At 68.0% G+C, this 56,468-nt stretch carries 50 protein-coding genes (1 of these 50 running past the window's edge); 30 read left to right on the forward strand and 20 right to left on the reverse strand.

The annotated features are described in order from the left end of the window. Window positions 1-129: 129 nt before the first annotated feature. From OEJ37_RS24820 to OEJ37_RS24830, 3 genes are all read right to left on the reverse strand, one after another. Window positions 130-1,389 (reverse strand): ABC transporter substrate-binding protein, encoded by a 1,260-nt coding sequence (locus tag OEJ37_RS24820; protein WP_263346492.1) that lies wholly within the window; start codon window positions 1,387-1,389, stop codon window positions 130-132. A 64-nt stretch (window positions 1,390-1,453) separates the two neighbouring features. Beyond that, window positions 1,454-3,439: a beta-galactosidase gene (locus OEJ37_RS24825; RefSeq protein ID WP_263346495.1), complete on the reverse strand. Its 1,986-nt coding sequence runs from the start codon at window positions 3,437-3,439 to the stop codon at window positions 1,454-1,456. A 9-nt stretch (window positions 3,440-3,448) separates the two neighbouring features. Further along, complete coding sequence (locus OEJ37_RS24830) at window positions 3,449-4,597, reverse strand: ABC transporter ATP-binding protein (protein WP_263346498.1); 1,149 nt, start codon at window positions 4,595-4,597, stop codon at window positions 3,449-3,451. Window positions 4,598-4,786: 189 nt separating this feature from the next. Here OEJ37_RS24830 and OEJ37_RS24835 point away from each other — a divergent pair, with 189 nt between their 5' ends. Beyond that, window positions 4,787-5,821, forward strand: a complete 1,035-nt coding sequence (locus OEJ37_RS24835) for a LacI family DNA-binding transcriptional regulator (RefSeq protein WP_263346499.1) — start codon at window positions 4,787-4,789, stop codon at window positions 5,819-5,821. A 96-nt stretch (window positions 5,822-5,917) separates the two neighbouring features. Here the strand turns inward: OEJ37_RS24835 and OEJ37_RS24840 are convergent, their stop codons facing one another. Continuing rightward, window positions 5,918-6,559, reverse strand: coding sequence for a GntR family transcriptional regulator (locus tag OEJ37_RS24840; protein WP_175749652.1), 642 nt, complete (start codon window positions 6,557-6,559; stop codon window positions 5,918-5,920). A gap of 141 nt (window positions 6,560-6,700) precedes the next feature. Between OEJ37_RS24840 and OEJ37_RS24845 the strand changes: the two genes are divergently transcribed. Further along, the gene (locus OEJ37_RS24845; RefSeq protein WP_175942903.1) at window positions 6,701-7,177 is read left to right on the forward strand and encodes an OsmC family protein; all 477 of its coding nucleotides are present in this window, start codon (window positions 6,701-6,703) and stop codon (window positions 7,175-7,177) included. Between the two features lie 117 nt (window positions 7,178-7,294). On the opposite strand, the gene OEJ37_RS24850 is transcribed toward OEJ37_RS24845, so the two are convergent. Further along, entirely contained in the window at window positions 7,295-8,245 is a 951-nt protein-coding gene (locus OEJ37_RS24850; RefSeq protein WP_175942905.1) for a LysR family transcriptional regulator, read from the reverse strand. A 114-nt stretch (window positions 8,246-8,359) separates the two neighbouring features. Between OEJ37_RS24850 and OEJ37_RS24855 the strand changes: the two genes are divergently transcribed. From OEJ37_RS24855 to OEJ37_RS24890, 8 genes are all read left to right on the forward strand, one after another. Beyond that, a complete protein-coding gene (locus OEJ37_RS24855) occupies window positions 8,360-10,111 on the forward strand; it encodes an IlvD/Edd family dehydratase (RefSeq protein ID WP_034181546.1) in 1,752 nt (583 codons plus the stop codon). A 79-nt stretch (window positions 10,112-10,190) separates the two neighbouring features. Beyond that, on the forward strand, window positions 10,191-11,552 hold the full coding sequence (locus OEJ37_RS24860; RefSeq protein WP_105390619.1) for an MFS transporter: 1,362 nt from the start codon (window positions 10,191-10,193) through the stop codon (window positions 11,550-11,552). Between the two features lie 50 nt (window positions 11,553-11,602). Beyond that, window positions 11,603-12,532: a dihydrodipicolinate synthase family protein gene (locus OEJ37_RS24865; RefSeq protein ID WP_174419580.1), complete on the forward strand. Its 930-nt coding sequence runs from the start codon at window positions 11,603-11,605 to the stop codon at window positions 12,530-12,532. A gap of 25 nt (window positions 12,533-12,557) precedes the next feature. Next, complete coding sequence (locus tag OEJ37_RS24870; RefSeq protein ID WP_174419579.1) at window positions 12,558-13,487, forward strand: Gfo/Idh/MocA family protein; 930 nt, start codon at window positions 12,558-12,560, stop codon at window positions 13,485-13,487. Window positions 13,488-13,560: 73 nt separating this feature from the next. Next, window positions 13,561-14,574, forward strand: coding sequence for an arabinose ABC transporter substrate-binding protein (locus tag OEJ37_RS24875; protein ID WP_174419578.1), 1,014 nt, complete (start codon window positions 13,561-13,563; stop codon window positions 14,572-14,574). Window positions 14,575-14,594: 20 nt separating this feature from the next. Then, a complete protein-coding gene (gene araG, locus OEJ37_RS24880) occupies window positions 14,595-16,142 on the forward strand; it encodes an L-arabinose ABC transporter ATP-binding protein AraG (protein ID WP_263346513.1) in 1,548 nt (515 codons plus the stop codon). 31 nt (window positions 16,143-16,173) lie between these two features. Next, a complete protein-coding gene (gene araH / locus OEJ37_RS24885) occupies window positions 16,174-17,193 on the forward strand; it encodes an L-arabinose ABC transporter permease AraH (protein ID WP_263346516.1) in 1,020 nt (339 codons plus the stop codon). Window positions 17,194-17,251: 58 nt separating this feature from the next. Beyond that, window positions 17,252-18,154, forward strand: coding sequence for an SMP-30/gluconolactonase/LRE family protein (locus tag OEJ37_RS24890; protein ID WP_263346519.1), 903 nt, complete (start codon window positions 17,252-17,254; stop codon window positions 18,152-18,154). Between the two features lie 88 nt (window positions 18,155-18,242). Here the strand turns inward: OEJ37_RS24890 and OEJ37_RS24895 are convergent, their stop codons facing one another. Then, the gene (locus tag OEJ37_RS24895; RefSeq protein ID WP_263346523.1) at window positions 18,243-19,136 is read right to left on the reverse strand and encodes an amidohydrolase family protein; all 894 of its coding nucleotides are present in this window, start codon (window positions 19,134-19,136) and stop codon (window positions 18,243-18,245) included. Between the two features lie 170 nt (window positions 19,137-19,306). Here OEJ37_RS24895 and OEJ37_RS24900 point away from each other — a divergent pair, with 170 nt between their 5' ends. From OEJ37_RS24900 to OEJ37_RS24915, 4 genes are all read left to right on the forward strand, one after another. Continuing rightward, window positions 19,307-20,134 carry a p-hydroxycinnamoyl CoA hydratase/lyase gene (locus OEJ37_RS24900; protein ID WP_174419573.1) on the forward strand — a complete coding sequence of 276 codons (828 nt, stop codon included), beginning with the start codon at window positions 19,307-19,309 and terminating at the stop codon, window positions 20,132-20,134. A gap of 42 nt (window positions 20,135-20,176) precedes the next feature. Then, window positions 20,177-21,628, forward strand: a complete 1,452-nt coding sequence (locus tag OEJ37_RS24905; protein WP_263346526.1) for an aldehyde dehydrogenase — start codon at window positions 20,177-20,179, stop codon at window positions 21,626-21,628. Between the two features lie 91 nt (window positions 21,629-21,719). Next, window positions 21,720-23,624, forward strand: coding sequence for a feruloyl-CoA synthase (locus OEJ37_RS24910; protein ID WP_263346528.1), 1,905 nt, complete (start codon window positions 21,720-21,722; stop codon window positions 23,622-23,624). A gap of 50 nt (window positions 23,625-23,674) precedes the next feature. Continuing rightward, window positions 23,675-23,827 carry a hypothetical protein gene (locus tag OEJ37_RS24915; protein WP_175917187.1) on the forward strand — a complete coding sequence of 51 codons (153 nt, stop codon included), beginning with the start codon at window positions 23,675-23,677 and terminating at the stop codon, window positions 23,825-23,827. A 40-nt stretch (window positions 23,828-23,867) separates the two neighbouring features. Here OEJ37_RS24915 and OEJ37_RS24920 read toward each other — a convergent pair whose 3' ends face one another. From OEJ37_RS24920 to OEJ37_RS24930, 3 genes are all read right to left on the reverse strand, one after another. After that, window positions 23,868-24,848 (reverse strand): PDR/VanB family oxidoreductase, encoded by a 981-nt coding sequence (locus tag OEJ37_RS24920; protein ID WP_263346532.1) that lies wholly within the window; start codon window positions 24,846-24,848, stop codon window positions 23,868-23,870. Window positions 24,849-24,904: 56 nt separating this feature from the next. Then, window positions 24,905-25,948: an aromatic ring-hydroxylating oxygenase subunit alpha gene (locus OEJ37_RS24925; RefSeq protein WP_263346533.1), complete on the reverse strand. Its 1,044-nt coding sequence runs from the start codon at window positions 25,946-25,948 to the stop codon at window positions 24,905-24,907. A gap of 86 nt (window positions 25,949-26,034) precedes the next feature. After that, a complete protein-coding gene (locus tag OEJ37_RS24930) occupies window positions 26,035-26,802 on the reverse strand; it encodes a GntR family transcriptional regulator (RefSeq protein ID WP_174419568.1) in 768 nt (255 codons plus the stop codon). Window positions 26,803-27,058: 256 nt separating this feature from the next. On the opposite strand from OEJ37_RS24930, the gene OEJ37_RS24935 reads away from it, so the two are divergent. From OEJ37_RS24935 to OEJ37_RS24950, 4 genes are all read left to right on the forward strand, one after another. Then, a complete protein-coding gene (locus OEJ37_RS24935) occupies window positions 27,059-27,553 on the forward strand; it encodes a MarR family winged helix-turn-helix transcriptional regulator (RefSeq protein ID WP_174419567.1) in 495 nt (164 codons plus the stop codon). A gap of 286 nt (window positions 27,554-27,839) precedes the next feature. Then, on the forward strand, window positions 27,840-29,045 hold the full coding sequence (gene mhpT / locus OEJ37_RS24940; RefSeq protein WP_174419566.1) for a 3-(3-hydroxy-phenyl)propionate transporter MhpT: 1,206 nt from the start codon (window positions 27,840-27,842) through the stop codon (window positions 29,043-29,045). 67 nt (window positions 29,046-29,112) lie between these two features. Beyond that, a complete protein-coding gene (locus OEJ37_RS24945) occupies window positions 29,113-30,252 on the forward strand; it encodes a porin (protein ID WP_263346536.1) in 1,140 nt (379 codons plus the stop codon). A 28-nt stretch (window positions 30,253-30,280) separates the two neighbouring features. Further along, complete coding sequence (locus tag OEJ37_RS24950; RefSeq protein ID WP_263346538.1) at window positions 30,281-32,002, forward strand: tannase/feruloyl esterase family alpha/beta hydrolase; 1,722 nt, start codon at window positions 30,281-30,283, stop codon at window positions 32,000-32,002. Between the two features lie 76 nt (window positions 32,003-32,078). On the opposite strand, the gene OEJ37_RS24955 is transcribed toward OEJ37_RS24950, so the two are convergent. Further along, complete coding sequence (locus OEJ37_RS24955) at window positions 32,079-32,555, reverse strand: Lrp/AsnC family transcriptional regulator (protein WP_263346540.1); 477 nt, start codon at window positions 32,553-32,555, stop codon at window positions 32,079-32,081. Between the two features lie 180 nt (window positions 32,556-32,735). On the opposite strand from OEJ37_RS24955, the gene OEJ37_RS24960 reads away from it, so the two are divergent. Next, window positions 32,736-33,968 (forward strand): diaminopropionate ammonia-lyase, encoded by a 1,233-nt coding sequence (locus OEJ37_RS24960; RefSeq protein WP_263346542.1) that lies wholly within the window; start codon window positions 32,736-32,738, stop codon window positions 33,966-33,968. Between the two features lie 29 nt (window positions 33,969-33,997). Next, window positions 33,998-35,179, forward strand: coding sequence for a M20 aminoacylase family protein (locus OEJ37_RS24965; protein ID WP_263346545.1), 1,182 nt, complete (start codon window positions 33,998-34,000; stop codon window positions 35,177-35,179). Between the two features lie 20 nt (window positions 35,180-35,199). On the opposite strand, the gene OEJ37_RS24970 is transcribed toward OEJ37_RS24965, so the two are convergent. The 3 genes from OEJ37_RS24970 to OEJ37_RS24980 form a co-directional block, all read right to left on the reverse strand. Continuing rightward, window positions 35,200-36,606, reverse strand: coding sequence for an amino acid permease (locus OEJ37_RS24970; protein ID WP_263346547.1), 1,407 nt, complete (start codon window positions 36,604-36,606; stop codon window positions 35,200-35,202). Between the two features lie 609 nt (window positions 36,607-37,215). After that, window positions 37,216-38,574, reverse strand: a complete 1,359-nt coding sequence (locus OEJ37_RS24975; RefSeq protein ID WP_174419559.1) for an aspartate aminotransferase family protein — start codon at window positions 38,572-38,574, stop codon at window positions 37,216-37,218. A gap of 69 nt (window positions 38,575-38,643) precedes the next feature. Further along, window positions 38,644-38,790 carry a hypothetical protein gene (locus tag OEJ37_RS24980; RefSeq protein ID WP_174419558.1) on the reverse strand — a complete coding sequence of 49 codons (147 nt, stop codon included), beginning with the start codon at window positions 38,788-38,790 and terminating at the stop codon, window positions 38,644-38,646. Between the two features lie 292 nt (window positions 38,791-39,082). Here OEJ37_RS24980 and OEJ37_RS24985 point away from each other — a divergent pair, with 292 nt between their 5' ends. Together OEJ37_RS24985 and OEJ37_RS24990 are read left to right on the forward strand one after the other, a co-directional pair. Then, window positions 39,083-39,661, forward strand: a complete 579-nt coding sequence (locus OEJ37_RS24985) for a CS1 type fimbrial major subunit (RefSeq protein ID WP_263346550.1) — start codon at window positions 39,083-39,085, stop codon at window positions 39,659-39,661. A 262-nt stretch (window positions 39,662-39,923) separates the two neighbouring features. After that, the gene (locus OEJ37_RS24990; protein ID WP_263346552.1) at window positions 39,924-41,924 is read left to right on the forward strand and encodes a glycoside hydrolase family 28 protein; all 2,001 of its coding nucleotides are present in this window, start codon (window positions 39,924-39,926) and stop codon (window positions 41,922-41,924) included. Window positions 41,925-42,002: 78 nt separating this feature from the next. Here OEJ37_RS24990 and OEJ37_RS24995 read toward each other — a convergent pair whose 3' ends face one another. Together OEJ37_RS24995 and OEJ37_RS25000 are read right to left on the reverse strand one after the other, a co-directional pair. Continuing rightward, window positions 42,003-42,512, reverse strand: coding sequence for a GNAT family N-acetyltransferase (locus OEJ37_RS24995; RefSeq protein WP_263346555.1), 510 nt, complete (start codon window positions 42,510-42,512; stop codon window positions 42,003-42,005). Window positions 42,513-42,936: 424 nt separating this feature from the next. Continuing rightward, complete coding sequence (locus OEJ37_RS25000; protein ID WP_174419554.1) at window positions 42,937-43,566, reverse strand: glycine zipper 2TM domain-containing protein; 630 nt, start codon at window positions 43,564-43,566, stop codon at window positions 42,937-42,939. Between the two features lie 541 nt (window positions 43,567-44,107). On the opposite strand from OEJ37_RS25000, the gene OEJ37_RS25005 reads away from it, so the two are divergent. From OEJ37_RS25005 to OEJ37_RS25015, 3 genes are all read left to right on the forward strand, one after another. Then, window positions 44,108-45,307 carry an amidohydrolase family protein gene (locus OEJ37_RS25005; RefSeq protein ID WP_174419553.1) on the forward strand — a complete coding sequence of 400 codons (1,200 nt, stop codon included), beginning with the start codon at window positions 44,108-44,110 and terminating at the stop codon, window positions 45,305-45,307. A gap of 79 nt (window positions 45,308-45,386) precedes the next feature. Then, window positions 45,387-46,571 (forward strand): amidohydrolase family protein, encoded by a 1,185-nt coding sequence (locus OEJ37_RS25010; RefSeq protein WP_263346714.1) that lies wholly within the window; start codon window positions 45,387-45,389, stop codon window positions 46,569-46,571. Window positions 46,572-46,627: 56 nt separating this feature from the next. Continuing rightward, window positions 46,628-47,101, forward strand: a complete 474-nt coding sequence (locus OEJ37_RS25015; RefSeq protein WP_175942958.1) for a nuclear transport factor 2 family protein — start codon at window positions 46,628-46,630, stop codon at window positions 47,099-47,101. A 55-nt stretch (window positions 47,102-47,156) separates the two neighbouring features. Here OEJ37_RS25015 and OEJ37_RS25020 read toward each other — a convergent pair whose 3' ends face one another. After that, complete coding sequence (locus tag OEJ37_RS25020; RefSeq protein ID WP_175917171.1) at window positions 47,157-48,017, reverse strand: LysR family transcriptional regulator; 861 nt, start codon at window positions 48,015-48,017, stop codon at window positions 47,157-47,159. A 613-nt stretch (window positions 48,018-48,630) separates the two neighbouring features. Here OEJ37_RS25020 and OEJ37_RS25025 point away from each other — a divergent pair. Together OEJ37_RS25025 and OEJ37_RS25030 are read left to right on the forward strand one after the other, a co-directional pair. After that, the gene (locus tag OEJ37_RS25025; RefSeq protein WP_174422365.1) at window positions 48,631-49,431 is read left to right on the forward strand and encodes an ABC transporter substrate-binding protein; all 801 of its coding nucleotides are present in this window, start codon (window positions 48,631-48,633) and stop codon (window positions 49,429-49,431) included. Window positions 49,432-49,462: 31 nt separating this feature from the next. Beyond that, entirely contained in the window at window positions 49,463-50,311 is an 849-nt protein-coding gene (locus OEJ37_RS25030; protein WP_263346562.1) for a phytanoyl-CoA dioxygenase family protein, read from the forward strand. A gap of 84 nt (window positions 50,312-50,395) precedes the next feature. On the opposite strand, the gene hutC is transcribed toward OEJ37_RS25030, so the two are convergent. Both hutC and OEJ37_RS25040 read right to left on the reverse strand, forming a co-directional pair. Next, window positions 50,396-51,133: a histidine utilization repressor gene (gene hutC, locus OEJ37_RS25035; RefSeq protein ID WP_263346565.1), complete on the reverse strand. Its 738-nt coding sequence runs from the start codon at window positions 51,131-51,133 to the stop codon at window positions 50,396-50,398. 224 nt (window positions 51,134-51,357) lie between these two features. Continuing rightward, complete coding sequence (locus tag OEJ37_RS25040) at window positions 51,358-52,113, reverse strand: SDR family oxidoreductase (protein ID WP_263346567.1); 756 nt, start codon at window positions 52,111-52,113, stop codon at window positions 51,358-51,360. A 430-nt stretch (window positions 52,114-52,543) separates the two neighbouring features. Between OEJ37_RS25040 and OEJ37_RS25045 the strand changes: the two genes are divergently transcribed. Further along, complete coding sequence (locus tag OEJ37_RS25045; RefSeq protein WP_174421914.1) at window positions 52,544-53,251, forward strand: YceH family protein; 708 nt, start codon at window positions 52,544-52,546, stop codon at window positions 53,249-53,251. Window positions 53,252-53,328: 77 nt separating this feature from the next. On the opposite strand, the gene OEJ37_RS25050 is transcribed toward OEJ37_RS25045, so the two are convergent. Beyond that, window positions 53,329-53,751: a hypothetical protein gene (locus OEJ37_RS25050; protein ID WP_174421913.1), complete on the reverse strand. Its 423-nt coding sequence runs from the start codon at window positions 53,749-53,751 to the stop codon at window positions 53,329-53,331. A gap of 28 nt (window positions 53,752-53,779) precedes the next feature. Next, window positions 53,780-54,334 (reverse strand): hypothetical protein, encoded by a 555-nt coding sequence (locus tag OEJ37_RS25055; protein WP_263346716.1) that lies wholly within the window; start codon window positions 54,332-54,334, stop codon window positions 53,780-53,782. A 404-nt stretch (window positions 54,335-54,738) separates the two neighbouring features. On the opposite strand from OEJ37_RS25055, the gene OEJ37_RS25060 reads away from it, so the two are divergent. Both OEJ37_RS25060 and OEJ37_RS25065 read left to right on the forward strand, forming a co-directional pair. After that, complete coding sequence (locus tag OEJ37_RS25060) at window positions 54,739-56,055, forward strand: lipase family protein (RefSeq protein WP_263346572.1); 1,317 nt, start codon at window positions 54,739-54,741, stop codon at window positions 56,053-56,055. A gap of 191 nt (window positions 56,056-56,246) precedes the next feature. Continuing rightward, window positions 56,247-56,468 carry the 5' end (the start) of a 3-deoxy-7-phosphoheptulonate synthase gene (locus tag OEJ37_RS25065; RefSeq protein WP_244130604.1) on the forward strand. Its footprint extends 909 nt past the window's final position, so the window shows 222 of its 1,131 coding nt (coding positions 1-222); its start codon is at window positions 56,247-56,249; the stop codon falls past the right edge of the window.

Here is a 56,468-nt window from a genome sequence, read left to right on the forward strand (position 1 = left end):
CAGCGCGGCGGCGGATGCTCCGCGCGGCGGCGGCGCGGCGCCGGCGGGCGGGGTGGACGTGATCGGACTGGACACGGCAAGCCTCCTGTACTGACGCGGCGGCACAGGGCCGCCGGCTGGGTCACGCGGTCACTTCTTGTAGATCCGCTTGCGGGTCTGTTCGAGCTGCGCGAGCACCGTATCGAGCTGCGCGGGATCGGCCAGGAACTGCTGCATGCCCTTCATCCCTTCGTCGGCCATTTCCTTCGTCATGTCGCGGTCGTAGAACTGCGCGACGCCGCCCTTCGTGTCGGCAAGAATCCGGAAACCGATGCGCGAGATCGGATCGGCCGGCTCGGGCGACTTGCTGTTGGCGGACAGCGAGCCGAGGCCCTCCGCGAGCTTCGCGCCCATCTCGGGTGTTTCGACGAAGGCGAGGAACGTGTGCGCGTCCGCCTTGTTCTTCGCCTTCGTCGGGATGTGCAGCGATTCGACCGGGCCGTCCTCGGCGGTCGGCACCTTCGGGTCGATGATCGGGAAGCGGTAGTAGCCCATTTCCTGTTTCACGTTCGGCGGGAAGCCCGCCGCGATGAAGGTGCCCATCAGCATCATCGCGGCCTTGCCCTGGAACAGGAACGGCTGCGCGCCGTCGAGATCGTAGGACAGCGCGTTGTCGATGAAGTAGCCGGCATCGATCAGCGATTTCCACGTCGTGTAGACCTTCTTCACGCGCGGGTCGGTGTACGGCACGTCGCCGGCCATCAGCTGCTGGTGGAACGCGTTGCCGTTCAGGCGCAGGTCGAGATAGTCGAACCAGCCGGCGAGCGTCCACGCGTCGCGGCCGCCGAGCGCGACCGGCGTGATGCCGGCCGCCTTCAGCTTCTTGCACGCATCGAGAAACTGGTCCCACGTCTTCGGCTCGTCGGCGATGCCGACCTTGCGGAACAGGTCCTTGCGATAGAACAGCCCCCACGAGTAATAGACGGTCGGCGCCGCGTACTGCTTGCCGTTATACGACGATGCGTCGCGCGTCGACGCATACATCGCGCCCCAGCCATTCTTCGTCCAGTCGCCGCTCAGGTCCTCGAACAGCCCGCGCTTCGCGTAGTACGCCATCCTCTCGCCCGCGTGCCAGTTCACGACGTCGGGCGCGACGGTCGTGAGCCACGCGGGGAGCTGCACCTTGTACGCTTCCTCGTCGACGAAGGTCGCCTTCACGTCGATGTCGGGATGCGCCTTGTGGAACGCGTCGAGCGTCGCTTGCCAGACCGCGCGCTGGCTGGCGCCCTTGAACGCGATGTTGATCGTCAGCGTGCCGGCGCTCGCCGGCGCGGCGGCGCCGAACGAAGCGAACGCGATGGCGGCAGCAGCGGCGAGCCGGGCGGCGACGCGAAGGGGGCGATGTGTCATGGTTGTCTCCATTCCTGTGTGTCGTTGTGCGTGACCGGTGCGTCGTGGCGCCGGTGGCGGGGTGCTACGAACGGTTTCGATACACGGCGACGCCTTGCGGCTCGACCTGTGCGGCGCCGAGCACGAACGCGGACGGCGGCACCGCGTCGATCGTGTGCGGCGTGTCGCCATAGTTGAATACGTAGGTCAGTCCGCCGCGCCGGCTGACGCGCACGCCGTCGCCGAGCGGCGTCGGCGCGAGGCCCGCTTCGGCCGCGACATCGGCGAACAGTTGCGCGGTGGTCGCGTCGTCGAACAGCGCGGCCCAGTAGTGCAGCGCGCCATGCGACACGCAGGCCGGATGACCGTCGGCGAAGCGCGCACGCACGACGCTGCGCGTGTCGTCGTGCAGCTCGACGAAGTCGCGCCAGTGGCGCGCATCGCCCGCGAGCGGCGAGCCGTCGCGCAGCGTGCCGTCGATCCGTTCGGTCACGTTCGGCCGCATCGATTCGACGCGCCACACGCGGATCGGCAGGATCGACGCGAGCGGGCCGGGTGGCAGCGCCGGCGGAATCTGCAGATCGACGGTCTTCGAGCCGGTGCGCGGCCCGAACACGGCATGCGCGCCCGATGCGGCGAGCCGTGCCGCGAAATCGTCCGGCACGATCGGCAGCGGCGGCACGACTACGAGCCGATAGCCGTCGAGCGGCGCATGCGCGGAGACCACGTCGACGTCGAAGCCGAGCGAGCGCAGCGCCGAGTAGTACTCGAACGCGAAACGCGGGTAGTGGAAATCGGCGCCCTGCGGCTGCACTTCGAACAGCCACTTCGCCTCGTAGTCGTAGATCAGCGCGACGGAGGCGCGCACCGGATTGTCCGCATCCGCGACGGCGTCGTGCACGGCCGCGATCTCGCGCGCGACGCGTTGCGCCTCGCGGCCGCCTTCGTCGAGCTGGTCGTCCGGCGTGTGCAGGCCCGCATGCATCTGCTCCTGCGCGAACGGCGCCTGCCGCCAGCGGAAGTACGACACGCAGCCGGCGCCGTGCGCGAACGCTTCCCAGCTCCAGAGACGCACCATGCCCGGCAGCGGCGCGGGGTTCCAATGCGCCCAGTTCACGGGCCCCGGCTGCTGCTCCATCACCCAGAACGGCAGCTTCGACATGCCGCGATACACGTCGTGATTGAACGACGCGAAATCGGGGTGGCCGGTGCGCAGCCAGCGCGCCTTCACGTCGGGCGAGAACCATTGCTCCTCGAGCGCGCCGAGCGGATAGCTGTCCCACGTCGCGACGTCGAGGTCGCGCGCCACTTCGTAGTGATCGAACTCGGTGAACAGCTGCATGAAGTTGTGCGCGACCGGCCGGCCCGGCGAATGCGCGCGGATCACGTCGACCTGCATCCGGTGATAGCGCGCGACCTCGTCCGACGCGAAGCGCCGGTAGTCGAGCCGATGCGACGGATGGGCCTCGGTCACGGTGCCGACGGGCGCGTCGACTTCGTCGAAGTGGCGATACTCCATGCTCCAGAACACGGTGCCCCACGCGCGGTTCAGCGTGTCGATCGTGCCGTAGCGTGCCTTCAGCCATTCGCGAAAGCGCACGAGCGCGGCCGGCGAGTAGCTGACGACCGTCTGGTGGCAACCCAGCTCGTTGTCGGTTTGCCAGTAGCGCACGGCCGGATGGCGGCCGTAGCGTTCGGCGACCGCGGTGCAGATCCGGCGCGACGCTTCGAGATAGGTCGGCGACGAGAAGTCGTAGTGGCGGCGCGAACCGAACGCGCGCGGCCGGCCGTCCGCGCCGATCGCGAGGATGTCGGGATGGCGGTCGACCAGCCATTTCGGCGGCGTCGCGGTCGGCGTGCACATCACGATCTCGAGGCCGGCCGCGCCGAGCACGTCGACCGCGCGGTCGAGCCAGCCCCAGTCGTATTCGCCCGGCGACGGCTCGATGCGGCTCCATGCGAATTCGGCGATCCGCACCTGCTCGATGCCGAGCGCCTTCATCCGGCGGGCGTCGTTCGCCCACATCGATTCCGGCCAGTGTTCCGGGTAATAGCAGACTCCGAGGCGCATACGCGATCCTTAAGCGTAGTGATGGACGTGGAGGTCGGCGCACGCGGGCACCGCGCGGCCGTCTTCGGTGAAGAGATGGCAGGCCGCGGACGGCGCATGCACGTGCACGCGTTCGCCGCTGCGCACCTGCGCGTCGCCGGGCAATTTCGCGATCAGCGGCGCGCCGCCGGGCTGGTCGAGGTGCACGTAGGTCTGTTCGCCCAGGCGTTCGACGAGCGCGACGTCGCGCACGAGCGTCGTCGCGTCGTGCGCGGCGCCGAGCGTCAGGTGCTCGGGGCGAATGCCGAGCGTCACGGTTGCGCCGGCGTGGAGCGCGGAGCCGTCGCGCGGCAGCGTGAAGGTTTCGCCGGAAGGCGCGACGGTGACGGTCGTGCGGCGGGCATCGGATGCGGTGACGATGGCCGGCAGGAAGTTCATGCGCGGCGAGCCGATGAAGCCGGCGACGAAGCGGCTGGCCGGATGGTGATAGAGGTCGAGCGGTGCGCCGACCTGCGCGATGCTGCCGTGCTGCGCGGTATCCGCGCCGGCGTGCAGCAGCACGATCCTGTCGGCGAGCGTCATCGCTTCGGTCTGGTCGTGCGTCACGTAGACGACGCTCGCGCGTTCGAACTGCCGGTGCAGCCGCGCGATTTCGATGCGGGTCTGGCCGCGCAGCGCCGCGTCGAGATTCGACAGCGGTTCGTCGAACAGGAACACGCCGGGCTCGCGCACGATCGCGCGGCCGATCGCGACGCGCTGCCGCTGGCCGCCCGACAGCGCCTTCGGCTTGCGCTCGAGCAGCGTGTCGAGCTGCAGGATGCGCGCGGCATCGCGCACCTTCCGGTCGATCTCGGCTTTCGGCACGCGCGCGAGTTTCAGCCCGAACGCCATGTTCTCGTAGACCGTCATGTGCGGAAACAGCGCGTAGCTCTGGAACACCATCGCGACGCCGCGCTCGGCGGCCGGCACGTCGTCGACGCGGCGGCCGTCGATCGACAGTTCTCCCGCGCTCAGGTCCTCGAGCCCGGCAATCATCCGCAGCAGCGTCGACTTGCCGCATCCGGACGGCCCGAGGAACACGCAGAATTCGTGCGCGCCGATCTCCAGATCGACGTCGCGAATGACCGGCGCGTGATCGCCATAGGCTTTCTGCACGCGTCGCATCGAGATGCTCGCCATTGTCTCCGCTCCATGCTTTAATGCGCAGTCATGCTTGCTTAAGCGCTTAATCATCGCGATCAAAAAAAGAGGCGATGCGATCGCGGCCGAGTCGCACCCGATGGTCGGGCGGCAAGGTGTGCGGCGATAGTGCGCCGCTTCGGTGAGCGAGGCAAATACTGGATCGACGTCTCATATAGTGAGCAAACGATGGCGACACTGGATGAAGTTGCGCGCCGCGCCGGCGTGACGGCCGCGACGGTATCGAACGTGCTGCGAGACCGCGGCCGGGTGGGCGAGGCCACGCGCGCGCGGGTGCTGGAAGCCGTGCGGGCGCTCGGGTATCGGCCGCATCTCGCCGCGCGGGCGCTGGCGGAAGGGCGCGCACCGACGGTCGCGCTGATGGTATCGAGCATCGCGAACCCGTTTTATCCGGAGTTCGCGCTGGCGGTCGAGCGCGCGGTGCGCCGCAACGGGCAGTTCCTGATCGTCTGCAATACGAATGAAGATCCGTTGCAGGGGCGCGCGTACCTCGACCAGATCGCCGGCACGATCTCCGAAGGCATTCTCGTGACCAACGCGAACCTGCACCTGCCGGATCTGCTCGACGTGGCGAGGCGCGGCGTGCCGGTCGTGCTGTGCCTGTGGGAGCGGCCCGACGCGCCGCCCGACGGATTGCCGTGCGTGGCCATCGATTTCCGCGAGGCGGGGCGGATCGCGACGCGGCATCTGCTCGAACTCGGGCACGAGCGCATCGGCGTGATCGTCGGCGGGGCGGCGAGCGGCGTGCAGGCGGCGCGCTACGACGGTTTCGTCGACGTGATGCGCGAAGCGGGGCTCGACGCGTCGATCATCGCGGCCGAGCACGATTCGATCGAAGGCGGCGTGCGCGCGGCGGGCCGGCTGCTCGACGCTCACCCGCGGCTGACCGCGCTGGTCGCCACCAACGACCTGCCGGCGATCGGCGCAATGCATGCGGCGGCCGATCGCGGCAGGCGCGTACCCGACGACCTGTCGATCGTCGGCATTACCGACATCCATCTGGCAAGCGACACGCGGCCCACGCTGACGACCGTCGCGATCCCGACCGCCGAGGCTGCCGGCCTCGCGGTCGAATTGCTCAACGCGCTGCGCGAGGCGGGCGGCCGCAGCGACGATGCGTCGCGCGTGCGGACCGCGTCGCTGCCGCGGCTGGTGGTGCGCGGTACGACAGGCCGAGTTCCGCGTGGGAGTGCGACGCGGTAAATATCGCGCGTGGTTGCACCGAGTTTGCCGCCGCAATCGGCGCGGCCCGGCGCGGAGCCGCGTGCGGTGTGAAAAACGGCAAACGCAGCGCCGGCCTCAACCGCCTTCGACGAGCCGCATCACGATGCTTCTGGCCGATTCGAGATGCGCGACCGTCATCGAACGGGCGGCGCGTGCGTTGCGCTCGCGGCACGCCTGCAGGATCTCCTCGTGCTCGACCTGGAACGACGGCGTATCCGCGAGCAGCGTGGCCTGCAGGCGCTCGTAGCGTTCGACCTGGCTGCGCAGTTCGCCGATCGTCTTCAACTGCCGCGCGTTGCCGCAGCACGAATACAGCAGCGCGTGGAATTCGCGGTTCAGTTCTCCCTGCCGGCGCGGCACGGCCGCGTCGCCGAGCAGGCGATGGACGAGTTCGGCGCGCGCGAGCGTCTCGTCGTCGAGCCGCTTCACGCTTCGGTAGATCGCATCGCCTTCGAGCAGCGCGCGCAGATCGTAGATTTCCTGCACGTCCGACGCGCTCAGCATGCGCACGACGGCGCCGCGATTCCTGAAGATGTCCAGCAATCCTTCGCGTTCCAGACGCTGGATGGCCTCGCGCATCGGAATCCGGCTGATGCCGAAGCGGTCGGCCAGGTCGCGCTCGACGAGCCGCTCGCCGGCTTCCAGCTCGCCGTTGACGATCATGTCCCGCAGCGACGCGGCCACCGCGTCCGCCGTGGAGTCGAGTTTGGCTTCCATGCCTGCGTGTTCCTCACTTCATTTTGGAATAATGGTATACCAAACGGAAATCCAGTGCCACAATGGCGAGCACTGGCGGGCTCCGTAAAATGAAATCCGGCCCCGTCGAGGCAACCGATATCAATGGAAATGGAGAGCGAGATGGCATCTGGCGAACACAAATATCGCGTCGCAGTGCAGTGGACGGGCAACCGCGGCACCGGCACGTCGGGGTATCGCGAGTACGGCCGCGATCATGTGATCCGCGCCGGTTCGAAGCCGGACATTCCCGGTTCGTCGGATGCGGCCTTCCGTGGCGACGCGTCGCGCTGGAACCCGGAAGACCTGCTGCTGGCGTCGGCATCGGCGTGCCACAAGCTCTGGTATCTGCATCTGTGCGCCGAGGCCGGTATCCGCGTGCTCGCGTATATCGACAACGCGGAAGGGACGATGATCGACAACCCCGAGCCCGGACGCTTCACCGAAATCGTGCTGCGTCCGCACGTGACTATCCAGGCCGGCGACGATCGCGAGCGGGCCGAACGTCTGCATCACGATGCGCACGCGAAGTGCTATGTCGCGAATTCGGTCAACTTCCCGATCCGCTGTGAACCGGTGATCGAGTTCGCAGCCGCGTGACGCGTCGGCAAGGGAAAGGGCGATGAAGCTCGTCTGCTACCCAGGCAATGCAAGCATGGCGCCACGCTTCGTGCACGAAGAAACCGACGCGAGCGGGCAGCACCCCCCGCCGCCGCATCACAGCGCGACGCCGTAAACCTCGCCCGCAGCCGCCCGGATCGCATCGGCCATCACCGTGACGGCCGGCGAATGCAGCCGGTCGGTGCGCGTGATGATCCCGAAATCGTCCATCCGGCAATCCATCTCCAGCGGCAGCACCGTGACGATCCCGTGTCGCGCGTAATAGCGCGCGACGTCCTCGGCCAGCACCGCGATCATGTCGCTCCGTTCGAGCAGCTGCGTGATGAACAGCAGCGCGGACGTCTCGACGAGGTTCGCCGGCGGTGCGAGGCTCGCACGCTGGAACACGAGCTCGAAGCGATGGCGCAGCACGCTGCCGGCCGGCGGCACGACCCACGCGGCGCGCTGCACGTCGGCGAGCGACAGCGGCGCCTGCGCGAGCAGCGGATGGTCGGGCCGCACGACCGCGGCCACCGTTTCGCCCGTCAGCGGCTCGTAGCGCAGGCGCAGCTTGTCGTGTTCGGCGGAGAGCCGGCCGAGCACGATGTCGATCTTGTCCTGCGCGAGATGTTCGAGCAGCACGTTGCTGGTATCGATCTCGACCGATACGTGCAGGCCCGCATGCGTGCCCTTCACGGCCGCGACGGCCGGCGGCACGAGCCGCAGGCCGGGCGACGTGATCGCGCCCACCGCCACATGCCCCAGATGGCCAGCCTTCAGCGCGGCCAGTTCCTCGCGCGCCTGGTCGAGGCTGCCGAGCGCCGCGCGCGCGTGGCGGATCAGCGCGTCGCCGTACAGCGTCGGCCGCATCCCGCGCGGCAGGCGCTCGAACAGCACCGCGCCGATCGATTCCTCGAGTTCGCGCAGCAGCTTCGACGCGGCCGGCTGCGTCATGTTCAGCGCGGCCGCCGCGCGATGAATGCTGCCTTCGTCGGCAAGCGCGACGACCAGCAGGAGCTGGCGGGTCTTCAGGCGGCTGCGGTTGCCCCACGGGCTGGCGTCAGTCATCGTACGGGTTTATATCGATATCGGAATCGATATCGTAATCGCTCAAAACGTCATTAGCGAGTTATCAAAATTCTGCCTAGACTGCGCCGGTATCCCGTCACCACAGGACTGACGATGTCGGCAACAAAACCCAGGCTGCGCTCCACCCAATGGTTCGGCACGAACGACAAGAACGGCTTCATGTACCGAAGCTGGATGAAGAACCAGGGCATCCCCGATCACGAGTTCGACGGCCGGCCGGTCATCGGCATCTGCAACACGTGGTCCGAACTGACGCCGTGCAACGCGCACTTCCGCAAGCTCGCCGAGCACGTGAAGCGCGGGATCTCCGAGGCGGGCGGTTTCCCGGTCGAGTTCCCGGTGTTCTCGAACGGCGAATCGAACCTGCGGCCGTCGGCGATGCTCACGCGCAACCTCGCGTCGATGGACGTCGAGGAAGCGATTCGCGGCAACCCGATCGACGCGGTCGTGCTGCTCGCCGGCTGCGACAAGACGACGCCCGCGCTGCTGATGGGCGCGGCGAGCTGTGACGTGCCGGCGATCGTCGTGTCGGGCGGGCCGATGCTGAACGGCAAGCTCGAAGGCAAGAACATCGGTTCGGGCACGGCCGTATGGCAGCTGCACGAGGCGCTGAAGGCCGGCGAGATCGACCTGCATCATTTCCTGTCGGCCGAAGCCGGCATGTCGCGCTCGGCCGGCACCTGCAACACGATGGGCACCGCGTCGACGATGGCGTGCATGGCCGAGGCGCTCGGCGTCACGCTGCCGCACAACGCGGCGATTCCGGCCGTCGATTCGCGCCGCTACGTGCTCGCGCACATGTCGGGCATCCGCATCGTCGAGATGGCGCTCGAAGGGCTCGTGCTGTCGAAGGTGCTGACGCGCGCCGCGTTCGAGAACGCGATTCGCGCGAACGCGGCGATCGGCGGCTCGACCAATGCGGTGATTCACCTGAAGGCGATTGCCGGCCGCATCGGCGTGCCGCTCGAACTCGAGGACTGGATGCGCATCGGCCGCGACACGCCGACGATCGTCGACCTGATGCCGTCGGGCCGTTTCCTGATGGAGGAGTTCTATTACGCGGGCGGGCTGCCGGCCGTGCTGCGCCGGCTCGGCGAAGGCGGGCTGCTGCCGAACCCGGACGCATTGACGGTCAACGGCAAGTCGCTGTGGGACAACGTGCGCGAAGCGCCGAACTACGACGACGAGGTGATCCGCCCGCTCGACCGGCCGCTGATCGCGGACGGCAGCATCCGCATCCTGCGCGGCAATCTCGCGCCGCGCGGCGCGGTGCTGAAGCCGTCGGCGGCGAGCCCCGAGCTGCTCAAGCATCGCGGCCGTGCGGTCGTGTTCGAGAACCTCGAACACTACAAGGCCACGATCAACGACGAAGCGCTCGACGTCGACGCGAGCTCCGTGCTCGTGCTGAAGAACTGCGGGCCGCGCGGTTATCCGGGGATGGCCGAGGTCGGCAACATGGGGCTGCCGCCGAAGCTGCTGCGCCAGGGCGTGAAGGACATGGTGCGGATTTCCGACGCGCGGATGAGCGGCACCGCGTACGGCACGGTCGTGCTGCACGTCGCGCCGGAGGCCGCCGCCGGCGGGCCGCTCGCGGCGGTGCGCAACGGCGACTGGATCGAGCTCGACTGCGAGGCCGGCACGCTGCATCTCGACATCACGGATGACGAACTGCAGCGCCGCCTGTCGGACGTCGATCCGACCGCGGCGCCGGGCGTGGCCGGCCAGCTCGGCAAGGGCGGCTACGCGCGGCTGTACATCGATCACGTGCTGCAGGCCGACGAGGGGTGCGACCTCGACTTCCTGGTCGGCACGCGCGGCGCGGACGTGCCGAGCCACTCGCATTGAGCGGCATGCGCGAAACGCGGTACAGGTGAAGCAGGACAGACCGGCGACGACGCCGGCGCAGCCCACCCATGGAGACACGATGACGACGACGCAGCACCCGTCCGCGACACCGGCCGCGGCTCAATCCGGCCCGTCGGCTGCCGTTGACGAACGGCAGTTGATGCGCACGCTGACGCGCAGGCTGGTGCCGTTTCTCGCATTGATCTACGTGGTGGCCTATGTCGACCGCACGGTCGTCGGCTTCGCGAAGCTGCACATGAACGCGGCCGTCGGCCTGAGCGACGCGGCGTACGGGCTCGGTGCGGGCCTGTTCTTCATCGGCTATTTCCTGTGCGAGGTGCCGAGCAATCTCGCGCTCGGCCGCTTCGGCGCGCGCGTGTGGTTCGCGCGCATTCTCGCGACGTGGGGCGTGATCACGATGGCGATGGCGCTCGTGCAGGGGCCGGCCAGCTTCTATGCGTTGCGCTTCCTGCTCGGCGCGGCCGAAGCCGGCCTGTATCCGGGCATCCTGTATTTCCTCACGCAGTGGTTTCCGATGCGCGGCCGCGCACGCGTGATCGGGCTGCTCGTGCTCGCGCAGCCGATCGCCGGCATCGTGACGGGGCCGCTCGCGGGTTGGCTGCTGTCGACGCACGGGCTGTTCGGGTTGTCGAACTGGCAGACGCTGTTCGTCGTCAGCGGCCTGCCGGCCGTGCTGCTCGTGTGGCCGACGCTGCGGCTGCTGCCCGAATCGCCGGACCGTGCGCGCTGGTTGAACGATGACGAGCGGCGCTGGATCGCGCGCCAGCTCGCCGCCGATCGCGACACGTACCGCCCCGACGCACACCGCAATCCGCTCGCCACGCTGGCCGACCGGCGCGTGCTGCTGCTCGCGGCGCTGTTCCTGCCGTTCCCGCTGTGCATCTACGGGCTGTCGCTGTGGCTGCCGACGATCATTCACGCGTTCGGCGCGGGCGACGCGGCCACCGGCCTGCTGTCCGCCGTGCCGTACCTGTTCGCGGTGGTCGGGCTGCTGGTCGTGCCGCGTCATTCGGATCGCACGCGTGAACGCTACTGGCACATCGTCGTCGTGTCGGCCGCCGCGGCGCTGACGATGGCAGCGAGCGCATGGGTGCGGCAGCCTGCACTGCAATTCCTGTTCATCTGCCTCACGGCTTTCTCGCTTTACTCGATCCAGGCCGTCGTATGGGCGCTGCCCGGCGAGTTCCTGACCGGGACGAGCGCGGCGGTCGGCATCGCCGCGATCAATTCGCTCGCGAATCTCGGCGGTTATGTCGGGCCGTACGGCATCGGCCTGATCAAGCAGGCGACCGGCAGCCTCGCGGCCGGCCTGTATTTCCTCGCGGCGACGCTGCTGTTCGCGGTGCTGATCACGTTCGTGGTCCGCGCGACGCTGCGCGCGCCGCAGCCGGCCGCGGGCGCGCTCGCCCGCGAATCCTGAACGCATTGTTTTCCGGCTGAACGCCGCTTCGACCGACGCAGGACCGAACCATGACATCGAGCAGCACGCCGCGCTATCGCGGCATCTTCCCCGTCGTCCCGACGACGTTTTCCGACACCGGCGAGCTCGACCTCGCGAGCCAGAAGCGCGCGGTCGATTTCATGATCGACGCGGGCTCGGACGGGCTGTGCATCCTCGCGAACTTCTCCGAGCAGTTCGCGATCACCGACGACGAGCGCGACGTGCTCACGCGCACGATCCTCGAACACGTCGCGGGCCGCGTGGCGGTGATCGTCACGACGTCGCACTACAGCACGCAGGTGTGCGCGGCGCGCAGCCTGCGCGCGCAGCAGCTCGGCGCGGCGATGGTGATGGCGATGCCGCCGTATCACGGCGCGACGTTCCGCGTGCCCGAAGCGCAGATCTTCGATTTCTATGCGCGCGTGTCCGACGCGATCGAGATCCCGATCATGATCCAGGATGCGCCCGCGAGCGGCACCGCGCTGTCGGCGCCGTTCCTCGCGCGGATGGCGCGGGAGATCGAGCAGGTCGCGTACTTCAAGATCGAGACGCCCGGTGCGGCGAACAAGCTGCGCGAGCTGATCCGGCTCGGCGGCGATGCGATCGAGGGGCCGTGGGACGGCGAGGAGGCGATCACGCTGCTCGCCGATCTCCATGCGGGCGCGACCGGCGCGATGACGGGCGGCGCGTTTCCGGACGGCATCCGGCCGATCCTCGAAGCATGGCGCGAAGGGCGCCGCGACGACGCGTACGCGCGCTACCAGGCGTGGCTGCCGCTGATCAATCACGAGAACCGCCAGTCCGGGATCCTCACCGCGAAGGCGCTGATGCGCGAAGGCGGCGTGATCGCGTGCGAGCGGCCGCGGCATCCGATGCCGGAACTGCATCCGGACACGCGCGCGGAACTGCTCGCGATCGCACGCCGGCTCGATCCGCTCGTGCTGCGCTGGGCGCACTGAGCGATACGCGAAGGAGGAATACACGATGAGCAAGCAGGTTTCGCTGGGTGTCGTCGGGATCGGCAAGATCGCGCGCGACCAGCATCTTCCGGCGATCGCCGCCGAACCGGGCTTCACGCTGACCGCGTGCGCGAGCCGCCACGCGGAAGTCACCGGCGTGCGCAACTATCAGGACCTGCGCGCGCTGCTGGCCGCCGAGCCGGAGCTCGACGCGGTGTCGCTGTGCGCGCCGCCGCAGGTGCGCTACGCACAGGCGCGCGCCGCGCTCGAAGCGGGCAAGCACGTGATGCTCGAGAAGCCGCCGGGTGCGACGCTCGGCGAAGTGGCCGCGCTGGAAGCGCTCGCGCGCGAGCGCGGCCTCACGCTGTTCGCGACCTGGCATTCGCGCTGCGCGAGCGCGGTGGAACCCGCGCGCGCGTGGCTCGCGACGCGCACGATCCGTGCGGTGCAGGTGCGCTGGAAGGAGGACGTGCGGCGCTGGCATCCGGGGCAGCAGTGGATCTGGGAGCCCGGCGGCCTCGGCGTGTTCGATCCGGGCATCAACGCGCTGTCGATCGTCACGCGGATCCTGCCGCGCGAGCTCGTGCTGCGCGAGGCGACGCTGTTCGTGCCGAGCGACGTGCAGACGCCGATCGCGGCCGAACTCGATTGCGCGGATACCGACGGCGTGCCCGTGCGCGCGGAATTCGACTGGCGGCACGGCCCGGTCGAGCAATGGGAGATCGCGGTCGATACGGCCGACGGCGTGCTCGCGATCAGCCGAGGCGGCGCGCAATTGTCGATTAACGGCGAGCCGGTCGAGATCGGCCCAGAGCGCGAGTATCCTGCGCTCTACGCGCGGTTCCGCGCGCTGATCGCGCGTGGCGAAAGCGACGTCGACGTGCGGCCGCTGCGGCTCGTCGCCGACGCGTTTCTGTTCGGCCGGCGCGTCCAGACCGACGCGTTCGGCCGTTGAACGTGCCGGCGCGCTTCGCCGCGACCGCGCACGATGAATGATGAAGACCCAAGTCGATACTAGGAGACACCGCATGAACCGCACGACTCACACGATTCGCCGACACACCCTGCGCGCGCTGCTGGCCGCGCTTTGCATCGCGCCGCTCGGCATGCAGGGCGCCGCGCGCGCCGACGCGCCGCTGAAGATCGGCTTCCTGGTGAAGATGCCCGAGCAGGCATGGTTCATCAACGAGCAGAACGCGGCGTCCGCGCTCGGCCAGAAGGAGAATTTCTCGGTCGTGAAGATCGGCACGCCCGACGGCGAGAAGGTGCTGGCCGCGATCGACAACCTCGGTTCGCAGGGCGCGCAGGGCTTCGTGATCTGCGCACCCGACGTGCGCCTCGGCCCGGCGATTGCCTCGCGCGCGAAGCGCTACAACATGAAGTTCGTGACGGTCGACGACCAGCTCGTCGATTCGAGCGGCAAGCCGCTCGCGAACGTGCCGCACCTCGGGATGTCGGCGATCAAGATCGGCAACCAGGTCGGCCAGGCGATTGCCGACGAGATGAAGCGGCGCGGCTGGAAGCCCGAGGAAGTCGGCGCGCTGCGGATCACGAACTACGAACTGCCGACCGCGAAGCTGCGCACCGACGGCGCGACGCAGGCGCTGCTCGCGAACGGCTTCCGCAAGGAGAACATCTTCGACGCGCCGCAGAAGACGACCGACGACGAAGGCGGCTTCAGCGCGGCCGCGCCGGTGCTCGCGCGGCATCCGAACGTGAAGAAATGGGTGGTCTACGCGCTGAACGAGGAAACCGTGCTCGGCGCGGTGCGTGCGACCGAACAGCTGCACATCCCGGCGGCCGACGTGATCGGCGTCGGCATCAACGGCGCGGGCGAAGCGTTCGCCGAGTTCCAGAAGAAGGAGCCGACCGGCTTCTACGGGACGATCGCGGTCAGCTCGACGAACCATGGCAAGGACAGCACGCAGAACCTCGTCGACTGGATCCGCAACGGCAAGACGCCGGCGGCCGACACGCAGACGAGCGGCAAGCTGATGACACGCGCGAACTGGCAGGCCGTGCGCGCCGAGCTCGGCATCTGAGCACGCGGGGTGAAAACGCAATGACGACGCAGACGATGACGGCCGTGTCCCGCCGCGACGACGCTGAAACCGGCGCGGCCGCCGGCCCGCTGCTCGCGCTCGACGGCATCACGGTGACGTTCCCGGGCGTGCGCGCGCTCGACGCCGTGTCGCTGTCGGTGCGCGCGGGCGAAGTGCACGGGCTGATGGGCGAGAACGGCGCGGGGAAATCGACGCTGCTGAAAGTGCTGTCCGGCGTGAACCAGCCGCAGTCCGGCACGCTGACGCTGAACGGCACGGCGCAGCGCTTCGCGTCGACGCGCGCCGCGCTCGAGGCCGGCATCGCGATCATCTACCAGGAGCTGCATCTGGTGCCCGAGCTGACGGTTGCCGAGAACCTGATGCTCGGGCAGTTGCCGAGCCGGCTCGGCGTGGTCGACGAGCGCACGCTCGCCGCGCGTGCGCTCGATGCGCTGGAGCGGCTCGGCGAGCATATCGACCCGGGCATCCCGGTGAAGTATCTGTCGATCGGCCAGCGCCAGATGATCGAGATCGGCAAGGCGCTGATGCGCGACGCGCGCGTGATCGCGTTCGACGAACCGACGAGCTCGCTGTCCGCGCGCGAGACCACGCAGCTGTTCCGGATCATCCGCGCGCTGCGCGCGGAAGGTCGCGCGATCATCTACGTCACGCACCGGATGGAAGAGGTCTACGAACTGTGCGACCGCGTGACCGTGTTTCGCGACGGCCGCCGGATCGACACGTTCGATTCGGTCGCCGATCTCGACCGCGACCGGCTGATCGGCTGCATGGTCGGCCGCTCGATCGAGGACGTGTACGGCTACCGGCCGCGCGCGGCCGGCGACGTGCTGATCGAGGCAAAGGGGCTGGCGGGGCCCGGGCTGTCCGAGCCCGTGTCGTTCACCGCGCGGCGCGGCGAGATCGTCGGCTTCTTCGGGCTCGTCGGTGCGGGCCGTTCGGAGCTGATGAAGCTGCTGTACGGCGCGGTGCGCCCGAGCGCCGGGCACGTCGAGCTGGGCGGGCGGCGCGTCGCGTTCGCCAGCCCGCGCGACGCGGTGCGCGCCGGCATCGCGCTGTGCCCGGAAGACCGCAAGCAGGAAGGCATCGTCGCGATCGCGTCGGTGGCCGACAACCTGAACATCAGCGCGCGCCGGCATTTCAGCCCGGCGCGCATGCTGCTCGACATGCGGCGCGAGCGCGAGCTCGCGCAACGCTACATCGAGCGGCTCGCGATCAAGACCCGCGACGGCGACACGCCGATCGGCGCGCTGTCCGGCGGCAACCAGCAGAAGGTCGTGCTGGCGCGCTGGCTGGCCGAGCGCATCGACGTGTTCCTGATGGACGAGCCGACGCGCGGCATCGACGTCGGCGCGCGCGCGGAAATCTACAACCTGTTCTACGAACTCGCGGAAGCGGGCCGCACGGTGATCCTCGTGTCGAGCGATCTGGCCGAAGTGATCGGCGTGTCGGACCGGATCATCGTGATGAAGGAAGGACGGATCGCGGGCGAAGTGGAGAAGGCGCAGGCGACGCCCGATGCGCTGATCAAGCTCGCGCTGCCGCGCTAGTGGCTTGCTGTTCAACCGGAATGCAAAAGATATGAGCCAGGCAATGCAACCCCAACGTACTTCCCCGTCCCCCGATGCCGCTGCCGCGCCCATGAGGGCGCGCAGCGGCGTGTGGCAACTGATCAACCGCTCCGGCATCGTGATGGTGTTTCTCGTGCTGTTCGCGACGCTGTCGCTGACGGTGCCGGACTTCCTCACGCCGCGCAACATCCAGGGCCTGCTGCTGTCGGTCACGCTGATCGGCTCGATCGCGGTGACGATGATGTTCGTGCTCGCGCTCGGCGAGGTCGACCTGTCGGTCGCGTCGATCGTCGCGTTCTCGGGCGTCGTCGCGTCGACGCTGATCACCGCGACGCACAGCGTGCTGTTCGGCACCGCGGCCGGCGTGCTCGCGGGCGGCGCGGTCGGGCTCGTCAACGGCGTGCTGATCGCGCGTTACCGGATCAATTCGCTGATCGTCACGCTCGCAATGATGGAAGTCGTGCGCGGGCTCGCGTTCATCACGTCGAACGGCGACGCGGTGATGATCTCCGAGGAACGCTTCTTCGAACTCGGGTCCGGCTCGTTCCTCGGCATCTCGTATCCGATCTGGAGCAACATCATCGGCTTCGTCGTGTTCGGCTTCCTGCTGCGCAAGACGGTGTTCGGCAAGAACGTGCTCGCCGTCGGCGGCAACGGCGAGGCCGCGCTGCTCGCAGGGCTGCCGGTGATGCGCATCAAGATCACCGTGTTCGTGCTGCAGGGGCTCGTGACGGGCTTTGCCGGCGTGATGCTCGCGTCGCGGATGAGCCTCGGCGATCCGAAGACGTCGGTCGGCCTCGAGCTCGGCGTGATCTCCGCGTGCGTGCTCGGCGGCGTGTCGCTGACGGGCGGCGTCGCGACGATTTCCGGCGTGCTGGTCGGCGTGCTGATCATGGGCTCCGTGCAGGATGCGATGAGCCTGCTGAACGTACCGACCTTTTACCAATATCTGATACGCGGCGGAATTCTGTTGCTCGCGGTGCTGTTCGACCAGTATCGTCGCAACCAGCGGCGCGCGATGAAGATCTGACCGGTAGCGCGTCGCTCGCGAAAGCGATGGATCCATGCGACAGATATCGGGAGACGGCATGCAACAGAATCATCCGGCCGCGTCGGCGACGCTGCTGGCCGACAGCCGCAACACGCTCGGCGAAGGCGCGACGTGGTGCGATGCGACACACGCGCTGTACTGGACGGACATCGAAGGCGCGCGCTTGTGGCGATGCCGCGCGGACGGTTCGGAGCTCGCGCACTGGCCGATGCCCGAGCGGCTCGCGTGTTTCGCGCTGACCGACGATCCGGACGTGCTGCTCGTCGGGCTCGCGACGCATCTCGCATTCTTCGACCTGAGCAGCGGTGCGTTCACGCGGATCGTCGAGGTCGAATCCGACCTGCCGACCCGGCTGAACGACGGCCGCTGCGATCCGTTCGGCGCGTTCGTGTTCGGGATGAAGGACGAAGGCGGCGAGCCGCCGCGTGCGGTCGGTGGTTTCTACCGGCTCAATCCGGATCTCACGCTCGAACGGCTCGCGCTGCCGCCGGCGGCGATCGCGAACAGCATCGCGTTCTCGCCGGACGGTTCGAAGATGTATTTCTGCGATTCGCTGGTGCGCGAGATTTTCGTCTGCGATTACCGCGCGGGTGGCGACGTCGCGAATGTGCGGCCGTTCGCGCGCCTGACCGATGCGGACGGCGACCCGGACGGCTCGACGATCGATCGCGACGGCGGCCTGTGGAACGCGCAGTGGGGCGGACGGCGGGTGGTGCGCTACGGGCCGGACGGCGTCGAGACGGCGCGCGTCGACGTGCCGACCGCGCAGCCGAGCTGCGCGGCGCTCGATGGCGAAGGCCGCCTGTACGTGACGAGCGCGCGCGTCGGGTTGAGCGACGACGCGCTGGCAAGCGACGCGCATGCGGGCGGCGTGTTCGTCGCGCAGACGCGGCATGCGGGGCTGCCGACCGCGCGGTTCATGCCGAAGCGCGCAACCTGAGCGCCCCCGGCGCGGCCGGCGGACGCGCCATCGGCGCATGACCGCGCCGGCCGCCGTGCCTCGATCGGCGCATTCACCACTCGGCGCGTCACTCGCGCGGCGCGTCGAGCCCCAGCCCCAGCAACGCCACCGCGTTGTCCTTCAGGATCAGCGGGTGCACGTCGGGTCGGAACCCGGCGCCGTGGAAATCCTCCAGCCATCTATCCGGCCGTATCAGCGGAAAATCCGATGCGAACAGCACCTTGTGCCTGAGCAGCGTGTTCGCATACTTGACCAGCTCCGGCGAGAAATACTTCGGCGACCATCCCGACAGGTCGATGTAGACGTTCGGCTTGTGCAGCGCGATCGACAGCGCCTGCTCCTGCCACGGCCACGACGGGTGCGCGATCACGATCTTCATGTCCGGAAAGTCGGCCGCGACGTCGTCGAGGTGGATCGGTTCGGAGTACTTCAGACGCAGCCCGCCGCCGCCGCGCATGCCCGATCCCATCCCCGAATGACCGCTGTGGAACACGGCCGGCAGCCCGTGTTCGGCGATCACCTCGTAGATCGGATACGCGAGCCGGTCGTTCGGAAAGCACCCCTGCATCGTCGGGTGGAACTTGAAACCCTTCACGCCGTGTTCTTCGATCAGGCGGCGCGCCTCGCGCGCGCCGAAGCGGCCCTTGTGCGGGTCGATGCTCGCGAACGCGATCATGACGTCGGCGTTGTCCTGCGCGAATTGCGCGATCTCCTCGTTCGGAATGCGGCGCCGGCCGATGTTCGTCTCGCAGTCGACGGTGAACATCACGAAGCCGATGCGGCGCTCGCGGTAATACGCGATCGTCTCCGGAATCGTCGGCCGGCGGCCCTGCTTCAGCACCGTGCCGAAGTACTTGTCGGCCGCGTCGTCGAATTCCTTCGCGAACAGGTCGGGCGGCTGGCAGCACGACACTTCGGCATGCACGTGCGTGTCGATGGCGATCAGGTTGCGGACGTCCAAGCGTGTCTCCTCATGTCGTGAAGGGCAGGCGCCGCGCGGTGCGAAACCGCGCGTTCGTGCCCGTTTAGGGGTTTGTCCCGAGCCGCTTCCATTCTACTTTACATATCAGGTTACCTGATAGTAAATTGGCGTCGAGTCGCGCAGGGCGGCACGGTCATTGGAGAACGAAGATGAGTTACGAAGGTCGCTGGAAAACGGTGAAGGTCGCTGTCGAGGGCGGGATCGCGTGGGTGTCGCTGAACCGTCCGGACAAGCGCAACGCGATGAGCCCGACGCTGAACACGGAGATGATCGACGTGCTGGAAACGGTCGAGCTCGACGCCGAAGCGCAGGTGCTCGTGCTGACCGGCGAGGGCGACGCATGGACGGCCGGGATGGACCTGAAGGAGTATTTCCGCGAAGTGGACGCGGGCCCGGAGATCCTGCAGGAGAAGATCCGCCGCGACGCGAGCCGCTGGCAGTGGCAGCTGCTGCGCATGTATTCGAAGCCGACGATCGCGATGGTCAATGGCTGGTGCTTCGGCGGCGGTTTCTCGCCGCTCGTCGCGTGCGATCTCGCGATCGCGGCCGACGAAGCCGTGTTCGGCCTGTCGGAGATCAACTGGGGCATCCCGCCGGGCAACCTCGTCAGCAAGGCGATGGCGGACACGGTCGGGCATCGCGAGGCGCTGTACTACATCATGACCGGCGATACCTTCACCGGGCAGCAGGCCGCGAAGATGGGGCTCGTCAACAAGAGCGTGCCGCGTGCGCAACTGCGCGACGAAGTGCTTGCACTCGCCGCGAAGCTGCTCGACAAGAATCCGGTCGTGATCCGCAATGCGAAGCACGGCTTCAAGCGCTGCCGCGAACTGACGTGGGAGCAGAACGAGGATTACCTGTACGCGAAGCTCGACCAGGCGAACTATCGCGATCCGGAAGGCGGCCGCGAGCAGGGCCTCAAGCAGTTCCTCGACGACAAGAGCATCAAGCCGGGCCTGCAGGCATACAAGCGCTGACGCGCGACGCGGCACGCAACCGGACTGAGCGGAGACAGCGAAATGCACGAAGTGAATTTGTTGATCGACGGCGTGTCGCGCGGCGCGTCGGATGGCGGAACGTTCGACCGGATCGATCCGGCGACGGGACAGGTGGCGTCGCGCGCCGCCGCGGCGACGCTCGCCGATGCGGACGCCGCGGTCGCGGCGGCCGCGCGCGCGTTTCCCGCGTGGGCGGCGCTCGCGCCGACCGAGCGCCGCCGGCGGCTGCTCGCGGCGGCCGACCGCATGGACGCGCGCGCCGGCGAATTCATCGAGATCGGCCGCGCGGAAACCGGCGCGATGGCGAACTGGTACGGCTTCAACGTGATGCTCGCGGCCAACATGCTGCGCGAGGCCGCCGCGATGACGACGCAGATCGACGGCGCGGTGATTCCGTCCGACGTGCCGGGCAGCCTCGCGATGGCCGTGCGCCAGCCGTGCGGCGTCGTGCTCGGCATCGCGCCGTGGAACGCGCCGGTGATCCTCGCGACCCGCGCGCTCGCGATGCCGCTCGCGTGCGGCAACACGGTCGTGCTGAAGGCATCCGAAGGCTGCCCGGGCGTGCACCGGCTGATCGGCAGCGTGCTGCATGACGCGGGGCTCGGCGATGGCGTCGTCAACGTGATCACGCATGCGCCGCAGGACGCACCGGCGATCGTCGAACGGCTGATCGCGAACCCGGCGGTGCGACGCGTCAACTTCACCGGGTCGACGCGCGTCGGCCGGATCGTCGCGACGCTCGCCGCGCAGCACCTGAAGCCGGCGCTGCTCGAACTCGGCGGCAAGGCGCCGGTGCTCGTGCTCGACGACGCGGATCTCGATGCGGCGGTCGACGCGGTCGCGTTCGGCGCGTTCTTCAACCAGGGCCAGATCTGCATGTCGACCGAGCGCGTGATCGTCGACCGGAAAGTCGCCGATGCGTTCGTCGAGCGGCTCGTCGCGAAGGCGCGTACGCTGAAGGCGGGCAATCCGGCCGCACCGGGCGTCGTGCTCGGCACGCTGGAAAGCGCGGCGGCCGCGCAGCGCATCGCGGCGCTGGTCGCCGATGCGCGCGCGCACGGCGCGGCGTTGCCGCTCGGCTGCGAAGTCGACGGCGCGGTGATGCAGCCGACGATCGTCGACGGCGTGACGCGCGACATGAAGCTCTACGCGGACGAATCGTTCGGGCCGGTCGTGACCGTGCAGCGCGTCGACGGCGACGAAGCGGCGCTGGCTGCCGCGAACGACAGCGAATACGGGCTGTCGGCCGCGGTGTTCAGCCGCGACATCGCACGCGCGATGCAGGTCGCGAAACGGATCGAGTCGGGCATCTGCCACATCAACGGCCCGACCGTGCACGACGAGGCGCAGATGCCGTTCGGCGGCGTGAAGGCGAGCGGCTACGGCCGGTTCGGCAGCAAGGCGTCGATCGCCGAATTCACCGATCTGCGCTGGATCACCGTGCAGACCGCGCCGCGCCACTACCCGATCTGAGCGGGCCGCCGCGCAGCGGCTACGACAACGACACAATGAAGTTCCCGCCGCGCGCTGCAAGCGCGCCGGCGGAACCGACTGGAGACAGACCTTGGATGCGGATCCGACCCAACTGCGCGGCATCGCCGCCGCGCAGCCGGCCCCCGCCGGCTACCGCCCCGTCGCGATCGGCGCGGCGCCGCCCGACATCGCGCAACGCGACGGCTGCTGGACCCTGCGTGCATCGACCGCGCTCGGCGCGTATCCGCGCCGGCTGACCGACCGGCTCGTCAGCGGTGCGCAAGCGCATCCGGACCGCTGGCTCGTCGCGCGGCGCGGCCCCGACGGCGCGTGGATCGGCATCAGCTATGCGCAGATGCTCGAACGCGCACGCGCGATCGGCCAGGCACTGCTCGATCGCGGGCTGTCGGCCGAGCGGCCGGTCGCGATCCTGTCCGGCAACGATCTCGAACACCTGCAGGTCGCGTTCGGCGCGCTGTGGGCCGGCATTCCGTATGCGCCGCTGTCGCCCGCGTATTCGCTCGTGTCGAGCGACTACGGCAAGCTCCGCCATGCGCTGGCGCTGCTGACGCCGGGGCTGGTGTTTGCCGCCGACGGCGATGTATTCCGCGCCGCGCTCGATGCGACGGTGCCGCCCGACGTCGAGCGCGTGGTCGTGTCGGCGGCGGACGGGATGCACGGCGTCACGCGCCTCGCGTCGCTGCTCGACACCGTGCCGGGCAGCGTCGACGCCGCGCACGATGCGATAACCGGCGATACGATCGCCAAGTTCCTCTTCACGTCCGGTTCGACGCGGCTGCCGAAGGCGGTGCCGACCACGCACCGCATGCTGTGCAGCAACCAGCAGATGCTGCTCGAAACGTTTCCGCAATTCGGCATCGAGCCGCCGGTGCTGGTCGACTGGCTGCCGTGGAACCACACGTTCGGCGGCAGCCACAACGTGGGGATTGCGCTGTACAACGGCGGCACGCTGTATATCGACGACGGCAAGCCGGTCGCCGGCAAGTTCGACGAGACGCTGCGCAACCTGCGCGAGATCGCGCCGACGGTGTACTTCAACGTGCCGAAAGGCTGGGAGGAACTGACCGCCGCGCTCGAAACGGACGCGGCGCTGCGCGCGACCTTCTTCTCGCGCGTGAAGATGTATTTCTTCGCGGGCGCGGGGCTGTCGCAGGCCGCGTGGGACCGGCTCGAGCGCGTGACGCTCGCGCACTGCGGCGAGCGCATCCGGATCATGGCGGGCCTCGGGATGACCGAGGCCGCGCCGTCATGCATGTTCACCACCGGGCCGATGTCGGGCGCCGGCTACATCGGCCTGCCCGCGCCCGGCTGCGACGCGAAGCTGGTGCCGGTCGACGGCAAGCTCGAGGCGCGCTTCCGGGGGCCGAACGTGATGGCCGGCTACTGGCGCGCAGGCCGCGACGACGCGCGCGAGGTGTTCGACGACGAAGGCTACTACCGCAGCGGCGACGCGGTGCGTTTCGTCGATCCGCAGCGTCCGGAGATCGGGCTGATGTTCGACGGCCGGATCGCCGAGGATTTCAAGCTGTCGTCGGGGACCTTCGTGAGCGTCGGGCCGATGCGCGCGCGGATCGTGTCGAACGGCGCGCCGTATGTGCAGGACGCGGTCGTGACCGGAATGAATCGCGACGACGTCGGCGCGATGATCTTCCCGCGCGTCGACGATTGCCGCCGCCTCGCCGGCGCGGGGCCGGACGCCGACTTGCGCGCGGTGTTGCAGGCGCCGGCCGTGCGTGCGTTCTTCGCGGACCTGTTGGCACGGCTGAACCGCGACGCGACCGGCAGCGCGACGTTCATCGCGCGGCTGTGCCTGCTCGACACGCCGCCGTCGCTCGATCTCGGCGAAATCACCGACAAGGGTTCGATCAACCAGCGCGCGGTGCTGACGCAGCGCGTGGCCGTGGTCGAAGCGATGTATGCGCGCGACGCGGCCGATGCGGGCGTGATCGTCGCCGGTGCGGCGCGCGGCGCATAAGGCGCGCATGCTGTGCAGCGTCGGCGCCGCGCCGTGCGACGATCCGTTCCGTGCGGACCAGCGCGCGGTCGGCGCTGACTTCTTCGACTATCCGCTTGCGGCGTTCGGGCATCGGCGCGCTCGTGCTCGTGTTCGTGCTCGTTCAGGCCGGATGCCGGGCGTCGTTGCTGGCTGCCTGGGCGCAAAGCCTGCTGTCGGCGTGAACGGGCGGCGTGCGGCGCGTCCACCGCGCCGCACGCGCTTTCACAGATCCAGCACCAGCAGCGGCGTGACCGCACGCGAACAGCACGGCAGCATCTGATCGTTGGCCGCGCGTTCGTCGTCGGTCAGGTAGACGTCGCGATGATCGGGCGTGCCGGACAGCACGCGCGTGAGACAGGTGCCGCACACGCCCTGCTCGCACGATACCGGCACCTCGATTCCACAGCCGCGCAGCGCTTCGACGATCGTCGTGCCGGCAGGCACGTCGACGACGCGGCCCGATTGCGCGAGCGATACCTGGAACGTATGGTCGTCTCCGCCTTCGCCTGGGGCAGCCGCGGTGTCCACGCCGGCCGCACCTAAGCCGGCCGCACCGAAATACTCCCGATGCACATTCGCCGGATCCCAGCCGGCTTGCGCGGCCGCCGCGAGCACGGCGCCGATGAACCCGCCGGGGCCGCACACGTACAGGTGCGTGCGCGCATCCGGCTTCGCGAGCACGTGCGGGAAATCGATGCGCCGGCCGTCCTGCGCGTCGTCGAACCAGAGTCGCGTGCGGGCCTTGAGCGCGGGCGTGTCGAGTCGGTCGAGGAACGCGGCGCGCGCCGGCTCGCGTACGCAGTAATGCAGCTCGAACGACTGGCCGGTCTCGATCAGGTGCGCGGCCATGCTGAGCAGCGGCGTGATCCCGATGCCGCCCGCGAGCAGTACGCTGTGCGCGGCACGCGGGTCGAGCGGGAAGTGGTTGCGCGGCGCGCTGATGTCGAGCGTCGTGCCGGGCTCGCATGCGTGCATCGCGAGTGAGCCGCCGCGCGACGCGGGCTCGCGCAGCACGCCGAGCCGGTAGATGCCGGCCTCCGACGGGCTGTTGCACAGCGAATACTGGCGGACGAAGCCGCCGACGTGGACGTCGATATGCGCGCCGGCCGTAAATGGCGGCAGCGCCGTGCCGTCTGCCGGCGCGAGTTCGAACGCGCAGATGTCGGTCGCGACGGGAAGCTTGCGGATGAGCGTGACTTTCATGAGGAATGGCGAGGTAGGCGTGCCGCACCGCCATGCGGCGGCGGTGCGGCACGCGGTCAGCACGACAGCGCGGCGGCGCGCTCCTGGTCGATCAGCCGGTCGAGCACGCGTCGCGACTGCACGCCGCCCGCGTCGATGTTCAGCTTCAGCAGCGGCCGGTCCGGCCAGCGCAGCAGGTTGCGCTGCTGCGCTTCGAGCATGTCGAGATCCTCGGCGAAGATCGCGCCCTGTCCGTTGCGGATCGTCTCCGTCAACGCGCGATCGTCCACCGCGAAGCTGCGCGCCATGCCCCAGAAGTACCAGATCGACGTCTCGGTTTCCGGCGTGATGAAATCGACGACGATGCTCGACACCTTGTCGCGCGGGTCCGCGTGATAACCGCCCTTGCCCGCATGCGCGACGCCCACCTCGATCATCACGTGGCTCGGCGGCGTGAAATGGCAGATCTGCCAGCGATCGCAGCGCACGTCGTCGGCGAGCCCGTTGCCGCGCAGCGCGGCGGCCCAGAACGGCGGCGGCACGATGCCTTCCATGAAGCGGCTGGTCGTGACCGTGTCGCCGTTCGCCTTCGTCGCGGGCGGCGCTTCCTCGATCTCCGGCTGCCCGATGCTCGATGCATGCACGTAGGTCTCGTGCGTGAGGTCCATCAGGTTGTCGATCATCAGCCGGTAATCGCAGTCGATGTGATAGAGGCCGCCGCCATACGCCCAGCCCGGATCGTCGACCCAGTGCAGCCGGTGAATCGTCGCCGGATCGGCCTGGGCCGGGTCGCCGGGCCACACCCACACGAAGCCGTGCCGCTCGATGGCCGGATAGCGGCGGATCGCCGGAATGCCGCCGACGCGCTGGCACGGCATGCTCGTGCACTTGCCGTCCGCGCCCATCGTCAGCCCGTGATAGCCGCACACGAGCCGGCCGTCGCGCACGGTGCCGAGCGACAGCGGCGCGCCGCGGTGCGGGCAGAAATCCTCGAGCGCGGCGACCGCGCCGTCCGCGTCGCGAAAGAACACCATGCGTTCGCCGCAAATCTGCCGCCCCAGCGGCTTGCCGGCGAATTCGTCCGGCGTGCAGGCCACATACCACGCGTTTTTCAGGAACATGCGTCTCCTCCATGGCGTGCGCGCACGCCGTGTCTGTCGTCGGATGAGCGGCGCGTCATGCGCCGCGCGAAGGTGCCGCGTGCCGGTCAGCCGGCGTCGCGGCGAATCAGGTTGCCGCCCTTAAGCTTCGTCATCGCGCGCTGGCTGTCGAGCACGCGCCGCAGGTTGCCGTGCGCGATCTGCGCGTGCTCGCGCATCAGCGCTTCCGCGCGCGCACCCTGGCGGGATTCGATCGCGTCGAGCACCGCGCGATGCTGGGCTTGCGCGACGATCAGCGTGTCCCGCGCACGCGGATCGAGCGACTGCACGACGACGAACGCGCTCGCGGACGCGAACGGCAATGTCGCGACCTTGTCGATCTGCCGCGCGACGACGTCGCTGCCGGCCGCGGCCGCGAGCAGCCGGTGGAAGCGGGCATTCGCGTCGACGTAGCGCGAGAACGTGTCGTCGGTCAGCGGGCCGGCGAGCAGCACGTCGATCTCGTCGGCGCATGCGCGCAGGTCGCGCAGCATCGACGGCGGCACGCCGCGTTCGGCCGCGAACCGCGCGGCGAGCCCTTCGAGCGTGCCGCGCAGCTCGATCGCGTCGCCGATCTCACGCGCCGAAAACGCGCGCACGGCAAACCCGCCGGTCGAGATCGGCTCGATCAGCCCCTCTTCCTGGAGCCGGATCAGCGCCGCGCGAACCGGCGTGCGCGATACGCCGAGCCGCTCGACGACCCACAGCTCCGAAATGCGTGCGCCGGGAGCGAGTTCTCCGCCGACGATGAGCTCGCGCAGGCCGAGCAGCGTGCGGACCGTTTGCGACGGGGAAGCGGCGCGGGTGTCGGAAGTCGGAGCGTCGAGGTCGGTCATGGCGGATATCGGGGGCAGTGCCGCATTGCCTGTGCAGGCGTGCGGAGTTATCAGGTTGCTTGATAAAAGTGTATACATCGCCGCCGCGCGATCAAGTGGAATCGTGCAAATCAGCGGGTAAACCACGATCGAAACCGCCGAATCGGGTTTGAGTTGTATACAGTGCGCCGGCCGCCGCGATGCAGGCGTTGCGAGCCTGTCCGCCACGCGGGCCGCGTGAGGTAAGATGGCCCGCGATCTTCCTCCCGACACCTTCATGAGTTCGACACCCGTCAAACCGGCCGGCGCAAAACGCGCTGCCCGTGCCACCGAGACCAAACCGCCCATGCGTGCCCAGCAGCGGCTGACCTACCTGATCGGCAATCTCGATCGGCTGCTGCGCCGCCAGATGAGCGATGCGCTCGCACCGCTCGGCGTGACGCTCGCGCAATACACGGCGCTGTCGGTGCTCGAGGCGCGCGGTGCGCTGTCCAATGCGCAGCTCGCGGTGCGCTCGTTCATCACACCGCAATCCGCGAACGAGGTGATGGTCGCGATGGCGGCGCGAGGTTTCGTCACGCGCGAGGCCGATCCGAATCATGGCCGCGTGATCCTGCTGCGCCTGACCGACGAAGGTTCGGCGATCCTGCGCGAATGCGAACGGGTGCTGCGGCCGCTCGAGCGCCGGATGCTCGGCGACGACCTGACCGCCGCCGACGCCGCGCAGGTCCAGCGCACGCTCGAGCTGTTCGTGCGCAACCTGCGCGACTGAACCGCGTTTTCGCTTCTTTCGTCGTTCCGCACGGCCTTGTCCGGCCGGCTTCCGCGCGCGTTGCGGGTTAACACCGGCGCACCGCACACTTGAAATATCAGGTTACCTGTTATTAAATCGTCCCGTCCTTCGATGGGATGACGGTCCGCACGACCGGCTGGTCGAGCGGATTTTATTTCGGACAATGAATCAGGCTACCTGATAATTTCTGACGCATGGTCCGATTACGACAAAGACACCGCGCATGCGTCCCGGCATGACGCGCAGTACAAGGTTTGGAGACGACATGGACACTTCCGTTGCCGAGAGGCCGGCCGTCGCGACGACGCTCGGCCTGTGTTTCGCGATCGCGCTGCTCGAGGGGCTCGACCTGCAGTCGGTCGGCGTCGCCGCGCCGCGCATGGCTCACGAATTCGGGCTCACGGTTTCGCAGATGGGGCTCGCGTTCAGCGCCGGCACGTTCGGCCTGCTGCCGGGCGCGATGCTCGGCGGTTGGCTCGCCGACCGGATCGGCCGCAAGCACGTGCTGATCGCGTCGGTCTGCCTGTTCGGGCTGCTGTCGATCGCGACCGCGCAGGTGTCGAGCTTCGCGATGCTGGTCGTCGTGCGCGCGCTGACCGGCCTCGGCCTCGGCGGTGCGATGCCGAACCTGATCGCGCTGTCTTCCGAAGCGGCCGACGCGCGCTCGCGCAGCAGCGCGGTCGCCGTGATGTACTGCGGCATTCCGTTCGGCGGCGTGATCGCGTCGCTGATCGGCGTGCTGCTGGCTGGCGACACCGAATGGCGGCACATCTTCTACGTCGGCGGCATCGGGCCGCTGCTGCTCGCCCCGCTGTTGCTCGCGCTGCTGCCGGAATCGCGCGCGTTCCTCGACGTCAGCGCATCCGGCGCCGCGCGCCCGGGTGTCGGGCACACGCTGTTCGGCGGCACGCGCACGGGCACCACGCTCGCGCTCTGGCTCAGCTATTTCTGCACGCTGATCGTGCTGTACTTCCTGCTGAACTGGCTGCCGTCGCTGATGGCGGCGAAGGGGCTCGCGCGCAGCCAGGCCGGGATCGTGCAGATCTTCTTCAACATCGGCAGCGGCCTCGGCGTGCTCGGCATCGGCATGTCGATGGACCGGATGCGGCCGTCGCGGGTCGTCGGCGGCATGTACGCGGGGATCGTGCTGTCGCTCGCCGCGCTCGCGATCGCACCCGGGCTCGTATGGCTGTCCGCCGCGGCGTTCGCGGCCGGGATGTTCGTCGTCGGCGGCCAGTCGGTGCTGTATGCGCTGGCCGCGATGTACTACCCGACCGCGATGCGCGGCACCGGCGTCGGCTCCGCGGTCGCGGTGGGCCGGCTCGGCTCCGTGGTCGGCCCGCTCGCGGCCGCCGAGCTGCTCGCGATGGGCCGCAGCGCGTCGGTCGTGATCGGCGCGAGCATCCCTGTCACGCTGGTCGCCGCCGTCGCGGCGCTGGTGCTGATCCGGCGGCCGCAGGCACACGACTGAGTTTCTTTACTTTCACCCACGAGCGCCGGCAGAGCGCGATATCGACGCAGGTCTGGAGACACTAACCATGAAGCACACCAAAGCCTTGCTGGCAGCCGGCGCATGCGCGCTGGCCGCGACCGGCGCGCACGCGCAATCGAGCGTGACGCTGTACGGGATCATCGACACCGGCGTCGAATACGTGTCGCACGCGAACGCGGCCGGCGACCACGTGGTGCGGATGCCGGGCGTGACCGGCGAGATGCCGTCGCGCTGGGGCCTGCGCGGCAGCGAGGATCTCGGCGGCGGTTATCAGGCGGTATTCACGCTGGAAAGCGGCTTCAACGTGCGCGGCGGCGATCTCGGCCAGGGCGGGCGACTGTTCGGCCGGCAGGCGTTCATCGGGCTGAAGGGCGGCTTCGGCACGCTCGCGTTCGGCCGCCAGTACACGATGACGTACCTCGCGCTGCAGGGCGCGGACATCATCGGCCCCGATATCTACGGGCTCGGCTCGTTCGACGCGTACGTGCCGAACGGCCGCGCCGACAACGCGGTGACTTACCTCGGCACCTATCGCGGCGTGACGCTCGGCGCCGCCTATTCGTTCGGCCGCGACAGCGCGGGCACCGGCAACTCGCCGGGGCAGGGCACGTGCGCGGGGCAGGTACCGGGCCACGCGGTCGAGTGCCGCAACTGGTCGGCGATGCTCAAGTACGACAGCGCGTATTTCGGTGCGGCGGCGTCATACGAGGAGCAGCGCGGCGGCACGGGCGCGGCCGCGAACTTCTTCGACGGCGTCGCGCCGGTCGCCTTCACGAGCAGCGCGGGCAAGGACGCGCGCGTGCACGTGAGCGCGTATGCGCAGGCGGCGGGCGCACGGATCGGCGCGGGCTGGATCGGGCGGCGCGTGTCGACCGGTTCGCCGGCCGCGCCCGGTGCGCATTCCGACCTGTTCTTCGTCGGTGCGTCGTATGCGGTCAAGCCGGACTTCATCGTTGACGGCGAAGGCTACCGGATCGTCAACAGCGCGCACGACACGCGCGCGACGATGGCGACGCTGCGCGCGACCTACCTGCTGACGAAGCGCACGTCGGTCTACGCGCAAAGCTCGTATCTGTGGAACAGCGCGCATGCGCGCTACGCGGTCAGCGGCGGCGGCCCCGGCACGACGCCCGGCGCGGGGATGGGGCAGCTCGGCGCGATGGTCGGCGTCAAGCACATGTTCTGATCCGGCAACCTGACGAACGGGAGGTATCTTGAACAGAAAATCTGCATTCCTCTGCATTGCGCCGATCTCCGTGGCGATGCTCGCCAGTTGCGGCGGCGACGATTCGGTCAGCTCCGCGCCCACGCACCTGAGCGCCGCGACGCCGGCCGCGATGGCGCAGACCTGCGACGCGCTCGCGGCGAAGCTCGCGTATGCGAACACGTCGTTCACGTCGGTTGCGACCGCGGCCGCCGGTGCGCTGACGGTGGCCGGCAAGCCGATCGCCGAGCACTGCGTGATCGAAGGGAAGATGAATGAGCGCGTGAGCGCGGTGGACGGCAACACCTATGCGATCGGCTTCGAGATGCGCTTGCCGAAGGCGTGGAACGGCCGCTTCTTCTACCAGGCGAACGGCGGGCTCGACGGCAACGTCGTGACCGCGACCGGCGAGATCGGCGGCGGCGGGCCGCTGACCGATGCGCTGAACCAGGGTTTCGCGGTGATCAGCTCGGATTCCGGGCACAGCGGCGCGCAGAACCCGCTGTTCGGCCTCGATCCGCAGGCGCGGCTCGACTACGGTTATGGCGCCGTCGATGCGCTGACGCCGATGGCGAAGCAGGTGATCCGCCTCGCCTACGGGAAGGCGCCCGACCGCAGCTATTTCGGCGGCTGCTCGAACGGCGGCCGTCACGCGATGGTCACGGCGGTGCGCAACCCGGCCGACTACGACGGCATCATCGCGGGCGATCCGGGTTTCCATTTGCCGAAGGCGGCGATCGGCGAGATGTACGGCGCGCAGCAGTTCGCGAAGATCGCGTCGGCAACCGGATCGAACGGGCTGCCGGATATCCGCAGCGGCTTCACCGACACGGAGCGCCGGTTCGTCGGCGCGAAGATACTCGACAAATGCGATGCGCTCGACGGCGTGGCCGACGGGATGGTGCAGGACGTCGCCGCGTGCCAGGCGCACTTCAGCGTCGAAGCCGATATTCCGACCTGCGCGAACGGCACGCGCACCGGCGCATGCCTGACGACCGCGCAGAAAACCGCGCTCGAAAACGTGTTCGCGGGCGCACGCAACAGCGCGGGCACGGCGCTCTATGCGAGCTTTCCGTACGATCCCGGCGTGGCTGGCGGCGGCTGGGCCGCGTGGAAGCAGTCGAACTCCATCGTGCTCGATCCGGTCGCGATGGCGTTCACGTTCATGTCGCCGCCGAAAAGCACCGCGACGCTCGCGAACCTGCCCGGTTTCGCACTTGGCTTCGACATGGACAACGACGCGCCGGCGATCTTCGCGACGAGCGGCGTGTACACGCAATCCGCGTGGTCGTTCATGACGCCGCCCGACGAGACGAACCTGTCCGCGTTGAAGTCGCGCGGCGCGAAGCTGCTCGTCTATCACGGCACGGGCGACCCGGTGTTCTCGTCCAACGACACGAGCGACTGGTACCAGCGGGTCGCGCAGGCGAACGGCGGCGATGCGTCGAGCTTCGCGCGCTACTATCCGGTGCCCGGGATGAACCACTGTGCGGGCGGGCCGGCGGCCGACCAGTTCGACATGCTGACGCCGCTCGTCGCGTGGGTCGAGCAGGGGCAGGCGCCCGCCGCGATCGTGGCTGCCGCGCGCGACGCGACGAACGCGGCGCCGAGTGCGGACGTGCCGGCGTCGTGGGGCGCGGGACGCACGCGCCCGCTGTGCCCGTATCCGCAGGTGGCGCGCTACAACGGCACCGGCGACGTGAATTCGGCAGCGAGCTTCAGTTGCCGCTGACGTAGCCGTGGATGCGAAACGCCCGGCGCGTGCAGTCGCGCGCCGGGCGTTTCGCCGCCACACGCGACAGCCGCACTCACTCGCCGGAATCGACCGGCACCTCGAGCCCGACCTTCACGCGGCTCATGCTTACCAGCGTCTTGAACCGCTTCACGTTGTTGTTCGCGAAGAACAGCTCGCGCGTGAGCGCGTTGTACTGATCCATGTTGCGCACGGCGAGGATCAGCACGAAATCCCATTCCCCCGTCACGTAGTAGCACTGCTGGATCTGCGGGCAGAGCTCGAAGGTCCGCTTCATCGCGTCGAGCAGGTCGATCTGCTCGCTCTCGACCTCGACGTTCACGACGATCGTCAGCGGATGATCGACCTTGTCCGGCGCGACGACGGCGGTGTAGCGCGCGATCACGCCGTCTTCCGCGAGACGCTTCAAACGCCGGTTCACCGCCGCCGTCGACAGATTCACGCGTGCGCCGAGTTCGCTTTGCGGCGTCTGCGCGTCGCGCTGCACTTCCATCAACAGCTTGCGATCGAACGCATCGAGTGGGGTCGTCATGATGGTGCGTGAAACCTCGAAAGAATGAGAAATTTTTGCGTCCGGGCAACCGATTTGGCGATTTTATTGACCGGCATGCGCAATATTATTTTTCGGACCGACGGCGAACGCAACCCGCGCTTGCCCGATCCGACCCACCCGACGGACCGCCGGCGCGGTCCTGCTCCGGAGCCTCTCGCCATGCTGATCGCCAACCCCCGCGCGTCGCGCGCCGCCTATCCCGATGCGCTGCGCCGCGTGATGAACATCGCGTCGGCCGACGAAAGCGGCGCGTGGCTGTCGCACTGGCCGCTCGTCGGCAACGCGCGCACGCCGCTGCGCGCGCTGCCCGACCTCGCCGCGCGGCTCGGCGTCGCGAGCGTCAGCGTGAAGGACGAGTCGTGCCGCTCGCCGCTCGGCAGCTTCAAGGCGCTCGGCGCGCCGATCGCGCTGGTGCGGCTCGTGAAGCGCCTGCGGCGCACCCACGATTTCGATCCGCAAGGGCTGGTCATCGGCCGCTACGCAGCGCAGCTCGCCGACCTGACGGTGATCAGCGCGACCGACGGCAATCACGGCCGTGCGCTGGCCGCCGCGGCGCGGGCGATCGGCTGCGGCTGCGTGATCGTGCTGCACGCGAATGTCGACGCCGAGCGCGAACGCGCGATCTCGGCGTACGGCGCGCGGATCGTGCGCATCGCGGGCAACTACGACGAGTCGGTCGTATGCGCGGCGCAGCTTGCACAGGCGAACGGCTGGTACGTCGTGTCGGATACGTCGTACGACGGCTACGAAGCGATTCCGCGCGACGTGATGCAGGGTTATGGCGTGATCGCCGCCGAGGTCGCCGCGCAGGCGGCCCAATACGACGGGAGGCCGTTCACGCACGTGTTGCTGCAGGGCGGCGTGGGCGGACTCGCCGCGGGCGTGGCAAGTTACCTGTGGGAGCGCGATGGCGTGCAGCGGCCGCATTTCATCGTGGTCGAGCCGCGCCAGGCTGACTGCCTGTACCAGAGCGCGCTCGCGGGGCGCGCGGCGAAGGCGACCGGCAGCGTCGATTCGGTGATGGCCGGGCTCGCGTGCGGCGAGGCGTCGCCGCTCGCATGGGATTTCCTCGAGCTGTGCATCGACCACTTCATGCTGATCGACGATGAAGACGCGGTGCACGCGATGCGCGGCCTCGCGGCCGGCAGCGAACGCGACGTGCCGCTCGTCGCCGGCGAATCGGGCGCGGCCGGCATTGCGGGGCTGGAGATGCTGATGCGCGACCCGGTGCTCGCGCGGCAGGCGGGGCTCGACGCGTGCTCGCGCGTGCTGGCGATCAATACGGAAGGTGCGACGGCACCTTCCGTGTACCGGAACTGCGTCGGCGAGGCGGCCGACGCCGTGCTGGCGCGGCAGCGCGACTGGCTGAACCGCGCGGCGGTAGCGGCCTGAACGACCAATCGACCGACGAGGCAAGCGCAATGGACACAATCGACGCAATGGAAGAAAGCACGCTGCAGGAGCGACTGAAGACCTGGCGCCGCCATCTGCACCAGCATCCGGAGACGGGTTTCGAAGAGGTGAACACGTCCGACTACGTCGCGCGCATCCTGACGACGCTCGGGCTCGACGTGCATCGCGGCATCGGCGGCACGGGGCTCGTCGCGAACCTGATGGTGGGCTCCGGCCAACGCGCGATCGGCATCCGCGCGGACATGGACGCGCTGAACATCGCCGAGCACGCGCCGGGACGCGAACACGCGTCGCGCACGCCCGGCAAGATGCATGCGTGCGGGCACGACGGCCACATGTCGATGGTGCTCGGTGCGGCGCAACTGCTGGCCGAGCGCAAGGACTTCGACGGCACGGTGCGCTTCATCTTCCAGCCGGCCGAGGAGCATGGCCGCGGCGCGAAGGCGATGATGGCCGACGGGCTGTTCGAGCGCTTTCCGGTCGACGCGATCTTCGGCGCGCACAACATGCCGGGCATGCGCGCGGGCACGTTCTCGACGCGCGCGGGCGGCATCATGGCGAGCGAGGACAATTTCGTGATCCGGATCGACGGGCGCGGCACGCATGCGGCGCGCCCGCACATGGGCATCGATCCGATCGTGATCGGCGCGCAGGTCGTGCTCGCGCTGCAGACGATCGTGTCGCGCAATCTCGATCCGGGCCAGCAGGCCGTGATCTCGTGCACCGAATTCATCACCGACGGGCTGCGCAACGTGCTGCCGTCGACCGTGACGATCAAGGGCGACACGCGCAGCTATTCGCGCGACGTGCAGGCGCTGCTGGAAACGCGGATGCGCGAGATCAGCGAAGGGATCTGCCGCACGCACGGCGCGGCCTGCACGTTCGACTACACGTACGAGTTCGCGCCGACGGTGAATTCCCCGGAGTGGGTCGACACGGCCGTGCAGGCCGCCGCGCATATCGCAGGCGCCGGCGCGGTGAACGCCGACGTGCAGCCGATGATGATCTCCGAGGATTTCGGCGCGTTCCTGCAGGCCGTGCCCGGCAACTTCGTGTTCATCGGCAACGGCGACGTGGCCGATCGAGGCGGCGTGCCGTTGCATAACGCCGCGTACGATTTCAACGACGAGATCTTGCCGGTCGGTGCACGCTACTTCGCGGAAGTGGCGCGGCTGGCGTTGCGGTCCTGACGATACGCATCGTGCAAAGGTCAGGCGCGCTGGCGCTCACTCCGCCGCGTCGGGCCCGCATCCGGCGAGGCCGCGGATTCGAGCTTCAGCCCATAGTAGAAGGCGACCAGCAGCGCGAGCCACGCCGGGCCGACGAGCAGTGCGACGCGCGTGTCGGGGAAGTACGCCATCAAGCCGATCACGAATGCGAGAAACCCCAACGCGAACCACGAACCGTAAGGCCAGAACGGCATGCGAAAGCCGAGCGTGCGCTGTTCGCTCGGTGCGAGGGACTGCCGGAATTTCATCTGCGTAACGAGGATCACGCCCCAGGTCCAGATCGCGCCGAACGTGGAGATGGACGTGACCCAGACGAAGACCTTCTCGGGAACGAGGTAGTTCAGCAGCACGCCGACCAGCAAGGCGGCCGCCGAGACGAGAATCGCCCGGCGCGGCACGCCGCCGGCGGTCGTCACGGCGAACCCGCGCGGTGCATGACCCTGTTGCGCCAGGCTGTACAGCATGCGGCCGGTACTGAAGATGCCGCCATTGCATGACGAAAGCGCGGCAGTCAGCACGACGAAGTTGATGATCCCGGCGGCGGTCTTGATGCCGAGCCGCTCGAACGTCATCACGAACGGGCTGCCTTGCGTGCCGATCTCGTTCCACGGGTAGATCGACAGGATGACGAACAGCGCGCCGCCGTAGAAGATCACGATGCGCCAGAACACGGAGTTGATCGCGTTCGGAATGGACTTTTGCGGATTGGCCGCTTCGCCCGCCGTCAAGCCGATCATTTCGACGCCGAGGTACGCAAACATGACCATTTGCATCGACATCATGACGCCCTGCATGCCGTTCGGGAGAAAGCCGCCGTGCGCCCACAGGTTCGAGATGCCGGTCGGCGCGCCATGATTGCCGTAGCCGAACACGATCATGCCGAGACCGACCGCGATCATCACGACGATCGTCACGACCTTGATCAGCGCGAACCAGAATTCGAGTTCGCCGTATGCCTTGACCGTCAATAAATTGACGGAGCCCATCATCCCCAGTGCGGCGAGCGCCCAGATCCAGCGCGGCACGTCGGGAAACCAGATGCCCATGTAGATGCCGACCGCGGTGATTTCCGCGATGCACGTGACCAGCCAGAGAAACCAGTAGTTCCATCCGGTGAGGTAGCCGGCGAGCGGGCCGAGATAATTGCGCGCGTAGCGGCTGAACGATCCGGCAACGGGCTCGTGCACGGCCATTTCACCCAACGCGCGCATGATGACGAAGATGACCGCGCCGCCGATGATGTAGGAAAGAATGATGGCGGGCCCCGCCATTTTGATTGCGTTGGCCGAGCCGAGAAACAATCCGACGCCGATAGCGGCGCCAAGCGCCATCAGGCGCATCTGCCGTTGTCCGAGACCTCGATGTAGATCCGATTCGTTTTGTTGCATCAGGACACTCTCTTTGCAATTGAAGGAAAGGGGGGCGCGACGGGTTCGCAAGCGCGGAACGACTCTGCCGGATTCGCGCGCGATCGAGACGACCGTGGTCAGCCGTGCCGGTCGCTTTCGGTGCGAGGCCGGGCAGGTGCGATGGTCGAGTGGGCTGTCGGTTAACGATGAAACCGATGCAACGGATGAAACGCGCACGCGAGTCGGTTCGCGGCGCGAATGAGAAATATGGAGTGCGAATGAATGGAAAGGATCGGGTATTGCATCGAGCTGCGTCTCCGTCAAATAGGGAAATCGGCTCTCTGACAGGAGCCTTGTGTCAACGGCTATGCTAGCGACGGAGGATGAGTTGTTGTTATCGAAAAAATGACGATTTCAGGAAAAAATACTGGTGGTCGGCATTTGTGAACAAAATCTGACTGTCGATAAATCGATCTTCCAGTTTTTTGCACGGCGGGTGCAGCCCCGCCGTCATGCGTCGGCCTACCGCTGCCGCGATGCGTGCCGAAAGCGTGTCCGGCACGCCGGTCGATCCGACGGATCTGCCGAAGTCATCACCGGGAGCATGCGTCCGGCTCGCGCGTGCCGGCGAGCCGGACTCGCATCGCATCACGCCAGCTCGCCCAGGCACGCGTCGAACTGCGCGACGAGTGTGTCGACGTCGTCGCGCGTCGTCTGCGGGCACACGAGCATCATGTTGTGGAACGGCGTGATCAGCACGCCGCGATTCAGCAGGTACAGGTGCACGATGTGTTCGAGCTCGCTGTCGAGTTGCGCGCCGGCAAGCGTGCCGTTGCGCGGCGGCACGGGCGCGAACTGGAATTCGGTGCGTGCGCCGATGCGCGTCACGCACCACGGCAACCCGTGTTTCGCGATCGCCTGTTCGAGCCCGGCGGCCAGCCGCGCGGCGAGTTCGAACATATGCGCATACGCGGCGTCGGTCGCGACTTCGGCCAGCGTCGCGCGCATCGCATGCATCGCGAGCATGTTCGCGGTGAGCGTCGTGCCGATCCCGGAATGGCCGGGCGGCGCGTTCAGCTTCGCCTGCTTTGCGCGTTCCGCGAATTCGGCGCTGAAACCGTACACCGCGCACGGCACGCCGCCTGCGATCGGCTTGCCGACCACCAGCATGTCCGGTTCGAGATCGTGCGCGACCGCGTAGCCGCCCGGGCCGCTGCTGATCGTGTGCGTCTCGTCGATCACGAGCAGCGTGCCGTAGCGGCGCGTCAGTTCGCGCGCCGCATCCCAGAAGCCCGGATCGGGCAGCACCATGCCGATGTTCGTCATCGCGGGCTCGGCGAGCACGCACGCGACATCGCCATGCTTCAGCGCCGCTTCGAGCGCGTCCAGATCGTTGAATTCGACGACGCGCGTGTTCGCGAGCAGGTCGTACGACTGCCCGAGCAGGCTGTCGCGCTGCACGGGGCGGCCGTCGACGAGATCGACGAACACGTCGTCGACCGTGCCGTGATAGCAGCCGTTGAACACGACGATCGTGTTGCGGCCGGTGGCCGCTCGCGCCCAGCGCAGCACGAAGCGGTTCGCGTCGCTCGCGCTCAGCGCGAACTGCCAGACCGGCAGCCGGAAGCGGCGCGCGAGCTCGCGCGACACCCACGCGGCGTCCTCGCTCGGCAGCATCGTCGTGTAGCCGCGTGTGGCCTGCTCGACAAGTGCGCGTGCGACGGGTTCCGGCGCATGGCCGAACATCGCGCCCGTATCGCCGAGGCAGAAATCCACATAGCGATGGCCGTCGACGTCGGTGAAGGTCGCGCCGCGCGCTTCCTTCACGTACAGCGAGAACGGTGTCGACCAGTCCTGCATCCAGTGCAACGGCACGCCGAACAGCAGGTGCTCGGACGCTTCCGCGGACAGTGCGCGGGACGCCGGCATGGCTTCGGTGAACGCACGGCGCTCGCGATCGAACAGCGCGCGGGCGCGGATGAGGTCGACTCCGTGGCGGGAAGGCAAGTGGGGCTCCGGGGCTGTGAAGATGGGGAAACGATAGCGCGGGCGGCGGGGGGCTGAACAGGGGCGGAATTACCGAGGCGAACGAGAGCGCGAATATCCGTTGCGGTTGGCGATGACGTTGCCGAGCGTGAAAGCAGGTGTTTTCCGCGCGAGTTTTATTTGATTTGGAGATGGCACTGGTGAATGGAAGCCGAAAAGAATCGTGAAGGTTTCCATGGATATTTATCCGGACTTTCGTGGCCTATCGTTATTGCACGCGGTGGCGCGAGGTGTTCGTCCGAGTCGGTCGTTGCTGGCTGACGGGGGAATCCGATACGCGATTGCGAATGCATCCGGCCGGCTCGATCGCTTGCGTATGCGGCCGGGTATTTCGAATTCCGCGGCGATTTGCCCGTTAATTTCGGGATAAGCGAATACAGGATTTTCCTGAAATGGCGGGATCGCGAGCTCGAGGCGGGCCGGTTTTTCGGCGATCGGATTTCAACCATCCAGAATGCGGAGCAACACAATGAAGATCGGAAAACATCTTGCCGCACTCGCTGCGTGCGGCGCATTGACCGGCATCGCTTACGCAGGCGCGGCGTCGCAGCAAGCGGTCGTCAAGAAGATCACGCTGACGGCGCATATCGGCGACAGCCTGTTCGTGTCGAGACCGGACAATTCCGCGTGGTACGACGTGGTCGAACTGAACGCGACGGACCGTGCGCAGCAGAGCTTCGCCACGACGCTGCCGATCCGCGTGCGCACGACGAACCCCGATATCAACGTCACGCTGGTGCAGCCGCTGCGGCTGTCGAACGGTCGCGACGAGATGGCCAACGCGAAAGTCGTGCTGACGGGCAAGGCAGGCGATGCGGAAATCGCGTCCGGCGCCGCTCGCACGATCACGCTGGTCAAGCCCGGGCACGACGGCTTTGACGGCTACGACGAAACCCGCAACCTGAAGGTCAGCGCCCATGTGCCGGTCGTCAGTGGCGCGACCTCGACCAATGGGAGTTACCACGGCGATCTGGTGCTGATGTTCGAGCCGGCCGCTTCGGCGGGACGCGAGCCGGCGACGGGTGCGGTAGCGGCTGCGGGCGAGTAGGTCGTTGCCCCGGCGGACGTCGTCGGCCGGGGCGTTTCAGTTGAAGTTTGTGCGCATAAATGTACGACAACATATCTCTAAAGACGCATTCACTGATGTGAGTGGGCGCACACATCAGGGGCACTAACTCAGTAAAAACAGGGTAAACGACAAATACGTGTGCGGCTTCGATCGCATTTAGACTGCGCGTTGTAGTACGACGACGTATAAATAGCGATCCGCCGTCCGGCGCGTCGATACCCCATACACTGAAGGAGTGCCCATGGCCGCAAACAGCCGCCGTTCGTCTTCGTCCGTCCGATCGCCTTCATCGAAGCCGGTGTCGCGCCGCGCATTCATCGGCTGGAGCGGCGCGCTCGCCGGCGGCGCCGTGCTCGGCGGACCGCTCGCGGCGACCCGGGCCTTTGCGGGAGGCCACATGCCCAATGCGTCGGCGGTCGACCTCATCTGGGGCGAGCATGGCGCGGCGGCGCGCATCGCCGCATCGCTCGCGCACGTATCGCGGCTCGCGCTGCGCGGGCGCGACTTCGACGTGACGCACTACGGCGCGCGCCCGTGCGCGACGGTCGCGCAAACGTCGCCGTACACGAACGTCGCGAAATCGCCGGTGAGTCCGGGTTCCGAACTGACGACCGCGCCCGGCGCGTTCGATTCGCGTCCGGCGTTTCTCGCGGCGATCGACGCGTGCCGCCGCGAAGGCGGCGGGCGCGTGGTCGTGCCGTCCGGCAACTGGTACTGCGCGGGGCCGATCGTGCTGCAGAGCAACGTCACGTTCCACCTGAGCGCGAACTGCACGATCTACTTCAGCCCGAACCCGGCCGACTACGCGAAGGACGGCCCGGTCGATTGCGGCGCGAACGGCCGGCTGTACAACAGCCGCTGGCAGGCGAACGATTGCCTGAACTACGGCGCGCCCGTCTACGCGCGCAACGCGACGAACATCGCGCTGACGGGCGAGGGCCCGACGTCGGTGCTCAACGGGCAGGCGATGACGCCGTTCTCCGGCAGCGGGGCCGGCAGCGTCTGCTGGTGGACCTACAAGGGCTCGTCGGGCGCGTACGGCGCAAGCGCGTCGGTGCCGAGCCAGGCCTATGCGAATCCGAACAACGTCGACCTGCGGATCATCGCGCCCGCGATTCCCGACGCGCTCTACGCGCTGCTCACGTCGCCGGTCACGCCGTGGCAGCAGGACCAGAACTACCTGCCCGCGCTGTCCGAGGCCGGCGTGCCGGTCGAGAAGCGCATCTTCGGCCTCGGCCACTACCTGCGGCCGTGCATGGTCGAATTCATCGGCTGCACGAACGTGCTGATGGCGAACTACCAGACGCAGAACACGCCGTTCTGGCAGCACCATCCGACCGCGTCGCGCCATGTCGTGATTCGCGGCGTGACGACGAACAGCGTCGGCCCGAACAACGACGGCTTCGATCCGGACGCATGCACCGACGTGCTGTGCGAGGACTGCACGTTCAATACCGGCGACGACTGCATCGCGATCAAATCCGGCAAGGATCGCGACACCGAATACGGGCCGGCGAAGCGGCACCTGATCCGCAACTGCACGATGAACAGCGGGCACGGCGGCATCACGCTCGGCAGCGAGATGGGCGGCGGCGTCGAGCAGATCTATGCGACCAACCTGTCGATGCTGAACGCGAACTGGCAGACCAACCCGCTGAACATCGCGATCCGCGTGAAGACCAACATGAATCGCGGCGGCTACGTGAAGGACTTCCACGTGAAGGGCGTCACGCTGCCGAACGGCGTGACGCTGAAGGGCGGCGGCTACGGCAGCGCGCTGCTCGCGGGCAGCCCCATCAACGCGAGCGTGCCGCTCGGCGTCGTCACGCCGTCGGCCGGCAACCCGTCGGCCGCGCAGGGCGGCATCGTCACGTTCGACTGCGATTACCAGCCCGCGAACGATGCGGTGCGCACGCGCGCGCCGGTCGTGCAGAACGTGACGATCTCCGGCGTGAAGGCGAGCAACGTGACGCTGAACGGCGTGACCGCGTCGTGTTTCCAGGCGATCGTTGCGCAGGGGCCGGTCGTGTTCGACTACAACGGCACGCCGCCTGCGCCGGTCGTGCAGCCGATCTCCGGCGTGACGATCAGCGATTGCGACTTCGGCACGCCGGTCGCGTCGGGCACGCCGACGGTCACGTCGCCGGGGCCGATCTATGCGTTCAACGTGAGCGCGCTGACGCTGACGAACGTGACGATCGCCGGGCAGGCCGTCAACACGACGATTACCGACCAGCGGTGACTTGGTGATACGAGGTGAAGGTGACGGGCGTTCGCGTGCGCCGCTCGATGCACGCGAACGCAAGCATGACTGAACGCGTCAAGCCAGCGTCTTGACCATGTGATGTTCGTCGTAGAAGCGGCCGTCGACGAACAGCGAGCGCGGTTCCGTGCCGAACCGGACGAACCCCTGCGACGCATACAGCCGCTCGGCGGTGCCGTTGACTTCGTTCACGCACAGCATCAGTTGCTTGCACTGCCACGCTTGCGCCGCATGAGCGGTCGCGCTCTCGAGCAGCGCCTGCGCGATGCCCTGCCCGCGATACGCGGGATCGACGAACACGCCCCAGATCGTCGCCTTGTGCGCGATCTTCGCGCGCGCATCGCGACGCACACCCGTGATGCCGACGAGCGTGTCGCCGTCGAACGCGCCGAACACGGCGCGCTCGTGGCTCGGCGTGATGCGCGTCGCGAATTCGCTGACCGGCACCTGCGATTCTTCGTCGAGCGTGGGCAGGAAAGACGTGGGCGCGGTGTCGACCGCACGCAGGCGGAGGGTCTGAAAACGGGCGGCGTCGGCCGCGTCGAGCAGGCGGGTCGTGATCGTCATCGAGGGGATTCCGGTAGAGGGCTGTACGTGCCGGCGCGGGCTGCTGCGGCCGCACGATGCATCGTGGCTATGCTAATCGGAATCCGGATGACGTGTGACGGCGTTCGATGCGTCGTGCGGCCAGGCCGCGCCCTGGTCCCCGGATCGCGTCGCGCGGTCGACGCGCATCGCGGTCGGTGCGGAGCGCGTGTGATTGCGACGCGGTCGGTCCATGCAGGCGAGCGGTGAAACGGCCGTGCAACGCGTCGCGCCGGAGACGGACACGAATGTGGAGGGACTGCGAAAGTGCCGGCGGCGCGTCATGCGCGTCGCGCCGGCACGAAGGATGAGGATCACGTGAAGCAAGCGAGCCGTCGCGCCGAACCGGCACACGACATCAAACGCGCGGGATGCGCCCGCTCAGGTCAGGCGCACTGAATCGGCATCAATACCGCGACAACTGATTGCCGTTGATCTGCACGCGGTCGCCCGGCCGCAGGTTGCCCGGCGACTGCACGTCGAACGAACGCGTCGAGCCGTCGCTGACCTGCACGTCGATCCGGTAGCTGCTCGGCGGTTGCGCGGCGCCCATCTGCTGGCCGATCTGGTTGCCCGCAACCGCGCCGCCGAGCGCGCCGATCACGGTGGCCGCATCGCGGCCGTGGCCGCGGCCGAACTGGTTGCCCACCAGGCCGCCGACCAGCGCACCGACGACGGTGCCGGCGACGCCCGCCGGGCCAACCGAACCGCTGACCGGCTGGATGTTCGCGACCGTGCCGTACTGCGTGCCGTAGCCGCTCCCGTACTGGTTGCCGTATTGCTGCTGATTGCCATACTGGTCATACGGCTGCGACCCGTATTGCGGCTGGTTGCCGTACTGGTCGTACGGCTGCTGCTGCACGTAGCCGGGTTGCGAATACGCGGGCTGCGAATAAGCGGGCGTCGCATATTGCTGCTGCGGATAACCCGGCTGCGCGCCGTAATAACCGGGTGCGACGCAGGCGGTCAGCGGAAGCGCCGCCACGGCGACGAGCGAGGCGAACAGAACGGTCTTCGTGGAAGGAATGCGCATCATGATGGTTCCTGCATCGGCAACGTGTTCGCCGACGGATACCGGGACGGGTGGCGAACTCGGCGTGAGTATAAGGAATGGCCGAATGCGTGTCCGGTGCGGCCGGGTAACAACGTGTAAAGTCTGTTGCCGCGCAAATCGCCGGCTTGCGCGGGGCGGTCGCGCAGCGGTCGGCAAAGGCGGCGGCGCCCGTTCGGCAGCTTCGATTACGCGTATCGACAGCGGTCCTGCGGCGTGTTTTTTGAGGCGGTTGACCCCTCGATTCCGGCGCCCGAAATCTCGGCTTCCGCGACGCCCCCGACGGGCCGTTGGCATGCAGGCCGTCTCCGACGAGATCGGACCCCGCTGCGGCATCTTGCTGGCGTGGCGTTTGCGCCGCCCATCGCGAAATCGAATGCGCGGCATCGCGACATTTAATTGGCCTCGGGCGGCGGCGTCCGATATCGTGGCCGGATTCCCTGCCAACGGTCGCGCCGCGCCGGCTGCGGTTCCTTCTCCTGTCCGCGCCGGTGTCGCGCGGCGGCCGCCCCACAGATTCCGAGCCATGACCGATCGTATCTTCATCAACGCCGTCGACGCCGGCGGCCAGCCCATCAACCTCGTCGTCCGTGACGGCCGCTTCAACGCGATCGGTGTCGATTGCACGGCCGCGCCAGGTGCGGAGACGATCGACCTCGACGGCCGCGTCGTGCTGCCCGGCTTCATCGATGGCCACATCCATCTCGACAAGAGTTTCGTCGGCGATCGCTGGGTGCCGCACGAATCGGTCGGCTCGCTGCGCGAGCGGCTCGCGGTCGAGAAGCGCCAGCTCGCGGCCGCGCCGCCGATCGTCGAGCGCGCGAACGCACTGATCGCGCAGGCCGCCGCATTCGGCACGGTCGCGATGCGCAGCCACGTCGACGTCGATGCGACGACGGGCCTGTCGAACCTGCAGGCCGTAATGGCCGCGCGCGAGCAATGGCGCGGGATCGTCGACATCGAACTCGTCGCGTTTCCACAGGCCGGCGTCGTGTCGTGCCCGGGCACCGCCGACATTCTCGACGCGGCCGTGCGCGAAGGCGCGGACGTGGTCGGCGGGATCGACCCGACGACGCTCGACGGCGATGCAGACGGCCAGCTCGACATCGTGTTCGGCATCGCCGAGAAGCGCGGCGCGAAGATCGACATCCACCTGCACGAGCCGGGCGAGACGGGCATCGCGCAACTGCTGCGGATCGCGGCGCGCACGCGCGCGGCGGGGCTCAGTGGGCGCGTGAACGTGAGCCATGCGTACGCGCTCGGCGAAGTCGGCTACGACGACGTCCAGCGCACGGCGGCGGCACTCGCCGAAGCCGGCGTGTCGATCCTGACGAATGCGCCGGGCGACTGCGCGTTTCCGCCGGTGCGGCAGTTGCGCGACGCGGGCGTGCACGTGTTCGCGGGCAACGACAACATCCGCGATGCGTGGTGGCCGTACGGCAACGGCGACATGCTGCAGCGCGCGATGATGGTCGGCTATCGGTCGGGCTTCTATACCGACGAAGCGCTCGGCGTCGCGCTCGACATGGCGACGCACGCCGGCGCGCGCGTGATCGGCAAGGAGAACTACGGAATCGCGGTCGGCTGCGACGCGACGTTCGTCGCGGTGCGCGCGCCGAATGCGGCGGCGGCCGTCGCAGGCGTGCCGGCCGAACGCTGGGTGTTCCGTCGCGGCGAAAGCGATACGGGCGCGCCGTTCGCTCCCGCGCTGCGCTTCACGCGCTGACCGACCCGACCGCGGGCAGCGCGTGAAGCGCCGTGCCCGCTACGCACTGACCGCACTGACCGACCACACCGGAACCGACATGACGAACCTGCTGATCCGCAATGTCCGCACGAGCGCCGACGCTGCGCTCGACATCCTGATCGAAGGCGATCGCATCGCGCGCGTCGGCCCGTCGCTCGACGCGCCCGCCGGCTGCGCGATCGAGGACGGCGCGGGCGCGCTCGCGCTGCCTGGCCTCGTCGAAGGCCACACGCACCTCGACAAGACCCACTGGGGGATGCCGTGGTACCGCAACCAGGTCGGGCCGCGACTCGTCGACCGCATCGACAACGAACGGCACTATCGCGCGACGAGCGGCCATGACGCGGGCGCCGCATCGCTCGCGCTGGCGCGCGCGTTCCTCGCGGCCGGCACGACGCGTATTCGCACGCACGTCGACGTCGATACCGAAGCCGGGCTGCGGCACCTGCACGGCGTGCTCGCGACGCGCGAGACGCTGCGCGGGCAGGTTGAAATCCAGATCGTCGCGTTTCCGCAATCGGGCGTGCTCAAGCGGCCCGGCACCGACGCGCTGTTGTCCGACGCGCTCGGCGCCGGCGCCGATCTGCTCGGCGGGCTCGACCCGTGCGCGATCGAAGGCGATCCGGTCGAGGCGGTGGACGTGCTGTTCGCGATCGCCGAGCGCCACGGCCGCGGGCTCGACATCCACCTGCACGAGCGCGCGTCGATGGGCGCGTACTCGCTCGACCTGATCCTGCAGCGCACGGCCGCACACGGCATGCACGGGAAGGTCACGATCAGCCACGGGTTCTGTCTCGGCGATCTTGCCGAACGCGAGCGCGATGCGCTGCTCGCGCGGATGGCCGAACTCGGCGTCGCGATCGTCACGACCGCGCCGGCGGATGTGCCGGTGCCGCCGGTGGCCGCGTGCCGCGCGGCGGGCGTGACCGTCATTGGCGGCAACGACGGCGTGCGCGACACGTGGACGCCGTACGGTTCGCCCGACATGCTCGAACGCGCGATGCTGATCGGCATGCGCAACGACTTCCGCCGCGACGACGCGCTCGAAGTCGCGCTCGACTGCGTGACGCACAGCGCCGCACGCGGTTGCGGTTTCGCAAACTACGGGCTGCAGCCTGGCAGCCGCGCGGACGTCGTGCTCGTCGATGCGCTGACGTTCGCCGAGTCCGTCGTCGCGCGGCCGGTGCGACGGGTCGTCGTGTCGTCGGGGAGGATCGTCGCGCGCAACGGCGCGCTGGTCTGAGCGCCGTGTCGCGCCGGTATGATCCGGTTTTCAGCCGGATTTCCCGGGAGACGACGATGCAACGCACGACAGCGGCACGGGCCGCACGATGGATGGCGGCGACCCTGTTCGCCGTGAACGCCGCGCATGCGGTGGCGGCCGGCCCGAACGACGCGCAGCAGGAAGCGAATCGGCGGACCGTGCTCGCGTTCTACGAAAAAGGCTTGAACGACAAAGACGCCGACGCCGCGCTCGCGTATGTCGGCGAGCGCTACGTGCAGCACAACCCGAACGCGGCCGACGGCCGCGACGGTTTCCGCAAGTTCGTCGCGTTCCTGCGCGACAAATATCCGCAGTCGCACAGCGAGATCAAACGCTCGTTCGTCGACGGCGACTACGTGATCCTGCACGTGCACGCGGTGCGCGAACCCGGCACGCGCGGCAGCGCGATCATGGACATCTTCCGGCTCGAGAACGGCAAGATCGTCGAGCACTGGGACGTCAACCAGCCGGTGCCCGAGCAGGCCGCGAACGGGAACACGATGTTCTGAGTTGTCCGGGGTGTGCAGCTGCCTTGCTGCTTCCTGAACAAACTCCGCCGCTCGACTATTCCTCGTGCTCCAGCATCGACGCGAGCGCCTTCGTCAGTTCGCTGACCATCGGGTCGGCCGTCGGCCGATGCAGGATGGCGATGTCCATGTGCTCGATCGGCGCGAAACCCTGCTTCGCGGTCAGCACGGTGTGCTCGTCGGTCACCACGCGCGCCGGCAGCACGCTGATGCCGAGCCCGTCGGCGACGGCGGCCTGGATGCCGCTCAGGCTCGACGTCGTGAAGCTGATTCGCCAGCGGCGGCCGCGCTCCTCGATCGCCTTGATCATGTCGTCGCGATAGAGCCCGCGCGGCGGAAACACGACGATCGGCACCGGGTCGAGATCGATCGACGGATGCTTCGCGCTGTCGATCCAGCGCAGCTTCTCGGGCCAGCGCACGACGGCCTCGCGGCTGTCGCGCCGCTGCTTGATCAGCACGAGGTCGAGCTCGCCGCGGTCGTATGCGGCGCTGACGTCGCGGCTCAGTCCGCACGTCACTTCGAGCTTGACCTGCGGATGCTCGCGATTGAACGCGGCGAGCGCATGGGTCGTGCGGCCCGCCGCGAAATCGTCCGGCACGCCGAGCCGGATCGTCAGCGCGACCGTCGCGCCCGACAGCGCTTCCTGCATCTCGTCGTTCAACGCGAGCATGCGCCGTGCATAGCTGAGCACCGTCACGCCCGCGTCGGTCGACCGTACGTCGCGCGTGCCGCGATCGAGCAGGCGGTGCCCGGCGATTTCCTCGAGCCGGCGCACCTTCTGGCTGACCGTCGACTGCGTCGAGTGCAGGCGCGCGGAGGCGGTCGTGAAGCTGCCGCAGTCGGCCACCATCACGAGCGCGCGCAGCAGGTCGAGGTCGAACAGGGGTCTATTCATTTTTGCACTTTTGCGGATTCGAACATTTCATTTCCAAATGCGTGCGACGACTTTTAACATGGCCGGACGCCGCGGGCAATCGCGGTTTCGCCGGACCCGGCGCGGCGTCGCGTGGACGCCTGACGCATCGCATCTGCCGCGCATCGGCGAGCGCGGCGGCGCGGTAGGTTTTAGTGCGAGCTGGCGTCGCGGCCGAGTTGTGGATTCATTGGCACCGATGCGGTATAGGACGCATCGCCAATACTGGTCAAGCAGTGCCAGAAAAGGCTTTGCTTCGCTTACCTGTATAGACATTGCCATCTCGTAGATATCCGTAAAAACACACTCTGTGGCAGGCGTGCGTCGCGCAGGGTAAACGCCAAAAAAACGCGAAAATCCAGCCGAGAAGCCGTATTTAAAGCACCATCTCTTCCTTTTCGCCCCCGCCCGCCCTCACTCCACCCCGGGCCCCGCTTCTTCCTGCTTGCGCTCGAAAATTGAGCGGTCTAGACTGCATCGTAGTTTCAACGAAGTCCCCGTCTTTCGCGCACCGCACCGCGTCGGCATCCCGGCGCGGCGCCATCTACCGGACGCCGGCGGTCGCCCGCCGCGTCGAGACCTTCAAGGACACGTCATGAACCGCACTGCAAAGCTCCTCGTTACCGCGCTGGCGTTCGCGCCGCTCGTGTCGTTCGCGCAGGACACGTCGACGATCCGCTGGGGCATCGATCCCACGTATCCGCCGTTCGAGGCGAAGCAGCCCGACGGCTCGCTCGCCGGTTTCGACATCGACCTGCGCAACGCGATCTGCGAGGAACTGCGCGCGAAGTGCGTGTGGGTCGAGCAGGGCTTCGACGGGATGATTCCGGCGCTGCGCGCGCGCAAGTTCGACGTGATCATGTCCGCGATGACGGCCACCGACGAGCGGCTCAAGCAGATCGACTTCTCGAACAAGCTGTATGCGTCGCCGGGCGCGCTGGTCGCGCCGGTCGGCTCGAAACTGTTGCCGACCGCGGCGTCGCTTGCGGGCAAGCGCATCGGGATCGACCAGGGCACGACGCAGGAGGCGTACGCGAAGGCCGAATGGGCGACCAAGGGTGTGACGATCGTCTCGTACCAGAACCAGGATCAGGTGTACCAGGATCTCGTCAACGGCCGCCTCGATGCAACCTTCCAGGACAAGACGCAGGCCGGTTACTCGTTCCTGAAGACGCCGCGCGGCAAGGGCTACGCGTTCGCGGGCCCCGACGTGACCGACGCGCGCATCACCGGCTACGGCGTCGCGATGGGGCTGCGCAAGGGCGACGCCGACATGAAGAAGCGGCTGAACGACGCGATCGTCGCGATCCGCGCGAACGGCACGTACCAGAAGATCGCCGCGAAATACTTCGACTTCGATATCTACGGCGCGAAGCAACTGACCGCCGCACCGTGACTCCGTGATTCATTCAATCGACAGGCACACCATGACGAGCATCCAGGACCGCGTCGCGCAAGCCGTGACGCCCGAACTGATCGCCGCGTTCCGCGAGGAAGGCGCGGTCTGCATCAAGGGCATCTTTTCGCCCGACGAAGTGGCCGCGCTCCGGGCCGGCATCGACGCGAATCTCGCGCAGCCGAGCGAGCGCGCGAAAGTCGCGAGCCGGCCCGACGATCCGGGCTGGTTCTTCGAGGATTTCTGCAACTGGCAGCACAACGACGCGTACCGCGACTTCATCGTGCGTTCGCCGGCGCCGTCGGTGGCCGCCGCGCTGATGGGCACGGAGCACGTGCGGCTGCATCACGACCACCTGCTCGTGAAGGAACCCGGCACGCGGCAGCGCACGCCGTGGCACCAAGACCAGCCGTACTACAACATCGAAGGCGACGACAACGTCAGCATGTGGATTCCGGTCGATCCGGTGCCGCTCGAATCGACGCTGGAATTCGTCGCGGGCTCGCATCGCGGGCCGTGGCTGATGCCGCGCACGTTCATGGACAAGGAGGCGAAGTGGTTTCCGGAAGGCAGCCTCGCGGACCTGCCCGACATCGAAGCCGATCGCACGGCGTTCCCGATCCGCCACTGGGCGCTCGAGCCGGGCGACATGGTGTGCTTCCGGATGCTCACGCTGCATGCGTCGGGCGGCACGCAGAACCGCCGGCGCGCGTTCTCGATCCGCTTCGTCGGCGACGATATCCGTCACGCGCCGCGCCGCTGGAAAACGTCGCCCGATTTCCCCGGGCTCGCGGAGCAACTGCCCGACGGCGCGCCGCTCGAACACCCGCTGTTTCCGGTCGTGTGGTCGCGCGGCGCGGGGCAGGTCGGCGCGATCTGACCGACGCAGGTAACGAGCGCGGCGGCCGTTTCCTGACGAAACGGCCGCCGCGCGTTTTTGTGCGTGTCGGCGTGTGGCGAAGGGTCAGGTCGGGTGGCGCCCGGCGCCCGGCTTGAAGCGCGAGCCGAGCCGGTAGCGGTTGCCCGGATGCAGGAAATGCACGAACGTGACGGGCAGCCCGTCCGTCCAGGTGCGGCGCGTGAGCGTGAGGCACGGCTCGTCGGCGCGCATGTCGAGCAGCCGCGCCTGTTCGCCGGTCGGCAGCGACGCGTCGACGACGTGCTCGATTTCCAGTTCGTAGTGCGACACGTTGTTGTACAGGTACTCGGACGGCGGCTCGACCTGGAAATCCTGGTCGATGAAACCGGGCGCGGCGGCCGGGTTCACGTAGCGGTCCTCGAGCTGGATCGGGCGGCCGTTTTCCTCGTGCACGCACACCACGTGAAAGACCGGCGTGTTGACCGGTAGGCCGAACGCGGCCGCGACGTCGAACGATGCGGGTTCGCTCGACCGGCTCAGCACGCGGCAGCGATATTCGTGCCCGCGCGCGCGGATTTCGTCGCGGATATGCGCAATCATCAACAGGTTCGACTGCGGCTTCGCCTCGGCGACGAAGGTGCCGACACCCGCGATGCGCTTCAGTACACCTTCCTCGGTCAGCTCGCGCAGCGCGCGGTTGACCGTCATGCGCGCGACGCCGAACTGTGCGGCGAGATCGAGTTCGGACGGAATGCGGTCCCCCGGGCGCCAGTCGCCCGCGTCGACGTTCTGGCGAACGAGCGTCTTGATCTGCTGGAACGGTGCGGTGGCCTTTGTGACCATCGGGGGGATCCTTGTGGATGAAATACGGGAGCGATTCTATCGCCTTTCCGCAGGCGTGCTATGGACTTGGCCATGCGCAAATCGGGCACACGCAAACCGAGCTCGCCCAAGCCGGCGTGCGCGATTCGAGCCCGGTGCGGGCATGCCGTCTGCAACACGGGCCCGCATCCGGGATGCGACGTCGCGTGCGCTATGCATGGCCGGCCGGATCGCGGTGACGCGAATCACAAATCCCGCACGTCGGCCGTCGGCGTGGAGCCGAACGCATCGCTCAGCGCATAGCCGATCAACTGCCGTGCGGCCGCCTCGGGCGTCGCGAGCGCGCCGCTCGACTTCAACTGGTCGAACTTCTCGCGCATCGGGAAGTTGTCTTCGCTGGTCGAGCGGATCGTCGCCTGCATGCCCGTATCGACGACACCCGGCGCGACGCTGCAGATCCGCAACGCGCCGTTCGCATCGAGCGCGACCGCGCGCGCATGGTGATCGAGTGCGGCCTTGGTCGCGCAGTAGACGCTCCAGCCCGCGTACGCGTTGCGCGCCGCGCCGCTCGACAGGTGCAGGATCCGGCATTCGGTCGTGGCGGATGCCGCTTGCACGAGCGCGGCCGACAGCATCAACGGCGCCGCGACGTTCAGGCCGACCGCGCGCGCGACGATCGCCGGATCCTGCGCGGCGAGCGGGCCGATCGGATCGACGATGCCGGCGTTGTTGAACAGCAGCACGAGCGACGCGCCGTCGACGAAGCTGCGCAGCGTGTCGCCGGCCAGCCAGGTCGCGACGGCCGACGTGTCCGACAGGTCGAGTTCGACTTCGGCGAAGCGGTCACCGGCTTGCGACGCGAGCGACGGATGACGGCTGCGCGACACGCCGAGCACGGCGATGCCTTCCTGCAGCAGTTGTTCGGCGAGCGATGCGCCGAGGCCGCGCGTGTGTCCGGTGACGATGGCGCGCACGTGCGGCGCGGTTGAGGATGCAGTCATGGTGGCGAACCGGTGATTGGGTGAAAAGGTGAACGGTGCTGACGAGCGGCGCGCAGGCGCGGCGGCAGTGCGTGCTGGGCGGGTGATGCGTGGTATTGGCGTGTAGAGGTGTGCAGAGGCGGTTGCGCGCGGCGCCGCGGATGTCCGCGTGAACGCATATCGTAGCGCCGGCATGCGTGCCACGCAAACGCGAGCATGCGCCGCACGCTGCGGCGTGTGTGAAGCGCGAGTTCACAAGTGCCGCGCGCATGCATCGCCGCGCGGCGCCGGGAGGCCGATACGTTGGACGAAAGCGGCTGCGGCAAGTGCGCGCGCCGGCGCGGCGAGCAGCGCCGGGCCATGCGTCGCGAGCTATCATATGGCTCGCCCGTTCGCGATGCCGGACGGGCCGCGACCGTTCCCCTCACCTGCTGCACGCTGCGAAGCCAACATGAACTCCACGCCGGATACGCCCACGCCACGCCCCCTTCGCGAACTTACGCCTCTCGAGGCCCGCATTCTCGGTGTGCTGGTCGAGAAACAGCACACGGTGCCGGACACGTACCCGCTGTCGCTGAATGCGCTGACCGCGGGCTGCAACCAGAAAACCGCGCGCTCGCCGGTGATGAACGTCAGCGAGGATGAAGTCACGACCGCGCTCGACGGGCTGAAGCACCTGAGCCTCGTGATGGAAGGCAGCAGCAGCCGTGTGCCGCGTTTCGAGCACAACATGAACCGTGTGCTCGGCATCCCGAGCCAGGCGATTGCGCTGCTCACGATCCTGCTGCTGCGCGGCCCGCAGACGGCCGCCGAGCTGCGCCTGAACAGCGCGCGCCTGCATGGCTTCGCGGATATCTCGTCGGTCGAGGCGTTTCTCGACGAACTCGCGGCCCGTGCGCAGGCGCTCGTCGTCCGGCTGCCGCGTGCGCCGGGCGCGCGCGAGAACCGCTGGATGCACCTGATGTGCGGCGAGGTAAACGTGGCCGACTTCGCGAGCGCGGATGCCGGCGGCGCGGACACCGTGCCGCCTTCCGAATTCGAGGCGCTAAAGGCCGAGCAGAAGCGCCTCGCGGATGAAGTGGCGCGACTGAGTGAGCTGGTTCAGCGGATGGCCAGCGAACTGGGGATCGACGTCGACGCGCAGGGCGGCGCGGGCTGATCCACGGCGCGATGCGACGCGGTGCCGGCGCGCGTACGCGCGCCGCGCAACGGGCATCAATTACCGCGACGCCATCGCTACCAGCGGCACCCGGTTTGTTCGGATGCGTCGACATCCAGCGCCCTGCCGAACGCGGTTTTCTTGCCGGTGCGTGCGTTGGTGTAGGTCATCGAATAGATGTTGGCGCCCTGGGACATCATTTCGTATCGCCCGTTGATCTTGCCGTCGACCATTTCGGCCCAGGTTGTCGTGTACTGGTGCGGGCGGTCTTCGGCGAGCACTTCGTCTTCCTCTTGCTCGATCACCAGCGGGAGCGCCGTTTTCGATTTCGCGTACCGGACCATGCCGCCCGACCATTTGACCGCATCGTCGTAGTAGGTGCGCATCTCGAAGCGCACGGGTTTGTCGCCATCCGATGTGAAGCAGAGCACGTCGGTGGAAACCTTGGCGAGTGCCGGCAACGACATGCAGAGCAGTACGGCGGCGAGGGCTTTTTTCATGATGGTGTGTGAGTGAAGAAGCGGCATTTCAACCGATGCTGATCCGCGTAGCGCCCGCATCGACGAGCCGGAACAGCAGATCCTCGACGGCCGTTTCGGGCGCGGAACCGAGATCCGCATTGACGCGCCACCCCTGTTCCGTGCGAACCGGTTCCGACAGGTAGTGAACGATGCCATGCAGCCCGTCTTCGGCCGGCGTGTTCTCGTCGTCGACATCGAACCACGCGAAGAACCATGTCTTGAATGCATCGACCGCCGTGCTTTCGTCGAGGCCATCGGCCTCGATCGCGGCCCAGTCCCACACGAACGGGCGGATCGACACGGCCGCCGTTTCGAGGTCGAACGCGAACGGCTCGAAATCCAGTTGCGAGGTCGAATCGACCATCGACGGCTGGCCGGCCGCGTCGCCTTCGGCCGGGATCGCGTCGGCCCGGCATGGCAGCGCGAGCGGCCCTTCGGTGGCCAGTGTGCCGTCGGCCTGCCGGTAGGCCGGTTCGACGATCACCGCCGGTTGCGCTGCCGCTTTCGCGAGCAGGTCGGCGTAGGGTTGGCGGATGGCACGGAGCAGTTCGGATACGGTCATCGTGGCGCGTCGGTTGGGCAGGAAACGATCGGTCACACGCAGGCGGTGGGCCGTGCGGCCCGCATCGCACGACGGGCCGCTTCGGTAACGGACAGCCGTGATCGTACGGCACTTCATCCGGGGGCGGACAGTCGGCCGAACGACCGGGGCGCCCGCATTGCGTTGCAGCGGATTTAGACGTTTCCCTTCAAACAACGGAAAACGCCCATCGAACGCGTTCCCGTTGTGCTTCAATTCATCCGGTTTGTAGTCCTACTAAAATTGCAGATTCCGAACAAGCCGGATCATTCATTCACAGGAGACAGTCGATGGCACGGAAACGCTTTTGAAGCGGCAATCGCGATGGTCTGCAACACCGCCGAACTTCCTTCGATGAAAGCAGGTTATCCAAGGGGCCCCCACCCATGTCCTCCAGACGCTTGATGATTGCCGCGGCCGCCGTGTCCGCCGCACTGGCCATCTCCGCACCGCCGGCCAGCGCCGACTCGCCGACCGTGTCCGATCCGTTCTATACGTACACCGGCGCCACGCCATTGGCATCGATTCCACCGGGCACGGTGCTGAAGACGCGCAACGTCACCTATCACGTGGCCGGTATTCCGACCGCGCTGACCGCGCAGCAGTTGCTGTATCGCACCAACAACGCGCGGAACCAGCCCGTCGTCAACGTGACGTCCGTGATCCGGAGCCAGGTCAGCAACGGCCAGGCCATCTCGTACCAGTCGGCCTACGATTCGCTGAATCCGTACGACGAGCCGTCGCAGGTGATCGCCGGCGATCGCGACGTAACCAAGGTCATCAACGTGGGCACGGTGCTCTACAGCGCGGAATCGATTCCGCTGTCGACACTGCTGCTGCTGGGCTACAACATCATCGTGCCCGATACGGAAGGCCAGACGGCGGACTTCGCCGCCGGCCCCGAATACGGGATGACGACGCTCGATTCGATCCGCGCGGCGCTCAACACGCCGTCGACCGGCCTGAATCCGTCGAGCAAGGTCGCGATGATCGGCTATTCCGGCGGTGCGATCGCGACGAACTGGGCCGCGCAACTCGCGCCGAGCTATGCGCCCGACATCGACAGGCAGCTCGTCGGCGCGGCGGAGGGCGGCGTGCTGGTCGACCCCGCGCACAATCTGCGCTATGTGGACGGCAGCATCGTCTGGGGCGGCGTCGCCGCGGCCGCGCTTGCCGGGCTGTCGCGCGGCTACGACTTCGACCTGACGCCCTATCTCAGCGACACCGGCGTTGCCGTGTTCAAGGACATCCAGAGCCAGTCGCTCGCGTACATCCTGCCGAAGTACACGGGCCTGCATTGGGCGACGCTGTTCAAGCCGCAATACGCGAACGACATCAACAGCATTCCGGTGTATGTGAAGTATGCGAACAAGGTGAATGCGGGGCTGGCCGCGTCGCCGACGATCCCGATGTATATCGGCCAGGGCACGGCGGGCGCGCTCGACGGCACGTTCGGCAGCCAGGTGGGCGACGGCGTGATGCTTGCGTACGACGTGCGCGCGCTTGCGCAGAAGTTCTGCGCGAGCGGCACGCCGGTCACGTACACCGAGTATCCGCTCGAACATGTGGGCGCGATCGTGCCCTGGGTGGCCGGCATGCTGCCGTGGCTCTACGACCGCTTCAACGGGAAAGCCGCGCCGAGCAACTGCTGGCTGACGGCGCTGCTGCCGAGCAATTCGCTGGCGCCCGAGACGCTGCACTAGACGCGCCGGGGCGACGCGGTGAAGGGCAGGGCGATCCGCTGCGGATCGCCCTTTTTGCATCCCGCGTTCGCCGTCTGTCGCATGACCCTGACCGCCGTCACATGCATCCCCCCGCCACACCCGGCTGCCGCCTCTCGCGAGTGCCATAATCGAGCCTGCACATCATTCCAGACGTCCCCCGGAGAATCACCATGCAGAACCTCGACAATCCTTCCCACGATCGCGAGGTAGGCAGCGCCGACGCGACGCAGGACACCACGCGCATCGACGATGTCCGCATCGGCGCCGTGCGTCCGCTGATTTCGCCGGCGCTGCTGCTCGACGAATTGCCGGTGCCGGCCGCCACGCAGACGCTCGTCGAGGATACGCGCCGCGCGATCGGCGACATCCTGCACGGCCGCGACGACCGGCTG

This window comes from Burkholderia sp. BKH01 (assembly GCF_025685725.1).
Classification (GTDB): domain Bacteria; phylum Pseudomonadota; class Gammaproteobacteria; order Burkholderiales; family Burkholderiaceae; genus Burkholderia; species Burkholderia pyrrocinia_C.

Bases quoted from the DNA above. Each gene is read 5' to 3' on its own strand.
- OEJ37_RS25020 (WP_175917171.1), bottom strand. From the start codon at position 48,017: ATGAATAGACCCCTGTTCGACCTCGACCTGCTGCGCGCGCTCGTGATG.
- OEJ37_RS24995 (WP_263346555.1), bottom strand. From the start codon at position 42,512: ATGACGATCACGACCCGCCTGCTCGACGCGGCCGACGCCGCCCGTTTT.
- OEJ37_RS24830 (WP_263346498.1), bottom strand. From the start codon at position 4,597: ATGGCGAGCATCTCGATGCGACGCGTGCAGAAAGCCTATGGCGATCAC.
- OEJ37_RS24890 (WP_263346519.1), top strand. From the start codon at position 17,252: ATGCAACAGAATCATCCGGCCGCGTCGGCGACGCTGCTGGCCGACAGC.
- OEJ37_RS25040 (WP_263346567.1), bottom strand. From the start codon at position 52,113: ATGACTGCATCCTCAACCGCGCCGCACGTGCGCGCCATCGTCACCGGA.
- OEJ37_RS24925 (WP_263346533.1), bottom strand. From the start codon at position 25,948: ATGTTCCTGAAAAACGCGTGGTATGTGGCCTGCACGCCGGACGAATTC.
- OEJ37_RS24945 (WP_263346536.1), top strand. From the start codon at position 29,113: ATGAAGCACACCAAAGCCTTGCTGGCAGCCGGCGCATGCGCGCTGGCC.
- OEJ37_RS24845 (WP_175942903.1), top strand. From the start codon at position 6,701: ATGGCATCTGGCGAACACAAATATCGCGTCGCAGTGCAGTGGACGGGC.
- OEJ37_RS24850 (WP_175942905.1), bottom strand. From the start codon at position 8,245: ATGACTGACGCCAGCCCGTGGGGCAACCGCAGCCGCCTGAAGACCCGC.
- OEJ37_RS25000 (WP_174419554.1), bottom strand. From the start codon at position 43,566: ATGATGCGCATTCCTTCCACGAAGACCGTTCTGTTCGCCTCGCTCGTC.
- OEJ37_RS24825 (WP_263346495.1), bottom strand. From the start codon at position 3,439: ATGCGCCTCGGAGTCTGCTATTACCCGGAACACTGGCCGGAATCGATG.
- OEJ37_RS25030 (WP_263346562.1), top strand. From the start codon at position 49,463: ATGACGAGCATCCAGGACCGCGTCGCGCAAGCCGTGACGCCCGAACTG.
- OEJ37_RS24840 (WP_175749652.1), bottom strand. From the start codon at position 6,559: ATGGAAGCCAAACTCGACTCCACGGCGGACGCGGTGGCCGCGTCGCTG.
- OEJ37_RS25005 (WP_174419553.1), top strand. From the start codon at position 44,108: ATGACCGATCGTATCTTCATCAACGCCGTCGACGCCGGCGGCCAGCCC.
- OEJ37_RS25060 (WP_263346572.1), top strand. From the start codon at position 54,739: ATGTCCTCCAGACGCTTGATGATTGCCGCGGCCGCCGTGTCCGCCGCA.
- OEJ37_RS24985 (WP_263346550.1), top strand. From the start codon at position 39,083: ATGAAGATCGGAAAACATCTTGCCGCACTCGCTGCGTGCGGCGCATTG.
- OEJ37_RS25010 (WP_263346714.1), top strand. From the start codon at position 45,387: ATGACGAACCTGCTGATCCGCAATGTCCGCACGAGCGCCGACGCTGCG.
- araG (WP_263346513.1), top strand. From the start codon at position 14,595: ATGACGACGCAGACGATGACGGCCGTGTCCCGCCGCGACGACGCTGAA.
- OEJ37_RS24820 (WP_263346492.1), bottom strand. From the start codon at position 1,389: ATGACACATCGCCCCCTTCGCGTCGCCGCCCGGCTCGCCGCTGCTGCC.
- mhpT (WP_174419566.1), top strand. From the start codon at position 27,840: ATGGACACTTCCGTTGCCGAGAGGCCGGCCGTCGCGACGACGCTCGGC.
- OEJ37_RS24870 (WP_174419579.1), top strand. From the start codon at position 12,558: ATGAGCAAGCAGGTTTCGCTGGGTGTCGTCGGGATCGGCAAGATCGCG.
- araH (WP_263346516.1), top strand. From the start codon at position 16,174: ATGAGCCAGGCAATGCAACCCCAACGTACTTCCCCGTCCCCCGATGCC.
- OEJ37_RS24905 (WP_263346526.1), top strand. From the start codon at position 20,177: ATGCACGAAGTGAATTTGTTGATCGACGGCGTGTCGCGCGGCGCGTCG.
- OEJ37_RS24865 (WP_174419580.1), top strand. From the start codon at position 11,603: ATGACATCGAGCAGCACGCCGCGCTATCGCGGCATCTTCCCCGTCGTC.
- OEJ37_RS24990 (WP_263346552.1), top strand. From the start codon at position 39,924: ATGGCCGCAAACAGCCGCCGTTCGTCTTCGTCCGTCCGATCGCCTTCA.
- OEJ37_RS25025 (WP_174422365.1), top strand. From the start codon at position 48,631: ATGAACCGCACTGCAAAGCTCCTCGTTACCGCGCTGGCGTTCGCGCCG.
- OEJ37_RS24835 (WP_263346499.1), top strand. From the start codon at position 4,787: ATGGCGACACTGGATGAAGTTGCGCGCCGCGCCGGCGTGACGGCCGCG.
- OEJ37_RS24920 (WP_263346532.1), bottom strand. From the start codon at position 24,848: ATGAAAGTCACGCTCATCCGCAAGCTTCCCGTCGCGACCGACATCTGC.
- OEJ37_RS24965 (WP_263346545.1), top strand. From the start codon at position 33,998: ATGGACACAATCGACGCAATGGAAGAAAGCACGCTGCAGGAGCGACTG.
- OEJ37_RS24935 (WP_174419567.1), top strand. From the start codon at position 27,059: ATGAGTTCGACACCCGTCAAACCGGCCGGCGCAAAACGCGCTGCCCGT.
- hutC (WP_263346565.1), bottom strand. From the start codon at position 51,133: ATGGTCACAAAGGCCACCGCACCGTTCCAGCAGATCAAGACGCTCGTT.
- OEJ37_RS25015 (WP_175942958.1), top strand. From the start codon at position 46,628: ATGCAACGCACGACAGCGGCACGGGCCGCACGATGGATGGCGGCGACC.
- OEJ37_RS24930 (WP_174419568.1), bottom strand. From the start codon at position 26,802: ATGACCGACCTCGACGCTCCGACTTCCGACACCCGCGCCGCTTCCCCG.
- OEJ37_RS24855 (WP_034181546.1), top strand. From the start codon at position 8,360: ATGTCGGCAACAAAACCCAGGCTGCGCTCCACCCAATGGTTCGGCACG.
- OEJ37_RS24960 (WP_263346542.1), top strand. From the start codon at position 32,736: ATGCTGATCGCCAACCCCCGCGCGTCGCGCGCCGCCTATCCCGATGCG.
- OEJ37_RS25050 (WP_174421913.1), bottom strand. From the start codon at position 53,751: ATGAAAAAAGCCCTCGCCGCCGTACTGCTCTGCATGTCGTTGCCGGCA.
- OEJ37_RS24900 (WP_174419573.1), top strand. From the start codon at position 19,307: ATGAGTTACGAAGGTCGCTGGAAAACGGTGAAGGTCGCTGTCGAGGGC.
- OEJ37_RS24875 (WP_174419578.1), top strand. From the start codon at position 13,561: ATGAACCGCACGACTCACACGATTCGCCGACACACCCTGCGCGCGCTG.
- OEJ37_RS24980 (WP_174419558.1), bottom strand. From the start codon at position 38,790: ATGGAAACCTTCACGATTCTTTTCGGCTTCCATTCACCAGTGCCATCT.
- OEJ37_RS24955 (WP_263346540.1), bottom strand. From the start codon at position 32,555: ATGACGACCCCACTCGATGCGTTCGATCGCAAGCTGTTGATGGAAGTG.
- OEJ37_RS25045 (WP_174421914.1), top strand. From the start codon at position 52,544: ATGAACTCCACGCCGGATACGCCCACGCCACGCCCCCTTCGCGAACTT.
- OEJ37_RS24970 (WP_263346547.1), bottom strand. From the start codon at position 36,606: ATGCAACAAAACGAATCGGATCTACATCGAGGTCTCGGACAACGGCAG.
- OEJ37_RS24860 (WP_105390619.1), top strand. From the start codon at position 10,191: ATGACGACGACGCAGCACCCGTCCGCGACACCGGCCGCGGCTCAATCC.
- OEJ37_RS25055 (WP_263346716.1), bottom strand. From the start codon at position 54,334: ATGACCGTATCCGAACTGCTCCGTGCCATCCGCCAACCCTACGCCGAC.